At 42.7% G+C, this 57,671-nt stretch carries 43 protein-coding genes and 2 pseudogenes (1 of these 45 cut by a window edge); 15 read left to right on the top strand and 30 right to left on the bottom strand.

The genetic code is table 11. The features are described 5' to 3' along the window. Window positions 1-462 precede the first annotated feature (462 nt). The gene (tpx, locus tag OCU77_RS24505) at window positions 463-963 is read right to left on the bottom strand and encodes a thiol peroxidase (protein ID WP_048899350.1); all 501 of its coding nucleotides are present in this window, start codon (window positions 961-963) and stop codon (window positions 463-465) included. Window positions 964-2,093: 1,130 nt separating this feature from the next. Here tpx and OCU77_RS24500 point away from each other — a divergent pair. Beyond that, window positions 2,094-2,945, top strand: a complete 852-nt coding sequence (locus OCU77_RS24500; protein WP_048899349.1) for an alpha/beta hydrolase — start codon at window positions 2,094-2,096, stop codon at window positions 2,943-2,945. Between the two features lie 119 nt (window positions 2,946-3,064). Here the strand turns inward: OCU77_RS24500 and OCU77_RS24495 are convergent, their stop codons facing one another. From OCU77_RS24495 to OCU77_RS24485, 3 genes are read right to left on the bottom strand one after another with little or no spacing between them, the layout of a single operon-like run. Further along, window positions 3,065-3,265, bottom strand: a complete 201-nt coding sequence (locus OCU77_RS24495; protein WP_048899348.1) for a FeoB-associated Cys-rich membrane protein — start codon at window positions 3,263-3,265, stop codon at window positions 3,065-3,067. Beyond that, window positions 3,258-5,753: a ferrous iron transport protein B gene (gene feoB, locus OCU77_RS24490; RefSeq protein ID WP_107302933.1), complete on the bottom strand. Its 2,496-nt coding sequence runs from the start codon at window positions 5,751-5,753 to the stop codon at window positions 3,258-3,260. The genes OCU77_RS24495 and feoB overlap by 8 nt, the downstream gene beginning before the upstream one ends. A 4-nt stretch (window positions 5,754-5,757) precedes the next feature. Then, window positions 5,758-6,006, bottom strand: coding sequence for a FeoA family protein (locus OCU77_RS24485; protein WP_193391663.1), 249 nt, complete (start codon window positions 6,004-6,006; stop codon window positions 5,758-5,760). 208 nt (window positions 6,007-6,214) lie between these two features. Between OCU77_RS24485 and OCU77_RS24480 the strand changes: the two genes are divergently transcribed. From OCU77_RS24480 to OCU77_RS24465, 4 genes are all read left to right on the top strand, one after another. After that, window positions 6,215-6,526: a hypothetical protein gene (locus tag OCU77_RS24480; protein ID WP_048899346.1), complete on the top strand. Its 312-nt coding sequence runs from the start codon at window positions 6,215-6,217 to the stop codon at window positions 6,524-6,526. A 59-nt stretch (window positions 6,527-6,585) separates the two neighbouring features. Beyond that, window positions 6,586-7,374 carry a DUF4198 domain-containing protein gene (locus tag OCU77_RS24475; protein WP_048899345.1) on the top strand — a complete coding sequence of 263 codons (789 nt, stop codon included), beginning with the start codon at window positions 6,586-6,588 and terminating at the stop codon, window positions 7,372-7,374. Between the two features lie 160 nt (window positions 7,375-7,534). Then, the gene (locus tag OCU77_RS24470; protein WP_084711806.1) at window positions 7,535-8,224 is read left to right on the top strand and encodes a DUF1007 family protein; all 690 of its coding nucleotides are present in this window, start codon (window positions 7,535-7,537) and stop codon (window positions 8,222-8,224) included. Window positions 8,225-8,239: 15 nt separating this feature from the next. Beyond that, complete coding sequence (locus OCU77_RS24465; protein WP_053111834.1) at window positions 8,240-9,196, top strand: nickel/cobalt transporter; 957 nt, start codon at window positions 8,240-8,242, stop codon at window positions 9,194-9,196. Window positions 9,197-9,528: 332 nt separating this feature from the next. Here the strand turns inward: OCU77_RS24465 and OCU77_RS24460 are convergent, their stop codons facing one another. The 3 genes from OCU77_RS24460 to OCU77_RS24450 all read right to left on the bottom strand — a co-directional run bounded on the left by OCU77_RS24460 (window position 9,529) and on the right by OCU77_RS24450 (window position 12,214). Next, a complete protein-coding gene (locus tag OCU77_RS24460) occupies window positions 9,529-9,888 on the bottom strand; it encodes a diacylglycerol kinase (RefSeq protein WP_048899344.1) in 360 nt (119 codons plus the stop codon). 26 nt (window positions 9,889-9,914) lie between these two features. Then, complete coding sequence (gene eptA, locus OCU77_RS24455; protein WP_048899343.1) at window positions 9,915-11,534, bottom strand: phosphoethanolamine transferase EptA; 1,620 nt, start codon at window positions 11,532-11,534, stop codon at window positions 9,915-9,917. Between the two features lie 287 nt (window positions 11,535-11,821). Next, window positions 11,822-12,214, bottom strand: coding sequence for a VOC family protein (locus OCU77_RS24450; RefSeq protein ID WP_048899342.1), 393 nt, complete (start codon window positions 12,212-12,214; stop codon window positions 11,822-11,824). Between the two features lie 175 nt (window positions 12,215-12,389). On the opposite strand from OCU77_RS24450, the gene OCU77_RS24445 reads away from it, so the two are divergent. Together OCU77_RS24445 and dcuC are read left to right on the top strand one after the other, a co-directional pair. Then, on the top strand, window positions 12,390-13,439 hold the full coding sequence (locus OCU77_RS24445) for an ElyC/SanA/YdcF family protein (RefSeq protein WP_048899341.1): 1,050 nt from the start codon (window positions 12,390-12,392) through the stop codon (window positions 13,437-13,439). Window positions 13,440-13,836: 397 nt separating this feature from the next. Further along, window positions 13,837-15,231 carry a C4-dicarboxylate transporter DcuC gene (gene dcuC, locus OCU77_RS24440; protein ID WP_048899340.1) on the top strand — a complete coding sequence of 465 codons (1,395 nt, stop codon included), beginning with the start codon at window positions 13,837-13,839 and terminating at the stop codon, window positions 15,229-15,231. A 111-nt stretch (window positions 15,232-15,342) separates the two neighbouring features. On the opposite strand, the gene OCU77_RS24435 is transcribed toward dcuC, so the two are convergent. Together OCU77_RS24435 and OCU77_RS24430 are read right to left on the bottom strand one after the other, a co-directional pair. Beyond that, the gene (locus OCU77_RS24435) at window positions 15,343-16,641 is read right to left on the bottom strand and encodes a methyl-accepting chemotaxis protein (RefSeq protein WP_048899339.1); all 1,299 of its coding nucleotides are present in this window, start codon (window positions 16,639-16,641) and stop codon (window positions 15,343-15,345) included. A gap of 313 nt (window positions 16,642-16,954) precedes the next feature. After that, complete coding sequence (locus OCU77_RS24430; RefSeq protein WP_048899338.1) at window positions 16,955-18,874, bottom strand: amidohydrolase; 1,920 nt, start codon at window positions 18,872-18,874, stop codon at window positions 16,955-16,957. A gap of 393 nt (window positions 18,875-19,267) precedes the next feature. On the opposite strand from OCU77_RS24430, the gene OCU77_RS25250 reads away from it, so the two are divergent. Then, window positions 19,268-19,393 (top strand): YadA-like family protein, encoded by a 126-nt coding sequence (locus OCU77_RS25250; protein ID WP_160314720.1) that lies wholly within the window; start codon window positions 19,268-19,270, stop codon window positions 19,391-19,393. Window positions 19,394-19,713: 320 nt separating this feature from the next. On the opposite strand, the gene OCU77_RS24425 is transcribed toward OCU77_RS25250, so the two are convergent. The 5 genes from OCU77_RS24425 to OCU77_RS24405 form a co-directional block, all read right to left on the bottom strand. Continuing rightward, on the bottom strand, window positions 19,714-20,034 hold the full coding sequence (locus OCU77_RS24425) for a hypothetical protein (RefSeq protein WP_107302932.1): 321 nt from the start codon (window positions 20,032-20,034) through the stop codon (window positions 19,714-19,716). A 341-nt stretch (window positions 20,035-20,375) separates the two neighbouring features. After that, on the bottom strand, window positions 20,376-21,263 hold the full coding sequence (locus OCU77_RS24420; RefSeq protein WP_048899337.1) for a DUF7281 domain-containing protein: 888 nt from the start codon (window positions 21,261-21,263) through the stop codon (window positions 20,376-20,378). Next, window positions 21,260-24,052: a coiled-coil domain-containing protein gene (locus OCU77_RS24415; RefSeq protein WP_048899336.1), complete on the bottom strand. Its 2,793-nt coding sequence runs from the start codon at window positions 24,050-24,052 to the stop codon at window positions 21,260-21,262. The genes OCU77_RS24420 and OCU77_RS24415 overlap by 4 nt, the downstream gene beginning before the upstream one ends. Next, window positions 24,046-24,615, bottom strand: coding sequence for a condensin complex protein MksE (locus OCU77_RS24410; RefSeq protein ID WP_048899335.1), 570 nt, complete (start codon window positions 24,613-24,615; stop codon window positions 24,046-24,048). The genes OCU77_RS24415 and OCU77_RS24410 overlap by 7 nt, the downstream gene beginning before the upstream one ends. Beyond that, window positions 24,605-25,882 (bottom strand): hypothetical protein, encoded by a 1,278-nt coding sequence (locus tag OCU77_RS24405; RefSeq protein WP_048899334.1) that lies wholly within the window; start codon window positions 25,880-25,882, stop codon window positions 24,605-24,607. Before OCU77_RS24405 ends, OCU77_RS24410 begins: the two co-directional genes overlap by 11 nt. Before the next feature lie 146 nt (window positions 25,883-26,028). Here OCU77_RS24405 and OCU77_RS24400 point away from each other — a divergent pair. Then, window positions 26,029-26,481, top strand: a pseudogene (locus tag OCU77_RS24400) (WYL domain-containing protein); the annotation flags it as partial. 102 nt (window positions 26,482-26,583) lie between these two features. Here OCU77_RS24400 and OCU77_RS24395 read toward each other — a convergent pair. From OCU77_RS24395 to OCU77_RS24365, 7 genes and pseudogenes are all read right to left on the bottom strand, one after another. Beyond that, window positions 26,584-26,766: pseudogene (locus OCU77_RS24395) on the bottom strand (winged helix-turn-helix domain-containing protein); the annotation flags it as partial. A gap of 32 nt (window positions 26,767-26,798) precedes the next feature. Next, window positions 26,799-26,957, bottom strand: coding sequence for a methylation-associated defense system helix-turn-helix domain-containing protein MAD1 (gene mads1, locus OCU77_RS24390; RefSeq protein WP_239686006.1), 159 nt, complete (start codon window positions 26,955-26,957; stop codon window positions 26,799-26,801). Window positions 26,958-27,121: 164 nt separating this feature from the next. Next, entirely contained in the window at window positions 27,122-30,364 is a 3,243-nt protein-coding gene (locus OCU77_RS24385) for a DEAD/DEAH box helicase (protein ID WP_107302931.1), read from the bottom strand. A 37-nt stretch (window positions 30,365-30,401) separates the two neighbouring features. Then, window positions 30,402-32,225, bottom strand: a complete 1,824-nt coding sequence (locus OCU77_RS24380; RefSeq protein ID WP_048899332.1) for a phospholipase D family protein — start codon at window positions 32,223-32,225, stop codon at window positions 30,402-30,404. Beyond that, window positions 32,209-33,462: a DUF6361 family protein gene (locus tag OCU77_RS24375; protein WP_048899398.1), complete on the bottom strand. Its 1,254-nt coding sequence runs from the start codon at window positions 33,460-33,462 to the stop codon at window positions 32,209-32,211. Before OCU77_RS24375 ends, OCU77_RS24380 begins: the two co-directional genes overlap by 17 nt. A 94-nt stretch (window positions 33,463-33,556) precedes the next feature. Continuing rightward, window positions 33,557-35,527 (bottom strand): hypothetical protein, encoded by a 1,971-nt coding sequence (locus OCU77_RS24370; RefSeq protein WP_048899331.1) that lies wholly within the window; start codon window positions 35,525-35,527, stop codon window positions 33,557-33,559. Between the two features lie 5 nt (window positions 35,528-35,532). After that, window positions 35,533-39,018, bottom strand: coding sequence for a hypothetical protein (locus tag OCU77_RS24365; RefSeq protein WP_048899330.1), 3,486 nt, complete (start codon window positions 39,016-39,018; stop codon window positions 35,533-35,535). Window positions 39,019-39,159: 141 nt separating this feature from the next. Here OCU77_RS24365 and OCU77_RS24360 point away from each other — a divergent pair, with 141 nt between their 5' ends. Beyond that, entirely contained in the window at window positions 39,160-40,020 is an 861-nt protein-coding gene (locus tag OCU77_RS24360) for a helix-turn-helix transcriptional regulator (RefSeq protein WP_048899329.1), read from the top strand. Window positions 40,021-40,415: 395 nt separating this feature from the next. Beyond that, a complete protein-coding gene (gene ylqF, locus OCU77_RS24355) occupies window positions 40,416-41,360 on the top strand; it encodes a ribosome biogenesis GTPase YlqF (protein WP_048899328.1) in 945 nt (314 codons plus the stop codon). A gap of 103 nt (window positions 41,361-41,463) precedes the next feature. Here ylqF and OCU77_RS24350 read toward each other — a convergent pair whose 3' ends face one another. Next, complete coding sequence (locus tag OCU77_RS24350; protein WP_053111832.1) at window positions 41,464-42,405, bottom strand: precorrin-2 dehydrogenase/sirohydrochlorin ferrochelatase family protein; 942 nt, start codon at window positions 42,403-42,405, stop codon at window positions 41,464-41,466. Window positions 42,406-42,730: 325 nt separating this feature from the next. Here OCU77_RS24350 and OCU77_RS24345 point away from each other — a divergent pair, with 325 nt between their 5' ends. Further along, window positions 42,731-44,128, top strand: a complete 1,398-nt coding sequence (locus tag OCU77_RS24345; RefSeq protein WP_107302930.1) for a serine hydrolase domain-containing protein — start codon at window positions 42,731-42,733, stop codon at window positions 44,126-44,128. A 126-nt stretch (window positions 44,129-44,254) separates the two neighbouring features. On the opposite strand, the gene OCU77_RS24340 is transcribed toward OCU77_RS24345, so the two are convergent. The 4 genes from OCU77_RS24340 to OCU77_RS24325 form a co-directional block, all read right to left on the bottom strand. Continuing rightward, a complete protein-coding gene (locus OCU77_RS24340) occupies window positions 44,255-47,380 on the bottom strand; it encodes an efflux RND transporter permease subunit (protein WP_048899325.1) in 3,126 nt (1,041 codons plus the stop codon). Next, a complete protein-coding gene (locus OCU77_RS24335; protein ID WP_084711803.1) occupies window positions 47,377-49,032 on the bottom strand; it encodes an efflux RND transporter periplasmic adaptor subunit in 1,656 nt (551 codons plus the stop codon). The genes OCU77_RS24340 and OCU77_RS24335 overlap by 4 nt, the downstream gene beginning before the upstream one ends. An 8-nt stretch (window positions 49,033-49,040) precedes the next feature. Next, window positions 49,041-50,315: a TolC family protein gene (locus OCU77_RS24330; protein ID WP_107302929.1), complete on the bottom strand. Its 1,275-nt coding sequence runs from the start codon at window positions 50,313-50,315 to the stop codon at window positions 49,041-49,043. A 247-nt stretch (window positions 50,316-50,562) separates the two neighbouring features. Then, window positions 50,563-51,036 carry a hypothetical protein gene (locus OCU77_RS24325; RefSeq protein ID WP_048899324.1) on the bottom strand — a complete coding sequence of 158 codons (474 nt, stop codon included), beginning with the start codon at window positions 51,034-51,036 and terminating at the stop codon, window positions 50,563-50,565. A gap of 249 nt (window positions 51,037-51,285) precedes the next feature. On the opposite strand from OCU77_RS24325, the gene dmeF reads away from it, so the two are divergent. From dmeF to OCU77_RS24310, 3 genes are all read left to right on the top strand, one after another. Continuing rightward, window positions 51,286-52,275 carry a CDF family Co(II)/Ni(II) efflux transporter DmeF gene (dmeF, locus tag OCU77_RS24320; RefSeq protein WP_107302928.1) on the top strand — a complete coding sequence of 330 codons (990 nt, stop codon included), beginning with the start codon at window positions 51,286-51,288 and terminating at the stop codon, window positions 52,273-52,275. Between the two features lie 2 nt (window positions 52,276-52,277). Beyond that, window positions 52,278-52,694, top strand: a complete 417-nt coding sequence (locus OCU77_RS24315) for a MarR family winged helix-turn-helix transcriptional regulator (RefSeq protein WP_048899322.1) — start codon at window positions 52,278-52,280, stop codon at window positions 52,692-52,694. A 460-nt stretch (window positions 52,695-53,154) separates the two neighbouring features. Continuing rightward, the gene (locus tag OCU77_RS24310; RefSeq protein ID WP_048899321.1) at window positions 53,155-54,312 is read left to right on the top strand and encodes an MFS transporter; all 1,158 of its coding nucleotides are present in this window, start codon (window positions 53,155-53,157) and stop codon (window positions 54,310-54,312) included. 856 nt (window positions 54,313-55,168) lie between these two features. Here the strand turns inward: OCU77_RS24310 and OCU77_RS24305 are convergent. From OCU77_RS24305 to OCU77_RS24290, 4 genes are all read right to left on the bottom strand, one after another. Beyond that, the gene (locus OCU77_RS24305; RefSeq protein WP_048899320.1) at window positions 55,169-55,522 is read right to left on the bottom strand and encodes a DMT family transporter; all 354 of its coding nucleotides are present in this window, start codon (window positions 55,520-55,522) and stop codon (window positions 55,169-55,171) included. Window positions 55,523-55,696: 174 nt separating this feature from the next. Next, complete coding sequence (locus tag OCU77_RS24300) at window positions 55,697-56,086, bottom strand: hypothetical protein (RefSeq protein WP_048899319.1); 390 nt, start codon at window positions 56,084-56,086, stop codon at window positions 55,697-55,699. 182 nt (window positions 56,087-56,268) lie between these two features. Next, window positions 56,269-57,201 (bottom strand): cation diffusion facilitator family transporter, encoded by a 933-nt coding sequence (locus OCU77_RS24295; RefSeq protein WP_107302927.1) that lies wholly within the window; start codon window positions 57,199-57,201, stop codon window positions 56,269-56,271. Between the two features lie 45 nt (window positions 57,202-57,246). After that, window positions 57,247-57,671, bottom strand: the 3' portion of a protein-coding gene (locus tag OCU77_RS24290) for a DNA-3-methyladenine glycosylase I (RefSeq protein ID WP_048899318.1). The gene runs 166 nt beyond the window's last position; the window shows 425 of its 591 coding nt (coding positions 167-591); its start codon lies off the right edge, out of view; it ends in the stop codon at window positions 57,247-57,249.

The following is a 57,671-nucleotide window of genomic DNA, read 5'->3' as shown; positions in this document are numbered from 1 at the left end:
TTGTTCATTTAAATACTTACTTTTTATGTGAAAGCATTTAACGTGTAACTTCAACCTATCTAAATTATCGCACTCTAAACCAGTAATCTCTTGATATTCTTCAATTTTTCCCAATATGGATTTCATACTCAATATAACTACTGCTATTCACTAAATTCAAGAGGGAGCTGTAACTACATCTTTAATGCCACTAATTAATGTTAAAGATGATATATAAAACAGGTTTCAATCCGAATTAAGCCATCTTACCCATCAATTTAAATCAAATATGAGTATAAGCTACACTCTATAGTTTTATTTTCACAATAAGGAAGATAGTATCAAAATCACTAAAATACACTTATTACTGCTTTGTTAAGCTAGAATTAAAACCATATTATTTAAATTTAGATATTAATATAAAAGAATGGTAAATGAGATGTATTAAAAGAGCGCTTAACAAAGCGCCCTTCTTATATAAGGTTATGCTTTTAGAGACTCTAAAGCCAAATCGTAGTTAGCTTCTTCAGTAATCTCAGAAACTAATTCACTGTATAAAACAGTACCTTCTTCATTTATAACAACAACGGCGCGAGTCGCTAATCCCTTTAATGCACCATCATTCAAATTAACACCATAATCTTCTGTGAAAGAAGAAGAACGGAAGAATGATGCGGTTTCAACATTATCGAGGCCTTCAGCTCCACAGAAACGACCAGTGGCAAAAGGAAGATCTGCTGAAATACATAAAACAGTAACATTTTCTAAGTTAACTGCTTTTTCATTAAAGATACGAACACTATTAGCACATACAGGAGTATCGATACTTGGGAAGATGTTTAAAACAACTTTTTTCCCTCTTAAGCTTTCTAAGCTGAAATCATTTAACTCTGCAGAACACAGCGTAAAGCTAGGTGCTTTTTCACCTGCTTTAGGGAATGTACCTGAAACTGAAACCGGATTTCCTTGAAATGTAATTGACATGAATTATTTCCTTTATTGTTTTAGTGACTAACTTCTGAATTCGAAGCGATAGTACTTGCAATAGTTAAAGTGACAAATCCGACCACCATTTACATTTCTTATTTACTCATAACAAATAGACCACGTTATTTAATGTTTTTTCACAAACCCGCAATTTATAAATTTATAGTAATATTTGATATTCAATTTGAATTTAGTAATATTTTTATCAATTAGCCTCTATTTCTATATAAATAGCATCCTATTATACCCATCCAGATTCAATTTTAATTGAACACCCAATCAAATCTAATCCAGTTCCTTGGCATTAACGTCAGCATATTTACATGATGATATAGCATCCATTTATTTTCTGATTTTTTATATTGTTGTGCCTCATAAGCCCTTTATATTGGTCTACTACACCTTACTTTTATGGATAAAACCATTAGACCAAAGCGAAATAAGGCAATATTGATCTTCCTTTATTACCCAACTAGCCACTTTGAACAATATGTTAAAATATTGCTCAAAGTGGCTTTTAGGCTATGGCGTACGTTAAATTGCTTAGTCAAGACTGGCGTATGTATATACTGCAAGGAGAATAGGTATATGATTGTTGGCGATAAAACAATTAGCCGTATTTTACCGTACACGAATAACAATCCGGATGCATATTGAAATGATTTGCCATTGAACCTATAATGATACTGTCAATGGATGGCACATGTAAGAGCAGGAGTAATGGTTAAATTATAATATAGGTTCATGAAATGATGACTACTTGGTTTTGGTTAGGTTATGGTTTATTTGTTGTGTTTATCGCAATCATGACTGTCATCGACCTTGAATCTGATTCAGGCTGCTTAAAAGTGGGAAACTAGTTCACTTAACCTAACCGACATGATTTTTTGTGGGTATGTCTCTCATTCACTCTCCCCCTCCAATAAACGCTTAGCCTTTTATAGGCAAAGGCTTATTCCTGCCTGACTTCCAACCTTCAGTTTATAGCAGTGGTACGTTACTTAATGTCGTACATATCTCTGATCATTCTTTCATGCTGCTACACATCCAAACGAACTCTTCTTTAATCAACACAAAAGCCCCCTTATACTGGTGCCATCAATTGCACAGCATAGACATTTCGATAAATGACTCATCAAGAAGCCTCTTTTACCTGTTCCTCGGGGAAGCAAATCTATACGCAATCATGGCAACCTAAAGGCAGTCATCCACATGCCATCGTCATTATTGTTCATGGCTTAGGTGAACACTCCGGTCGTTACCAGAACCTGATTCAAACTTTGCTCCCTCTCAACATTGCTGTGTACGGGCTTGATCATATTGGTCACGGGCGAAGTGACGGTAAAAGAGTGTTTATCGACAACTTTGACGAATATATCGATGCACTTGATAGCTATGTTGATCAGGTAAATAAAGCGCACCCTGACAGCCCGCTTTACCTTATCGGACACAGCATGGGCGGCCTAATTACCGCCACCTACCTTCTTCAGTATCAAAATAAGGTTAACGGCGTGGTCCTCTCTGCACCAGCAATTCAGCCGCCACCGCAAATATCACCGCTTCTTATTAAGCTGGGGAAATATATTGCAGCAATAGCGCCCAAACTGCCTGCTGTCGCTCTGGATATCAAAGGGTTGAGTCGTGATAACAAGGTGATCGATAGCTACCTGCAAGACCCTCTTGTGCATTCAGGCAATGTAACTGCAGGATTAAGCCGACAAATACAACGGGCAATGGAGAAAATCGCGCAGGAAGGACACCTTATCAAGCTGCCATTACTTGTATTGCAAGGCACTCAAGATCGCTTGGTCAATCCGCAAGGGGCGAGTTTTTTGATTAATACTGTTTCAAGTAAAGATAAAACACTCAAACAATACGATGGCTTATACCATGAACTGTTTAACGAGCCTGAAAAAGCAGAGATACTCCAAGATGTAGCACAATGGCTAAGCCAACACATCACAGCGGAAGAATCATAGTAATCAGATAAAAAAACGACCGCTATTCAAAGCGGTCGTTGCTGTATATAGGGTTACTTTATATCGCTCTGCTATGCATAACATTACCTTACTGGATCTTGCTATGTATAAAGCTATCGCTAACTTTGACGAGGATTTTCTTTTTTACCTTTAGAAGGGCAACCACTAGCGCAACTTGCACAGCTGCCGCACTCCCCTTTCTTCTTCCATAACTTGCGATACAAGTAATAAATCGCAATGGCGACAACCACGCCCAACAAGGCAAGATCATGCCAATGATTACTAGCTTCATTCACAAGTGCTGAACTAGCGTTATCCATTAATATCTCCTAGCTTATGCGAAGGAAAAAGGTGTTGCGCCCACCGCTTTAATGTTTCGCTGCAAGCAACCAATAATAAAGCAACGAGGCTCGCGCCATAGATCCAAGACATCATTGCAATACCAGATAACATCAACATGCTACCTAAGCTATATGCCGTGGTAGCAACAAGAAAACCAAGCCCTGTTGGTAGAAAAATAGCTAATAGCATCCAACGATATTGTCCCGTTTGTACGCGGATCATGATCATGGTGGCGAGACAAGGCGGATATAATGCAAAAAACAAAATCACGGCCACTGCAGACAAATCGCTACTGCCTTTACCTTTTGTTTCTGAACTCATTCGCGCTTCTAACGTGTCGTTACTGTCGTCATCTTGTTGGAATAGTACGCCTAAGGTGGCCACACTACTTTCACGTGCCGCAAAAGAAGACAGTAAAGCCACATTAATTTTCCAATCAAAGCCAGCAAACTGTGTAACTGGCTCCATCGAACGCCCCAACTGACCAAGCAAGGAAGTTTCTAATCGTACTTCCTTCATTTGTCGACGAATTTTCTTACGGGCAGATGCTAACTTACGCAACTCTCGACTGACCTTCTTCGCCGCTTTATCCCCCTTTGGCGGCACAACCATAGGGTAAAACAGCTCATTACGCGCTGAGAAAGCAAGGTTGACCGATTTAGAAGCGGCGGGATTAGTGGCATTCAATTTAGCGCGCTTGAAATCCGTGTAATAGTTCACTAGCGCGGGCAGCTCAGCAACAGGCACATCATCAAGGTATGGATTGCCTTTTAGCTTACTGTAAAAACGGTCAATGGATTTCGATGCCTGCTGCTCAAACACTTGCTGCTGGCTATCGGGTACACCAGGAAATTGGAGTAAACAGAAAATCACCACAGAAACGGCAATCACTATCGTCCCCACCTTCTTGATATAAACCCAAGTACGTTCAAGTGCACGTGTAAGCACACTGCGGAGCGTAGGCATATGGTAACGCGGCAGCTCCATCACAAAGGGAGCCGTTTCAGTTCCTTTTAGTACCGTTTTTGTTAGCAACTTCGCCACCAAAAGTGCTGCAATGATCGTAATGGTTGCGATGTAGAACATCATTAAGGCTTTATGCTCAACAAAGAAAATACTGACTAAAAGCGTATACAGTGGCACTTTGGCCAAACAATTCATAAATGGCACTGTCAGGATCGTGGCGAGTCGAGCTCGATGGTCAGGGATACCTTTCGTTGCCATAATTCCAGGCACCGCACAACCGCCCGCAAAGACACCACTTAAGATAAGAGGCAATGTGCTCTGCCCGTGCAGCCCAAATTTATGCAAAATCTTATCAACAATAAAGGCAATTCTAGCCATGTAGCCAGAATCTTCTAACGCAGCAATTAAGCCAAATAGGATCAAGAAAATAGGGACATAGTTTAATAGCGTGTTTGCCGAATCAACAATCCATAATCCCATAGAGCGCACATAAGGATCATGCAGAAAACCTGCCGCAGGTAAGAAGCCGGCAATAAATTCACGGGCTGCGGCCAAATAAGGCCAAGTATAATTGGTCAGTTCATAGCCATAGACTATGGACAGCTGATAAATAAGAAAGACAGTCGCAAGCAAAACACATGGCGCTATGTAGCGATTCAACACCCAGCGATCAATTTTTTCTGTTCGGGTTTCTTTATCTGGCGTGGCCTCATGCACAACGTCGTGCAATAACTGCTGAATAAAACCATTGCGACGGGTCATCACATAATCACTCACCGACATCGTTAGCGACTTGGTTAAACTATCAATACTCTCATTCAGCAAGTTCGCGATTTTATCCCACAGCTCAGTCGACAAAGAAGATCTAACTTCTGCTTCAACAGCGGCATCTTGCTCTAGCAATCGTAAAGCTAACCAATCCAAAGGTTGACCAAATTTATCTTTATCTACTTCTAGTAGCGAGACTAAGTGTTGCTGACTATTAGTGAGCTTAGGCAATGAGTACGGAAGCTGAGTGACCGTCGCGGTCGAGATCGCATCCGAAATTAACTGCTTGCCACGTGCTTGTTTCCCAATCGTTTCAATAACAGGTAAACCAAGGCGCTGCGCCAATAAGTCAGTATCAATGCTAATACCTTCCGATTGAGCAACATCCATCATATTTATAACCAGTACTAATGGCTGAGATTGCTCAATTAACTGCATGGTTAAATTTAACCCACGGGACAAATTTGCAGCGTCAAGCACATTCAGTACGGCAGTTGGTTTAAGGTCAGTCAACGCCTGTCTCGTTACCCGCTCTTCAAGGGAGAAACTCGACAGACTATAAGTACCAGGTAAGTCAATAAGACTGTATGTTTTATTACAAACCTTAAGTACACCAACCTTCTTATCAACGGTTACTCCAGGGTAGTTAGCGACATGCTGTCTTGCACCAGTGAGCATATTGAAAAGCGTAGATTTACCTGCATTTTGTTGTCCTGCCAATAAAACTGTCATTCTGCTACTCCTTACTTTCAGCACAATTTTGCAGTAGTTCTACCGAGACCATATTTGCTTCTGCTATACGCAAACTCACACTTGTCCTTCCTACTTTCACTTGAATAGGATCACCAAGTGGCGCATAACGGACTAATTTAATTACTGTTTGTGGATGTAACCCTAGATCCATCAACCTCTGTCGAATAGCACCTTCTGCATGGTGTTGAAGAATGATTGCGTGTTGATGAGGGCGTAATTGGCTAAGTTTCATTTTAATCGTCGATATGAGATTCAAGGCATAATCTGCTGAATTTACGTTCCTTACAATACAAATACAACTGCAAATAACAATAGTTATCATTAGGATGATCGCGATCAATTTTATGTCAAATGAAGCAGAATTCAACTGCGACTTGATTTAAAGTCCCGCCATCAATTCAGCACAAGGCTGGAACAAAAATAACCTGAAGGAATACCCTATGCGTTTTCAACAATTGGCACTTATAGCAGCCCTTTTAAGCCCAACAATTGCACTTGCTCATACGCCACTATGTTCATGCTATGACTCAGGCGATGGAACCGTTCTTTGTGAAGGCGGTTTTTCCGATGGCTCGTCAGCAACTGGGGTAGAGATAAAGGTCATCAATGACAGTGGTGAGTTAGTTGTGAAAGGTAAAATGAATGAAGATAGTGAATTTGAATTCGACAAACCAAAGTCAGCTTACCACGTTGAATTTAACGCGGGTCCAGGCCACCTCATTTCCATCGATAGCGAAAACATTGTCGAATAGCAGCGAATAATTTCTCGATACAAGACCAAGCCAGAAAAACCTATAAGGATAATACGATCATGAAAAAAACGACCCTAGCCCTTCTAAGTACCGCAGCACTTTCTTTTTCAGCGGCAAGTCACGCGCATTTCCAAATGGCGTACACACCAGAAATGCAGCTGGCTAAACCTGCAACGCTAGATATGAAGTTGGTGTTTGGGCATCCAATGGAAAATGGTCATGTCATGGATATGGAAAAGCCACTGGAGTTCTTTGTGCAGTTCAAGGATAAGCGCACAGACCTGATGGCGAAATTAAAAGAGATCAGCTGGCAAGGTCCTGAAAACAAAGCGAAAGCTTACCAAGCTGATGTCAAAGTACAGCGTAACGGTGACTACATCTTTGCTGTAGTACCAACACCTTACTACGAGAAAAACGAAGACGTTTACATCCAACAGATCACCAAAAGCTTCGTCAACAAAGGCGCAATGCCGACTGGTTGGGAAGAGCCTTTAGGCCTAAAAACTGAAATTCTACCACTGAACAAGCCTTACCAAGTGTTTGCAGGCGGTACCTTCAGCGGTAAAGTAGTTAGCAATGGTAAACCTGTTGCGGGTGCAGAGTGTGAGGTTGAGTTTGTTAACACTGACATTAACCTAGAGAAAAATGCATTCGGTAAAACTAACTACCGCGAAGCACCTCAATCAGCCATTGTTGCCTTCACTGATGAAAACGGCGTATTCACGTTTGGCCTACCCAAAGCGGGCACGTGGGGCTTTGCTTGCCTAGGCACAGGTCCAGATACTGAATATCAGGGCAAAGAGCTTTCTCAAGATGCTGTTATTTGGGTACAAGCTAAAGAGCTTTAATCCAAGTTAATGTTATCAAACAAAAATTGATAACAAGAAATCTTATGCAGAATAAACGGAAGCTTGTCTTCCGTTTTTCTTTTCTACGTTCAGCGTTTCATTGACATAAATGTGATAAAGTAACATACCACATCAAACTACATTCAATGATTACGGTGTCATGATCAAGCTGCATTTACCTTCAACATCCACGCCTTTACTCGTACAACTTCGTCGACGACTGTCAGTGCTTCTAACTGCAGCTGCGTGTATTACACCCGCAGTATCTAGCGCACACCCTCACTCTTGGGTCGATATCCATACTCAGGTTCTAGGTACAGAAACCCATATCACTGGCTTTAAAATGCAGTGGACATTTGATGCAATGACTTCCGCTTACATGCTTGATGGCGAAGATACCTCAGCAGAAAATAGAGCTGAAACTTTTCAAGCAATCGCTGATTCGGTCATGGAAAACCTGTTGCAGGAACACTACTTCACCTATTTCTATCAAAATGATCAGCCCATCAAATATAAAGTCTCGCCTGGTGGAACACTCAGCCAAGACCGAATGAAAATCACATTAAGTTTTGAACTGCCGCTAGCGAAGCCTCAGCCACTGCCCGAAGAACCGTTAGCATTACGCGTATTCGAGCCAAGTTATTATGTTGATCTTGCATGGAAAGCAAATACTGATGTCAGCCTAGCTGCCCCCCTTCAGAAGCACTGCCAAGTGAATCTAGTGCAACCAACACCAACAGCAGAACAAATGAGTTATGCCATGTCGCTGCCTGCTGACGCTGACCCTGATAACGCATTAGGTCAACTTTTTACACAAACGGTCACTATCGCTTGTCAACCACAGGTCTAAGCAAGGTTTTGTCACATGCAATCAACCCGTTCTTCTGTCGCTAACTGGCTCTTTTCAATCTATGGCTTATTTACCGTACTAAGCCTATGTGGTTTTACTGGCTATTATTTATGGCAAGCATGGCCTTCGCTGATCCTTTCTGGCATGCAATGGCAACGTAGCCTCTATAACACCTTAAGTGAATTATTGTTTGATGCGAAAACCGAACCTTTAACAGCAAGTATCAGTTTAATAAGCCTCAGTCTGTTATACGGAATACTACACTCTCTCGGTCCGGGGCATGGCAAGGTTATCGTTTCGACCTATGTAGCAACACACCCAACGAAAGTTGCGGCCAGTTTGTGGATCACGCTACTGTCAGCACTTATGCAAGCCATTGTGGCTATCAGCCTTGTTTCTATTTTGCGCTTTATCTATCAGACCTCGATGCGTGATATCAGTGCTCATGCAGATACTTTTGTCACTGGGAGTTTCTACGCCGTGATTATATTAGGGCTTGGACTCATCACACGGAGTCTCCGTACTTTATGGCAAATGCAGACGTCTAAGAAACGCCCAAAAGCAGCAGGTTGTGCCACACAGACATGCTGTCACCATCACGCTTCAGCCACCAGCATGAATCAAGCAACATCAAAAAAAGAGCTTGCCAGTATTATTGCCAGCATAGGGATTCGCCCGTGTACGGGTGCCATCATGGTGCTGCTTTTTGCCAACATGGTCGACATGTATTGGCTGGGTGTGATCAGTGCGATTGTGATGGCATTGGGAACAGCACTGACCACATCTACTCTAGCCATGATGACGATAAGTGGTAAAAAGCTGGTTCAGTTTTATCTTAAAAGCACACCAAACACCCATTCTGCCCTTACTGACTTTCGTCCTATCATCCAAATTATTGGTGGTGCAGCCTTAGTGATTTTAGGGATGGTCATGCTTCAATCACAAGTGCCAGGCATGTCGGCTGTTTTCTAATTCTCAGCGGGGTAAGCCAATATTAATACCAATCTGAGTAAGTAAATGTTCAGGTGATTGCACAGGAAAAAGCACTGAAAACAAGGCGTAGATTGCGGATAGCTAGTTGTTCTATCTACAAAATCTATAACGCAGTTATCATTGATTTTAACCAGCAAGAACAATCAGTTACTTAGTTAGATTGATATAAGATTTTTTCGTTAAAAAAGCGTGCCGTAGCAGAATTGAGTAGCATCAAGCGATTGATGTACATGTAATTTAGAGATAAAAAAATCCCTAGCCAAAAGCTAGGGATTTTTTATAACCGCAAATTAGTTTAGCGCATCGAACGGTTAGGTAAACAGGATCAAGCCCCAAGTTACCGTTACTAATGCCAGTGCAACAAACACAGCCGCTGAACCAATATCTTTCGCACGGCCACTTAGCTCATGATATTCAGAGCCAATACGGTCAACAACCGCTTCAACCGCTGAGTTAAGTAGCTCAACAATCACCACAATAAATAATGAGCCAATCATAACGACTTGCTCTAATTTAGTGACAGGTAAGAAAAAGGTTACAGCCGTCATCAACACCATCAGTATGATTTCTTGACGAAAAGCTGCTTCGTGTTGCCAAGCCGCTTTCAGGCCTTTAATAGAGTAACCCGTCGCGTCAATCACGCGTTTAATACCAGTAGCACCAGGTTTCATGTAGATATTCCTATAATAAATCTAAATTAAGAAGCTGTGTTTGAACATGTTGCAAACATGTCTAGAGCAGGTTTGTATTCGCTGGTTTCAACATTCATCAGACCCAAAATGGAATGGAAGAAGTTGTCATGCGAATACTTACCCTTCGCCATCTCCTGAAGACACTCAGTGTTTAGCTTGTGGTTCTTGGTGAAGTTATCTGACATCCAAGTCACCATAGGCACATGGGTTTGGTAGTCAGGGGCAATCGCGTACGGTAAACCATGTAAGTAGATACCGTTTTCACCTAATGATTCACCGTGATCAGACACATAAAGCATAGCGGTATTAATATTATCGTCTTGTGCTTTCAATGTATTGATCACTTCACTCAACAAGTAATCTGTATATAACAGAGTATTATCGTAAGTATTCACTAACTCTTCTTGTGAACACTTCTGGATCTCAGCGGTATCACAGGTTGGTGTGAACTTCTTAAATTCATCAGGGTAGCGTTTGTAATACGTTGGGCCATGGCTGCCAAGTAAGTGCAATACAATCACACCATCTTTTTTAATCGCAGCAATGTTTTCATTTAAGTTTTCTAGTAGAACACCATCAAAACAGGTTCCCCAAGTACAAAGTTCTTCACTCTTTGACTGGCTAGAATCAACATAGGTCACACGGTCACACGCACCTTTACAACCACTGTTATTATTCTTCCAAAGTACATCAAGGCCCGCATGATCAAGTATGTCTAGCAGACCTTCTTGACGACGTGCCGTCGACGCACTGTAACCGGATTTCGTCATGTTAGAGAACATACACGGTAAAGAAACTGCCGTTGCAGTACCACACGAGCTAATGTTCGGGAAGTTAATCACGCCTTCTTGCTTAGCCAGGTATTCGTTAGTCTCTTTTTCATAGCCATTGAATGACGAGTTCATTGCACGTGCTGTTTCACCCACAACCACAACCAGCACATTTTTCTGCTCGCTGTCGGCATTAAGGTTCACCGCATCAGTACCAATCTGTACAAACGGCATATTCGCTTCATACAAACGGTTCTTAGCCACGCGGAATGTCGCTGTGATGTAGTTCGTTGGGTTTAGCATTGATTTAATTTGCACATTATTACGAATCAGCGATGCGTAATCTTTGTAGTACATAGAGGCAATCAGAGCAACCACAACAACTGAACCAACAATACTTAGCGCTTTGAAAACCACTTCTTTAACTACGCCATTAAACTGAACGTTAATACGGCTCATAATTAAAAGAGGAATAACCGCTAATGATACAAACCACAATACAACCGATGTTGACATGTAGCTGGTCGCTTCATTGGTATCCGTTTCAATCACATTAACTATCATGTCATAGTCCAACACAACACCGTACTGGTGCATGCCAAACGTTGCCATTGACGAAATAATAATGATCACACCAATCACTGCGCGGTGAAGGTACGGCCATGTGAATAACGTGAATACCACATTCATTATCGCAAGGATAAAGAAAGGCAAAGACAGCTTAAATCCCATTGACGCATCTGGTAACGAATCAAAGATAATATCTAAGCGTTCCCAAAGGGCAATATTTTGGAATATGGTAAAAAATAAAGCGATGAGCAGTGTGTATAAAATGCTATTTAAGCGGATTTTCATTCGTATAGCGCCAGTATTTTCGTTTCTCTAAGAAACTGGTCAAAAATTCTTCCAGATTATGCACGTCATCCCAAAAAAAGTAAAAAATAATTGTTACTACGCGAAAAGGATGAAGTCTATTTTATAAGTAAATTCATAACCTTAAGTCGCCACTCATATTCCATAAGTGGCGCAAAATAATGTAAGCAGGTTTTACGAGATTCAAAGTGTACGTTATTTATCCACATCTATTGTATGACATAATCGAAAGGCATATTACATACTCCCCTCAAGGTTACGCATAACGATTAGCACTCTTTTTGCTCATAAGTGATTACCGAAATAATTGCACCATTAACATCAAAGAATGCACACATTCTTCCAACCCCAGGTACATCCATTGCAGGGTATACCGCCTTTCCTCCTGCCGCTTCAGCTTTCGCAACCGTTTCATCCACATCTTTAACTGTAATATAGCAGCCCCAGTAGTCAGGCATTTCCTCTGCGCCTGCCGGTTTTGCCATAATCCCGCCAACAGGTTCACCGCCAGCTTTAACGACATGGTAAACCCCTTGTGGCATTTCCATCGCTTCAACTTCCCAACCGATCACGGCTTGATAAAATTTTACGGCTTTTTCAGGATCATCAACGATGAGCTCAGACCAACTAAAAGCACCCTGCTGTTGAAAAACGTTATTCATCACCTTCTCCTTGCTATACATCACATAGACATTATTGTGACTATTCATAGCTTAGACGGCTCTACCTTAAACTGCCCTAAGTTAAACTGCGCTAAATGCATGATGGTATTTGAAACCGAAATATTGCATTGTAAATAGCAAAGACTTTTATCTTGCGTTATGGACAACACTTGCAATGATCAAGCAACTCATCGAATCCGCTTTTCTTGCCTATCGTTCACCAAATCGTACCCACTATGCTTGTAATCAAACGGTGGGCTCGAACCTTGATGCTGTTCGCTATTACCTTGAGCAGGCGATTGATTTAAATCCCAAACAAACTGATCTCAGGTTGACCCTTGCAAATATGTATTCATTCCAAGGTGACAGCGAGCAAGCACTGGCTATTTACTACGATTGCTTTACGCAAACGCCGCAAAAAGACAAGCGCATTGTTTCTCTCTGTTACCTCATTGTTTGGTATCACTATTTATCAGAACATAAACGTGTCGATGATCACCTAGCTTATTTAAGCCAGATATCTCCACCCGAGGCACGACAAGTTAAGCAACTACTGCAGACCATAGAACACATATTGGCGAAGCCAATTAACTATGTACAAACCGCGCCTTCTCAGAGGGTTGGTACCAAGATGGTATGCCCAGCTTCATCTTGCCTCGAAGATACTGAGCCACAACATAAGGCTATTATCATTCTGGGTAACAAATTAAACGATGATGGCACCATCCCACCAATGCTTCTCGAACGCTTGAAGGCAGCCTTAACCGTTATCAACGCATCGCCAGAGCAACGCATCTTTGTCACTGGTGGGCTCGCGCAAGGTGGTGTAACTGAAGCTGTTGCAATGCAGCAATGGTTGATTGCAAACCAAGTCGCTGCGGATCGTATAACTTTAGAATATAAGGCAACCAATACTCTCGATAATGCCGCCTTCACACTAGCGCAACTTCAACACCAAAACATTGAACACGCCTACTTAGTCAGTGCTTCTATTCATGTCCATCGCTGTGAGATCATTTTTGCGGCAACACAGCTTCATCAGCAATTCAAAAAGCAACAAGCTCATACACTACCTCGTTTAATTCACTTTGATCACTTTGCAGCTAATGATGGCTTAAGCCCGCACCATAGCCCTGAAGGAAAAGTGCGATTAGATTGCTATATCGACGCCTTACGCAGTTTTGGTCTCCCTGCATTTTGCACCAAGCAAATAACGCTGGCTTAACCATAATCTTTAAATAGAAGGCGCCACATATAAAGCAAAACAAACATAAGAAAAACACATATTAATAACGATTCGATAAAACTCAGCAATATTGATTAAGGAAGTCTGCTTCGTTTTATATTCCTCTTTTTATATTATTATTTTCGAAAACTTACTTTGTTAAATCATAGATTCACAGTTATCAATTTAATCCATTAAAGATCAATAAGTTAAAGCGGTAAGCATAAAAAACCTTGCATAAAAACCCAACAACAAAGACAGCATATACATCACAAAAATTCCCCACTGAGCAATATAAGATCCCACTGTCATTATTTATATATTTATTAACAACTACTAGACACTCACCAACTAAGAATATCGTGCTGTTTTGCTGTGATGTCATTTAAGGGAACCTATGTTATCAATAATCATTGCATTGATAGTGACAGGCTTTGTCACTATGTTTGTACTCAAGGGATATAAAGCGCAAGCAATACTCATGGCTGGCGGCATTGTTTTAATGATTGCTGCAATGTTAATTGGCCAAGATCTACCGCTACCAGAAAGTGCGACAACAGGCTCACAATGGCTGGATGTTTTCCAATTTATTAAAAACACCTTTTCAACCCAGAGTGCAGGGCTTGGCTTAAAAATCATGGCCATTGCAGGCTTTGCGTTTTACATGCATGAAATTGGTGCCTCTGAGGCACTCGTTCGTGTACTCACTCGCCCACTTGCTCGTATTAAGCATATGCCTTACTTTTTCATGGCGATGTGTTTCATCATTGGTGAGTTCCTTTCTATCTTCATTACCAGCGCATCAGGTCTTGGTGTCTTGTTAATGGTTACCCTATACCCGCTCATGCGCAGTGTCGGTCTAAGCCGCTTATCTGCCTGTGCACCGATCGCTACAGCGGTTGCAGTCGAAATGGGACCGGGCCAAGGTAACGTTAACTTTGCAGCTGAAATTATTGGGATCGACGTTGTTGATTATGTTGTGCAATATCAACTTGTTGTTGCTGCCGCAGCTTTAATCACTATCGCCCTATTGCATGTGGTTATTCAGAAGTATTTCGATGTTAAAGCTGGCCATATTGCCAGTGAACACCGTCACCTTGCCGATCAAACGGATGATAGTCATTCAACGACAGGTGAAGATGGTCAGCCACTAGCACCTACCATCTATGCGATTTTACCCGTGATCCCACTGGTACTGATCTTCACTTTCAGTAAGTTAATGATCAGCAGCATTAAGATGGACGTTACAACCGCTATGTTTGTGTCTATCGTTATCACGCTCTTCTTCGAGTACTTCCGCCGAGGCAATGCGAAGAAAGTGATTGATTCTATTCAAATCTTCTTCGATGGCATGGGTCGTCAATTTGCCAACGTGGTTACCTTCATTGTCGCGGGTCAAACTTTTGCTCAAGGCTTAAAAACCATAGGGGCGATTGATGTGATTGTTAATGCTGCAGAAACTGCAGGGTTTGGCCCTGTACTCATGACCATTGTCATGGTTGGCATCATCATGGTATCGGCCATCTTGATGGGATCAGGTAACGCCGCATTCTTCTCATTTGCTAACTTAGTACCTGATATTGCAGCAAAAATGGGCATTGCTCCTGTTGTCATGCTGCTACCAATGCAATTTGTGGCGGGGATGAGCCGTAATATTTCACCGATTGCGCCCAATATGGTGGCTATCGCTGGCGTGGCCGAAGTATCACCGTTTGAACTTGCCAAACGTACCGCGGTTCCTATGCTGGGCGGGATATTAATCTCAGTATTTATCAGTATTACCAGCTTCTAAGTGGCCTAACGCTAGATATCTAAACGCTAGGCTTCTAGCATACAGGTAAATACAACAAAGCCAGAGTCATACTCTGGCTTTGCTATTTCTAGCTTATAATTCAAACGACCGTTAGCTTTCAGACAAGCTCATTACTGTCTGCGATACATTCTCAGCACCAGTGTAGATCTCATCCATCACCGTCGATACTTCAGCAATCTTATTCATGCCTTCGTTACTGATCGTTGCCACTTCACGCATACTCGTTGTTACACGATCCGTTAAGGTTCTATTTTCTGCCACAACAGCCGCGATTTCACTGGTTGATTGGCTGGTGCGCGATGCTAGTTGTCGAACCTCATCGGCCACCACGGCAAAGCCGCGACCTTGCTCACCCGCGCGTGCAGCTTCAATCGCAGCATTCAGTGCAAGTAAGTTGGTTTGATCGGCTATTTCCTTAATTGTTGATACAATCGCTTCAATGTTCTGCGACTTAGTATTCAACAATTGCAATTGCTCTGAAGTGCTTTCAACTTGTTCTGATATTTTGGCAGACACTTCAACAGAATCCGTCAATAATTCTGAACCTTGCTTGGCAATCTGAGCCGTTTCAACCGAGGTGCTATACGCAACATCCGCCGCCTGAGCGACCGCTTCGCTCTTTTTGATCTGCTCTGTGATATTCGATGCAAACTTAATCACCTTAACCACATTGCCTGACGCATCCAAAATCGGGTTATAAGTCGCTTCTAGCCATACATTATCGCCATAGCTGTTCTTTCGTAAGAACTGTCCTGACTTAAAATGGCCTTTCGCAAGATCTTGCCAAAACGTTGGGTTATCAGAATAGAAAGCCTCATCGCAGAACATACGGTGATGCTGGCCTCGAATTTGCTCCAATGAATAGCCAACAGTACTCAAAAAGTTTTGGTTCGCGGTTAAAATGATGCCTGTTGGGTCAAATTCAATCGTCGCTTGAGAACGGTTTAGTGCCGCTAATACATTCTGCTGAGCAATTGACTCGTTTTTAACTTCAGTTACGTCTGAAGCAATTTTCATAACCTTCACGACCGCGCCATCTTGCTTAATCGGAAAATAGGTCGCTTCAAGCCAAATCGCCTCACCCTGCTTGTTCTTGCGCTCAAACGTACCGTGCGTTGCCCTGCCTGCTTTTAAATTCTGCCAAAATTGACGATATTCGGCACTGTCAGCAAAGGCTTTAAAACACATTGCGCTGTGGTGTTTACCTACAACGTCAGATAATGAATAACCAACAATATCTAAAAAATGTGGATTGGCACCTAGGATTCGTCCTTCAAGATCAAATTCGATAGTTGCCATTTCCGATTGAATCGAGCTTACAATCGATTGAAGCTGCGTATTCTCACTCTGCACAGCGGCTAACTGCTGCTTTAACTTTCTACTAAACATCGGATTGTCTCTTATTATTCTCTGTTTACGCACAATAGACGGTATAAAGCTACCATCAAAAATACCTCTCGCGAACATATTAAATGACAACCGCTCAGAATTGATAACCTTTTTTAGCTTCATCACAAAAACTATGCGCTCAAGGCTCAATCCTTATTCGTAACAATACATCTTATTAATGAATGGTATTCAAAAAATAATGACAGAAGCTAAACATGAAGAGCTTGGCAGCAAACAATAGAAGATACGAATGCAATAAAGCCACCAGCATTATGTTGGCAGCTTTATTAACAAATGACAGAAAGGAGGCTTCTTAGAAATTACGACCAAGAGATGAAAACGTCATATTATTCTCATAATCACCAGTCAAATTACCAAGCTCAAGAATATCTTCTACTCGTGAACTCAAGTAAACATCACGCCCACCAAGCACAGTACTGAGTACTTTAGTTTTATGGACATCAGTAATCGGCACATCAAAGATATTTTGATCAATAACCGCAAAATCAGCGTACTTGCCTGCTGTAATGGAGCCAATCTCTTCGCCTCGCTGCTGGCTGTCTGCGTTAGCTTGTGTGTACATCCAAACCGCTGTTTCAAGTGGCACAGCATGTTCTTCAGCATTCATTGTTGGGCCTTCTTTCAAGCCTACACCACGGCGTGTTACCGCTGTTTCTATTGCGAACCAAGGATTAACGGGGGTCACCGTCCAGTCTGTACCGATAGAAACAGAAGCGCCACTATCTACAATAGGCTTCATTGGGTACATGTATTTATGCACACGATGCGTACCAATGTCTTGTTCGACAATACGAATAGCCGCCATGTCATACCAAAAAACAGGCGAAAACTCGGCATGCACACCAAGCTTTGCAAAGCGGTCTACATCATCAGGGTGAACCATAGCAACGTGGGCAACACGGTGTTTTAGCTGCTTAGCATTATTACCTGGTTGCTTACGCAATTCTTCAACAGAATCTAATACAAGACGGGCTGCTCCATCTCCCGCGCAGTGTGCATAAACACATAGCCCCATCGCATCGTATCGGGCAAGCCCCTCTTTAAACTGCTCAGGCGTGTTACGCCACGGACCATGGTAGCCATTAGTCCTCTCATAGGGCTCAACCACAACAGCTGTTTGACCAGCCGCAGCACCATCAAGAATATACTTAACACCAAGTATCTTCACTTGTTTACCGTTGTAGTCCTTGTGGTTATAGATGTAATCAAAGGCTGTCTTTTTCATTTTTTCGGTAACAAAATCGACCTCTGCGGTAATGTACACAGCGAGGCGGACAGTGAGATCATCTTTGTCATCAAGATACTTGTAAGCGCGGCCATATTTCTCACGTGACCACACTTCGCTTACCGAGGTAATACCAAAGCTATTAATGTAACTAAAGATAGGTTTTAGCTGCTTGTCACCTAGTTCTTGCACAGACGGTAAGGTTTCAATCCACTTTTCCCAAGCAACGTTTGCGGCAAGTTCACGTAATACACCTGTGGGCTCACCATTCTCATCTCTTACAAAATGACCACCTTTAGGATCGGGCGTATCTTTCGTTATTCCGCAGACCTCAAGTGCCTTAGAGTTAACGAGTGCTGCATGGCCAGAGCATTCCCAGAAGAACGCAGGTTTATCAGGGATCAACTCATCAAGAATTTTCTTATGCGAAGGCTGCCCAAACATAAGGATGTTACTACCATCGTCCCATAGATAATCTAGATTGCCACCGAAGACCCACTCCTTATGTGGATTATCGCGCATTTCCTTTTTAACCAAGGCCTTAAACCCATCCCAAGTAGTAGACAATTCATCAACATTCACATTGAATTGATTTTCTACCGCCATTTCTGGATGCATGTGATCATCAATTAATCCAGGCAAAACAGTATGGCCACGGAGATCAACGACTAAAGTATCAGGTGTACGCAACTTAAGAATTTCATCCGTTGTACCAACTTTTGAAAAACGATCACCCGTTACTGCAAAAGCTTCATTCCAAGCTTGGCTATCTTTACCACCTTGGTAAATCTTCCCATTAACGTACAACACGGTTTTGCCATTAATCCCTGTTTGTGTCCTCTGCGTCGTTCCAGAAGCGACTGCTTTAGCAATAGGCGTTACCATTGCAGCTGCGGCAGCAGCACCTGCGCTTGCTCTGAAAAAGTGACGACGTTGTGGCGACTCAAGCACATTATCGCTTACTGATAGGTCTAGTCGTTTATTCATTTTGACCTCGTTAGATATCAATACAGATTATTAGAACTCACCAATATATAATTCAACATCAAACAAATAATTCAAAGTTGAATCATCCTGTATTTCAGCTTACATTCAGGAAGGCTATTGTTTTTGTGACAAGCATGCGGGAAATTTTGGTGCTAGTAGTTTTTCACCAAAGGTTTGGCTAAGGTAATCAGTTGGGGTAGTAATAGCGCAGTGATTCATTACGGTTGCAGCACAATTAACACTAAGTTTCATTCGTAATGACCCTACTATTAATTTCAGCAAATACAATAAAGTATTAAGATCATCACAATAGAAAAATTCTAGTTACGGAGTTGCTTAGAAACAAGTAAGTGCCAGTCTTACTTATAGGCGGTAAATTTAAGCCTTTCAGCTATCGCAATCGGCGCTTCTAACAGCTTTGAAAACGGCATCTCTGTTAAAGGCTCTATGGCTTACGCACAAGGTAAGTTCTCTCAAAAAAATATGGTAGTTGGCGCTGGTGTTGGCTACAGCTTCTAATCTGATTTGAAGATTGCTGTTTGGCACTACAGTAAAAGGTGCCACCCAAGTCAAAGTGTTAATTAAGTGGGTTAGTCTCCACTTAATACCCGTTTTGCTAGCTTCGGGTAATAACAGAAAATGCTTAACAGATCATACAAACATTGATTGTGACAGCGGAGCAAAGTCCCAAATAACTTCAATAGCCGAGAACGTTTGACCCAAATAGGTAGAATACAAGTTCAGTGTTCATCGCAATAAAAGGGCCTAGCTGCTATGCAACTAGACCTGTTAGAGGCAAAAGGCTTAATTTAGTAACATCAAGCTCTCTCCCTTCCCTATTAGTTATATTGAATATAAAGCATCTTTCGAAGGCTATCACATCGACGCTTATCTAAACGATCGCCAAGGTAGTCACCGTCTTCTGCAGCCTTCTTCATCAGTAGTGCTCGCGCACGTTCATTTGAAGGTAGATCTTTATATTGCTCATAAGACTGAAGCTTAAGGACTTGATATTTAGAGCGTTGATCTGAGCTCGCGACATGGTCATAACAATAAACCATCGCACCGGCATTCGCACCGACCTTACTAGCATCGGTGATTGCATAAGCATTTGTAGCTAGCACTATCAAAGCTAAAGAAAGTGTTTTAATTAGTTTCATATCGATCTCCAATTAGAGCTCATATTTGGCTTCAGTTACTGTCATCTTCATCGCTTAGATAAAGAGACGTCTTAAGTCAGAAACAAATCATAATCATCAATCTCAGCACAAACTTGCCATTTAGTGTCAGGGAGCATTATTCCAAGCTACTTAGCTATTTTTATAACGCATACACGCATACCTTCCTAACAAATAGGAGCATATAAACCATCAAAAAACTCGTGTAGCGATATAGCCGTTAATCTTCAAATTGAGAGTCTCTGCTCCCTTAAAAAATATGCTAAAACTCCAGTCTAAATTTCGGAAGCTTTAGATCCTAAGTGAAGTGAAACTAGGATCCATCATTTCACAATTTCCAACCAAACGGCCTCTTGCTCCAAAGCTGAACCTTGTTTCTTCATTTCTGTCACAAGCTCTCGTAACGCTGAAGAAAGTTCTAAAAGTCTTTGGCTGTTTCTCTCGAAAGATTTAAATTCACGAGCAGTATCATTCCAAAGCTGATTTTGTCCATAACGCACCAATAGTTCTTTCCAATTCGGCATCATCCAAAACTCAGTTCTTTCTTCTAACTTATCTTTAAGGCGGCGGTAGTTATTCAGTCCTACTCCATCATAATCAGAGAAAAAATAGACTATCGGTGCCCTTTTAGGCACCGATAGCCATTCGATCAGTTTGTTGTGTAGATGCCCTCTGTACCAAATAACGGTAGTGGGTTCGTTATTGGGTAACCAATCTAGGCGGTCAAACAATGCTTGGTTTTCCACCAGCCAAATAGAATGATGAGTGTTAAGATCCCTATTTCTTTCTCCACCCACTTCAAGGGAAAAAACGCCAAACTCATCTGTCGCTACATTTAAGTGTTCAGTTAGTACTCCTCCAGAAACTTCCCATCGCGGATTAGCAGCTGTTTTAGCTAGAACGTAGGTAACATCGTGACCTGCATACCCTTGCTTACTACTGCGTGTGGAGGCTATGTTTACCGCTCGTTGCGGAACAGATGAAGACAAGTTTTGATTTGGTGCCAACTGCTCCAGTGTGACTTTAACGACATCGATATCTAGGATTCCGTAGACAACGCCACGGCCTTTAGGGGTAACTTGTACACTCTGAGTTTTGCGGCTGAACTCTTCAAGCTGCTTCTTCTGAGATGGCGTCAATGTACTTCCAGCGATGGAATCAGGGTATACCTCGATTAGTCGCGTTAGTGCTTTAACCAATACCTGGCTCATAGTGATGGCTCTACTTGTGGTTGCGACAGTTCTTGACTCTTAATTGGTTCGAAAATCTGCCAGCTATTTTTGCTGATGTGGTTCTTACCATTTGCCTGGTGGATAGGCACACAATAACGTGCCGTGGTTAACGGCGCAGGTGATGCAAAAATTAGTGCAAAACCAAATTGATCAGCAATCTCTATCAAATTAGTTTGGTTCTTTGTGTCCAGGGCCAACGCCTCATCCAAATAACATACTGCTTTCATTTTATGACGTTTATCTTGCATTAGATGAAGCATCGCTAGGCCGGTCACAAGCTTGGCCATCAAGACTGTTCCGTTAGAAGCCGCACTATCAATATCTTCAAATGACTCTGGTTGCTGCCTATGCTTTGCGACGACAAACTCAAGCCTGAACAAGTCTGCCACTCTTAGACCTTGGCGAGCGTTGCCTTCTTCTATCAGCAAGTTTTTAGCCCTATCTAGCTCAACATCATCGAGAATGCTGGCTTGATCGAATAGCTCGAAGCTCTGTCCACTTTCTGTTTGCTCTGCTTGCTGTATCAGTACATTCATCGCATCTACAAGCTGGCTCTCCTCAACTGGTTCAATTTTAAATGTTTTAAGATCCGATAACTGCCTGTGACTGATTAATCGGTTGAATTCCTTCATCTTACTTTGCAAAGTGTAAAAGCCACTGCGCAGTTCTCTTAGACTCGCGGTGACGTTGACCACTGCCGAGCGGGCACGTCTTTCCAGCGCTTTCTTCTCATTATCTAAACAATGACTGAATTGAATGATGCCTTTTAACTCTTCATCCTGACTTTGAGCCACCTGGAACTTAGTGAGGCCTTTTTGACTCAAGTCGTTTTTCATTTGACGCAATTCTTTGGACAACTTATCGAGGTCTTTGCAATCTTCGATGTACTGTTCGATACGAACAGGTAGGTACTCCAAAGACCACTCATCCGTAAGCAGCCATGGTGTGTGTGGTTGGTCAGATAAAACAGTAAACAGCGCTTGGTCATCTATTCTTTGATTCTTTAGCTTTTCAACCTTGCTATCGTCCGTAGACAGCTGACTTAACTTGTCCGCAATCTCACCGATTTTCTGCGTGAGTTCTCTATGCTTCTTATCCGCGTTATCAAGCTCAGTATTAATCGTTACCAGCTGACTCTCAAACGTCAGTCTTTGCTCGTTTCTCTGGGCCTGACCTTTAGTTAATTGTTGCAGCTGCTCGTAGTCCCTCAAGTATTGCTCACACTGTTTTACTGCTTGATTTAATTCGTTCTTCTTTCTCTCAGCAGCCTCACTTTCTCTACTTGCCTCAAGCAGTTGTTTTAATTCCGTTACTTGCTTATTTACATCGCCTATTTCCTCCATCAACTCCTGCTCTGTTTTTTGAACATGCTGATGCACAAGCTCATCAAGGGAGAGTTTTAAACCTGAAAGCGAAAGTTGCTCAGGCGATTCACCATTGAGCATGTGTCGAAGCTGATTGATGTCAAATGAATACTGCGAAGGTGGCAATTGCATCACTTGTTGGCTAAGTACTTTGTTCAGCTTTTCTAATTCATCTACATTAAGCACTTTAGAAAGATGAAGGTATAAATTGTCACCCAAAGTTTGACGCTGAGAGTGCAACCTTTGCAGCTGATCTTTTTTCTCTTTCAACTGTTTGCTAATCGAGGCAGAAGAGGACCGTTGTGATTGAATACACAAAGCAGCCTGAACGTCATAGTTTTGCTCTGCAGTTTTCAATTGACTCACCAAAAACGATTGATCCGGGATCAAAGTAAACCGCTCTTCCAGCTCTTGTTGCTGCTTCTCGATAAGGTTTAACTCTTCTAGTTTATTAGTTAAGTCTGTGCGATTACCTGCACGGGTAATATCTTGACCTCGCAGTTCACTTTGCGTTTGCTCAAGCTTCTCTTGTTGTGCTGATAAGCTCTCGGTCATTCTTCGAACATAACCATGCCAATCCTGCAGCAATTCATTCACCTTAGGCTGACATGCAGCGATCTTTCCTCGTAGCGACAAAGTACGCTCAAACTTTTGTTCGAGATCTTGAATTGTATCCAGATTATTGACTGCTGCGAGGTACTGCTCACGCTCTAGGTTAATATCTTGAAATGCTTTTTCCCATTCCTGCTTAAAATCGATACTAGCATTGGGTAGCTCTCGACTAAATATCTTCAGCAAGTAGTCTTTGACATCACTGGAGTTTAACTTGTCGAGTCTAAGCGTTTTAGTGAGGACTTGCTGGAACGAGCGAGCGTCACTTACGTGTTCAAGTTTGAATACCGTAAAGTCGATATCGCTGGTCTTCTTACTTTTTGCACCGCCATAAATCGAGTGTCTAAACTCTTTATCATTGAATTTATAGACTCGATGTTTTTTTGTTGCTAAGTGGTTGACTAGCTTTGGTTGAGTTACGGTGTTGCCGTCATCCAGACGGAAATCATCTAGGTTCAACTCACCTTTATAAGCGAAGTACTCGTAGTCATAACCTACTCCTTTACCAACACAGCCAAACACCACGGTACCAGTTTGCGGTAGGATGACTTCGAGCAAGATGTAAGCGCTGTTGTTAGGAAAGTAAAAACGGCGCGCCTTCTCCAGCGTATGAGAACCGAAATCCATCCTTCTTTGATCAATGATGAGTAGAAATTGAAGTGCGTTTATTAGGCTTGTTTTACCATGGTTATTTGGCGCGATTAATGACACAGAGTCATCAAGAGGAAGCTCTGCTCGCTGGTACCCAGCACTGCCAATTAACGCTAAACGTTGAAAACCGTAACTTAGCATGATTCATCTTCCTCATAAGCTGACGCATTGCTGCCAGATGTTTGTTCAGTAATAGCTTCGAAATGGTCTAGGTAGCGATATACCGAAGGCAGCAAACGCCAATGATTGCTTTCTTGAACGGCAAAACCTTTTCGCACTGCGTTGTCGAGTATCTTTGCTAATGCATCTTGGTCGAGCTCTTCTGTATCCAAAAGCTCTTGATGCTTTTCGTAAACCTCATCTAGCAAGGTATTATCAATCATCCATTGATAAAACTGACCAAGAGATCGGCCGCGATCAGCTTGATGGTCAAATATCACCATCAGCAATAGCGCTAACTGACGTGATTGTTTATTGATGTTCGGATTAGCATCGTCATCATGAAACCAAGCAAACCCTCGTCCATCAATACGCAACTCAAAACCTAACTTGGCAAATAGGTGCTGATACTGCTCTGCTTGTTGTTCTAGTTCATGCCAAAGTACTGCGTCTGCCGAGCGATTAAGATGTCGCCCGGAGCTAAAGAAGTTAAATAGCTCTGTCAGATGAGCCAGCTCATTTAAATAGATTTTGCTAGTTTGCATTATCAACATCCTTTGGATTTGTTAAGCGAGTCAACGTCTTTATTTCATGAGGGTGGTAACTTACGGCAACTGTGTTCAGCGCTGTGGTATTTGAATTCTCCCCTAATGTGCTTTGCCACTGAGGATCACGGACAAGCTCGTGATAAAGCCGCAATAGCTCGGCATCCGGTAGGTACGGATAGTTTCCTCTGAGCCATGTCATGAGGTTCTCTACTGGTAATGCGTCAATAAGTTGTTGTCGTAAAAGCTCTTCATCAACCCAGTCGATCATTGGACTCTCTGGCATTTCCTCTTCATCCGGGAATGGAATAGAGCTAGGTTCGAAGTCCATGAATTCTGCCATCAACTCACGCACCTCGTTACCCAATTGAGTTTTGATGACGCGGCTACTTTTCCACATTGGTAAACCGTTGGCATTCAGCCCTCGCACTAATCCCTTTTTACGAACTAAGCTAAGCTGCTTGCTAATCACCGCTGAAAGCTGGTTATGCTGTCTGGCTTCCTCTCTTAACGGCAACAAGGTATCGGCGCATTGCTGAGCTATGATTCGTCCTTGGTATCGCAGATCTTTGACTTGATAAGCTATCTGGCGCATTGCCAACCTTTGTTGATACAAAGAACCACGCATGGAAAGAATATCAACAGCAGAATCGAGTGCTTCTTCCGCCTTTTCTAATAAGGGGTAGAAACTGCCACCAAGGCCGCTATCCATCATTTCGTTCATGGGCTCAACATACTGATCGTATACTTCTAACACTTCACGGTAGCGACGTTGAATTGGGACACTGGTGTCCGCCGACTTCGCCAACTCTGCTATTTCTAAGATTGCTTGTTTGTCTTGTGTCAGCTGTTGGGTAATCTTTCTTACAAGCTCTGACAGCCTGTTCGCGCCAACGCGAAGTAAATCATTGTCCGCTCCGTCAAGCCCTTCTAACACTTGACTGGTGGCATGTTTAATTGCATCAACTCGTGCTTTAAGTACCGCTGATAGACCTAACTCATGCTCTTGGGTCAAACCTCTGACAAATTCGATAACTAGCGTATTCAGCTGATAGTCGTTACTTCGATCCATAGGCTGCAATATGTCTACATTAACAAGACTAGTGAGAACAGTATTACTGTCCGTGTTCTTGTTTTTGAACTGATTGATCACCTGTTCAAGTACTCTCAGCTCAAACGCTGGAAACTCTCGCGAGAGCCGAGTTAAGTGCTCAACCACCTCCCAATGTTGATGTAACTGAAAAGTGAGACTTTTAGGTGCGGCCATTGAAACCTACTTAATGCGTATCTAATAGAAAGAACAAAATGCACTGCTGGTTGACTATTCATTACTGCCGACAAAATATATCGCCGTTGACGACAGGTAAATGCTGTGTACTTATACACGTAGCATAATTAGACAGGATTCAAACTATGAGTAAATGGCCCGTTAGGTGGGATCTACTTTTTCGATACAGAATGATTGAGATTATTGCACTATGGGAAGGGCGACTAACGACCAACCACTTGATTAAAAGTTTTGGTATTGGCAGACAGCAAGCATCGAAAGACATCAACACCTATCTAGCCGATATCGCTTCAGGAAACCTTGTTTATGATAAACAACTGAAAGGCTACAAACCCAGTGATAGCTTTGTCCCACAGTTGACAAGCGGTCATGCTGATGAATATTTACACATCCTTTCGAGAAGTGAAGATATGACCATCACATTTAATGAGCTTGATATGGGGTTTGAGAATACTGCGATGGTTCGCCCTGTCACACGAAATATCTCGCCACAAATCTTGCGTCCACTTATTCAAGCAATCCGAGAGAACAAACGTGTAGATATAAGCTACACATCGCTCAAAGACGGCATTGAAGTCATCAAAACGTTTAAGGTATTGGTTATTGATCTCTTCGCCACTGTTTAGAGCTTCTTTACCCAAGTCTGTTATAACGAAATGACCACGCCTTGTGGAATCCAAAAGCCCAGCTTTCGCTAGATAGTTTTTGGCCCATCCAACTCGGTTCGTGAATGCCGCTTGTCGGCCACTAGGAAGCAGCTCCGTTCTCTCGTCTTCTGACAGATTAAATTGCTCCGCTAGCAAATCTACAACGTTGCTGAGCTTAACTTCTTCATTTTTCGCAGCCTCTAACACTGGCTTCATTAAATCTTGATAACTTGGGAGCATCTAAGCACCTACGTTTTTTGTTTTTCGATCCATACTTCGAGATCTTCACGTTTGAAGCGCCAAGAACCGCCGACTTTGAAGCCAGGAAGCTTTCCTTCGCTTGCTAATCTATATGCTGTTTTTTCGGCCAACTTTAAGTAAGCGGCCACCTCTTTCAAGGTTAAAATTTAGTCTACCATTCAGAGTGTTATCTCAGTTGGTTTTATTCATCAGAATTAATGGTGAGAGAATATGGGAAAATTGGGGAGTGGGCAATGTGAGATAACTCAATACAAGACTGAGTGCATATAAAAAATACAAATCCCCACCAGCTTTCGCTGGTAGGGGTAAATCAAATAGTATTCAAAGGGGCAAGGTCGATGATCAACGAGTCCTTCACTCGATTAAATTCTTCACTTTCTATATCGCAAGCTGTGAAGTTTTCTAAGAGTTCTTGCTGTCTCGGTTGTCCAAACGCTAAGCGATAGAGCACCAGTATTTTTTTCACTTCAGCATATTTCGCAACTTCCTTACTCATTGGGTAAGTCGGCACAATTCGTTCAATTTGAGCCTTGCCATTAGGAGTAAACCAGTACGGCTCTAAGTCACTCGTTTTATTCGCATCATCATTGGCTGCTTGTGCGAATAGCTGCTCCCAAACATCCGCTTTGTTTCCAAAATCTGGAGTGTGGTTTTCTGCTATGCGTTGACGAACAACAAGCGACTTATACCTGTTCACTCGCCCTTCTCGTTGCTCAATATCGATAGGGTTGTTGGGTAAGTTCCAATGAACCACTCGACGGCAATACCAGTGAAAATCGAGCCCTTCTTGACCAATCGATGTCGAACTCAACACAAATGGTCGGAATGGGGAGTTAAACGCGTCACGTACGCTCACTACTCGTTTCAAGCCACTATCATCATTGAGTTTTTGATTGCCGAGCGGAACAGCAAAATGACAACGCATCGACGATGAACATTTATCTTTTGCTTTTGTTCTATTCTCCCAGAAGTGAACCTGCTCGGATGAACTTCGTATTCCCATGGCATGCTCTAGCTTACTTGTTGCTGCATACACATCACTGCCTGATGTCGCAAGTAAGTGACAGTATTCATCCAACATTGATTGGTAGTTACCATGTGCGCAATAGACCAAGACCTTATACCAAGCGGGTGAAGCCGTCTGTCCAGATAGCAGAGTGTGTTTAACGTTACGTTTCACAATGGGAATTGCGTATTCATGGTTGAACAGTCTGATTGTCAGCTCCGCAAACTGAACAGAGTAACTAACCAAGTCGAGTTCAGAGAGGTCTTCTGACCATAGCGCTTGAATGGTCCTCATCGCGCAGGTAGCAGGATTAGCTAGGCTTGAATATGCCAGCACTTTGGCTAAGTCATCAGGCATTTTACCTAAAGCGAATGACTCACTCCCCTCAAAATACTGTTTAATTTTGGCAAAATGCTTAGTACGGCCTTCTTGGCTCAAACGCGAATCTATCTGCTGTATCCATTGTTCGAAATGCTCAACCTCGCCAGCTTGCCGATCCAGCAGCATAGGAGCGAGTACATACCAATCGCTATTTGTCTTGTCATCACTTTCGTATTGCTTTAAACAAGCTAATTTGCTCTGAATCAACGTGGTTTGTTGAGCCAATACCTCATCTAGGCTATCACCCAAATACGACACGTCGACTAGCGATTTACAAGGATAAAGTAAATGCCATACGTTGAGCGTTGATTTGCCTTCAAACCGAAGTAAAGGTGAAGAGTTTTTATCACTATGGTATTGCGGCCTCTTACCCTTCCCTTTTATTACTCGACGTTCGGCCTCATAAGACCACAGGCAACTTAATGCCTTTGGCACAAGCGCCCACGATGAAAATAGCAACGTCTTGGTAAAAGACTCATTCCCTTTAAATACACCGTCAAATTGGTAGTAAGGTTTGCAAGGAGGGGACCAAAGCAAGTTCTCCGGCGAACCTTCGAAAATCACTTTACTTAGCGCTTTGACCTTTGCATTCGGGGCACTTTGTTCAACGTTCAATCTATGATTTTGAATGTTAGCATGAGAGAGCCAAGCCTGAGTGTGCTCGCTACTTTTAGACTTTCTTAGCAGCTTACGTACATCAGGGTTATTGATATTGCGGTGGTATAATTCCTTAAAAGCATAACCATTTAGGAAAGAGATAGCCCAAGGTGCTGACTTAGCGAACTCGATAAGAGAGACACCTCCACGCCCCTTAGGCAGCACTGCGTTTAACGCTTCGATCGCACGGTAACCTTGGACTTCTTCAACACTAAAATCAGAACCACAACATAGTTCATTGGAATGAATAAGCTGCTCAAAGCCTTTGCTAATTTGGCTGCGCTCAGTTCTGGCAATATATTCTCGCAGTAACTTTTCGACAGAGCGAGCATTGGCATCGCTAATAGACTCAAAATCTGCATTGCCGGACGACAGGGTTAACATATCCCCATGAAGCAGATTACGCTTCAGTTCGTATTGAGAGACAAAGTCCACATCATTGTGTGATAGAAAATCGAGTAACTTATGCAATTGTTCATGATGACTGCTTTCATCGTCCTCATCGTTAATTGTCGTCATCGCTTTAAAAGGCGTTGCCGACAACAAAAGTACTTTGGATTTTGCTTTTTTGGCTTTGCCCTTATCACTAAATACCTGCCTAGCAATTAACGATTCTTCGGAATCGGAGCTTTGATCTGTTAAAGACTGAAAGCGTTGGAACTCGTCTAGGATGAACAAGTCTGCTTGCAAGCTTCCAGCACAACAGCGCGCCACCAGTCGACGAATTTCCACTCTAAAATGGTAAAATAGGTGGCTAGTCTTATCAGTTTCGCCTGAGTCATTGTTCCAACAATTAGCTAGGTAGAGCGCTGCCTCATGAAGCGATGAAAAGTGTTCTCTTAACACATTAGATTCACAAGGCTTGCTCAAGCCGCTTTCAAGCTGAGATACGACTAACGGATCTGTATCAAAATATAGATCCAGATACCTCAATTCATCTTCCCATCGGCCCTCTTTGGTAATCTGATTGGTTTTGAATAGCTGACGAATTGGTTCCACAACTTCACATAAATTCGTCGTTTGAGACAGTAAAACCGCTAAGATCGCTCTTTCTCGGCAGTTACCCGATCCAGCAGTCAACGTAAAAGAAGTCGAAGGGGTTAACGTACAAACTTCAATGATGTGCTCATCGTTTATTTCAGATTTTTTCGGCTTTAGAGCCAGTTCAACCAAGCGCCCAAATGTTGAAGGTTTCACCCATCGCTTTGCATCTTCGCCATTAAAAAGCGCCAGCTTTTGGCGATTCTCATCTGCCAATGCAAGGTTGGAGCAGATATAGATGACACGCATCGGTTTAGTCGTATTGGACCCTACATGTCTTTTCAGTAATTGAGCGATGGCACCTTTCGCGACGATAGTTTTTCCTAACCCCACCTCATCAGCAACCAGTATTCTGTGGCTGTGTTCGGGTGTTTGATACTTATCTATAACGAGATCTACCGTTGCCTTTTGAAAGTCTTTAAGGCCAGCTAATACACCGTTTAGTTGCTCTAGGATTGCTTGTGTCATTATCTAGTTATCTTATTATTTCGACGTTTTTGAAGTACTATTTAGATGGTACAAATGACGAGAAGACGCCCCATAACGTCTTAAATTCATCTGGAATGATATTTTCATCGACTTGCGCCTGTAAACGATCAATTCTTTCTAACAAATCCGGACTTAACGCAGCCGCTCGCATCAATTTTTCGTAGATCACACTATCTTTGGTGAAGAACACGCCACCAGCCCCCTCACCGCCTCCCTTGCCCGTATTGTTCATCAAATCTTGCTTACTTGGGTCGATATGTAACAGCATCGCGATATAACTCATAAACTGCGAGCGATTCTCGAGCAGTTCATTGGTTATTGCCTTCCCACGGTCCAATTTACAGTTAAATATTATTTCAGCTTGAACGACTAAATTTTTAACCACTGAATCCTTTTCAGATATTTCGAAGTGGATGAGCGCACTAATTTGGGAGGGGTTAAGACCGTCCCAGATAACTTCACGAGATAATGGACGAGGCTGAGACGCGCTCAACGTAGAAACCTTAACCTCAAAATTCGCCGGGATATCAACCTGAGTGCCGTTTAAGGTCAACTGATATTCATCATCACCGTTCGCATCAACTTCAAGTTTCCAATCGGCCTTAATTAGACTGAACTCTAGTAGACGGAGGACTCGCTCAGAGTCTTCTTCTTCAATTTGTTCTAGTTCGCTGAACTCATGTTTTGTGAATAAGCCTGTACCACGCTCATTAACCCATTGCTTGATCAGTGAATGAACACCAATGTGATCTTTAGAGCCCGTTAAACGAAGCATGAACTCACTATTTCTCGGGTTCTTGGTTTCATCTCCCATCGCTGCTTGAGTTGTATTCGCAGAACCAAGGTGCCAGCTGGTAGTGGAATCATTCTCGTCAACAACTAATAACTTTGCATGCAAATTGAGGTCATTTTCTACAAATGGGGACTGGTCCATTTCCTCATTTTCTTCCGCATCGACGAGGGGTTCGTTAAGTGCGTAACAGTACCAACCGTCCAACGCTTTCTCGCCCGCCATATCAAGCTCTTCTTTACGGCTAAATAAGTAACGTTGGTCATCAGGAGCAAAGGTACTAAGCCAGTCTAAAGCCCCGACTTTGCCGCCTCCTCGAATAAAAGGTGATACGGCAAGCATGGCTTGATTACCATGCTCTAAACGAATTGGATGCTGTCGTTTATTGCCATCATCAAAAACAGTAGAGAGAAAACCAAGTTCAGTGATGTTATCTGGTTTATCCCAATGCACCCTAATTAGCTCTTCTGGATCAATCACTTCATCAAATGAAAGCGTTGATGATCCGCGGTAAAGCTCATCAAAAAAGTCAATCAACTGACGATTGGCTGGCTTTCGCTTCCCTCTTGATTCTCCATTAATTACGGCGCTAAGGTCCCAGCTGCGATCAAACGTTAAGTTACGTGACAGCACTATCAAGCGGTATTTTACATTTTGAGTTTCATCTGGACTTTCGAATCGCAGTAACCACAATTTCGGGTGAAACGACGAAAACTCCGAATTCGACTCTCCTGCGTTTGGAACTACTGGAATAAGACTGCTTTCCAACAAGCCAAATAAGCTGTTGTACTTATCTGGCAACTTAATATTGCCTTGTTGGTAGAATACTGTGAGTTTATCTCCCAGCATTCCTAACGCTTCCAACAGCGCTATTCTCATGTGTTCAACCGAGCCTTCTAAGGTATGGCCAAAACACATGGCAATTGGCACCGTCAACAAGGTATTTAGATCCAAGCTATACGTCGTGGCGATAGCATGAGTAAGCTCATAACCCTCGGGAGCAATAAGCTGTTCGCCATAATCTAAGCGATTTTTATCCGGCACTAACATCTAGCCCCTCCTGGATATCTTGTAAAATGACTCTGGCAGAAGGCCAACGAAACTCCAGTTTGCGCATTCCAACCCACTTTTGATTTTCACTGAGGGCTTTTTTCAGCAAACACCTTGCCCCTTTATTTGCTATCGCTTGCTGCTTAACACATGCATCCAACTTATCTACAGGGGCATTCTCGCGAATCAAGCTACACCAGTTTTCGATAAACTGACGTGTACGATTGTTTGCGCTTTTATGTGGTCCGAAAGCAAACTCATACCAGTTATCGATGCTCTGCTGTTCAAAGCTCGTCGGCTGTTTATGAGCTTGATTCAACCAAACATCAAACTCTTCATTCCACTGTTCAATCTGTTCGATATTTTTGGCACGTTGGGCTATGAGGATGTTGTAACGAATATGCGCGCCTTCAAGAACAAAACTAAATTCCAGCGCGTTTTCAAAACATGTTTTCGTTTGTTCGGAAATAGGAGAGTCTTTTAAATTTTCATAAAGGGCTTCTGCCTTCCAACCATTATGGACATCCATATCACCCACTTGCAAAGCTTCACCAACAAGGTTGTGCTTGAATAACTGAGCGGGGACACTATGTTCAATCTTACTCGATAGCTGTAGTTTATTTTTGAGGTAATCAGCTTCTTTACGTGTAAGTTTTATTGACACTTGGTTTAACCAAGATTCACAGTAACCATCGGGTTTCGTCATCAGTTGAGCGATATCAGAATGCTGCCCATCGTCATCAACATGGGCTTCGGTCTTATTGTTTGCTAGCTCTTGGTACTGATTAACAAACTCTCTTAACGACAGTTCTGTTTTAGCGATAGATAACTGGCGCAGTCCATTCCAGTAGACGGAAGAAGGCTTCCGAGCCACTCCTTTCTCTAGGCTTTCTTTTCCAATGATCCCATCAGGCATATCATGTCGATGGTTTTCGACTAAGCACCTAGCTAATTTATCTTCTTGCTGGCTAATGTATTCAGCAAGAGGGGGCCTCTCATAGGGATCTAACTTACGGTAGTCGTGAAAGATATATGGGATAGTGACAAAGTACTTAGCGCGGGTTTGGATAGTAGAAAAACCCGGAAAAAGCTGATCGGCAAAGGCATCCCTGATTTGTCCTATACCCAACTCATCAAGTGTACCTTTCTCTTGTAACATGGATAACACTTGAGATACACGCTCTCGCTCTGTAGATGAAAAATCTATCCAGCCAATTAGACTTTTTTGTCGGCTCACTACTCACTCACATATTCTTAATTAATTCAGAGATCATCTAGCGCTATGTCACTAAGACTTTCAGTATTCCTTATTTTCAATTGCCAATCGAAACTCATTTCGACCATTTGCGACCTTCTCGGCATTCAGATAAGTACTTAAATGGGAAAGGTTTGACTGTCGCTAGTTTATTGCGCACAAAGTAGCTCTTCGTTAAGTCCAAACAAAGTTGCTTGAGTTCATCAGAGCCTTCAAGATACCTGATATGATTGAACTGCCCTCGGCTAAACTTAAAACCACCTTTTTCACTACCAACAAAATAAGCAGAATGCTCGGCATCGTAGAAGTGCCCCGTTAGTGCTTCGAGGTACTCGTTATGTCCACCTTTCAACGAGTAATTAAGCATCACACCAGTCTCTTCAAAATAGCCATCAATCAGTGCTTGTTCAGCGGTTGAGCGGTACCCAATCTTGGCTGCTTTAAGATCTTCTTTGTAAAACTCTTCCTGCAGCGTATGTGTCTCCAACATGGACTTGAGCTTGCCATGTATTGGATCGTTCAAGTAGGCAGCATCTGAAAGGTAAGTATCGATAAATCGACGGCTTATGCCTCGCAGGTTACTCTCCTTTAGATGTTCAAGTACTTTGAATAGCTTTTCGGCATCCGGAATTGCGGCGATTTCTTCATGAACAATGGTACAGATTTGAGGAGGTAACTGCGACATATCGATTACATAGTTCAGCGTTTCGAAATAGCGCTGCTTTTCAGGTAGTTCGATATTGAGCTCATCAAAATAAAACTCATCTTGCTGCTCATACTTGAAGACTCCGTTATCACATTTCAAGATATGAAAAACCGGCTCTTGGTCGCGATACTTAGGGTCTTCTCTCTCGACAAACCAGTAGTTCTCAGTTAGAGGTTGAACAAGAAACTGACCTAGCAAGCACTCTTGTTTAATCGCCATTTCTTTTACCACTGCATCAATGATCGGGCTTAGCTCATTTCCTCTCGCTTTGGGACGTACAGAGGTAATTGTTGAGTTGTAGATACCTTGTGTCACTCTATCTGATGTATAAAAAACCGCCTTAGGATCGGATAGCCCTGCTTTTTCATAGTCTTCAGCACTATCTAATACGACAAGTAATGGCTTTCTGGCATCGATATCTGCAACTTCAATAAATTCAACTTGTATTGGCCATTGCTGATCTTTTAGCTTCTCAAAGCCACCCCCTTTTAACGACGCGTTCGCAATCTGTAGACCACCAGCATCATCGATAACTTGATAGATACGCTGATACACCTTTTCAACATCACGCTTTTTATAATGTTCACGCCAACTAGCCTTAATAGGCTTTAGTTGAAGCGATAAGCCACCAGAGAAATGCGTGTTCATCAGATTTACGAATTGATAAATGGCGCCGGTTTTCGTCTTTTGAAGCGATATCGGTTCTTGACCAGTAATGTCGATGGCATTGGTCGTGAACTTTTTCTTCCCTGGACTATGCACAATGAGGTTGCCCTTTGGGTTACGTCGCAATAGCCCGCTTTCCATGTCGAACTCAAATTTAGTTTGTTTCTCAATATACCCTGCTGGCTTATAAGCCGTTTCTATTGGCGAAAATGTTGTGCCATCCATAGAAATGAATAAGGAGTTAAAGCGCACACTCTCTTTAAGATCAAATTTTAAGCATTTGTACACGGTATGCTCAAAGAACTTGTCTGACTCAACAAAAAGAAATGTCTCTCCAAGCCCTGAAAAAAACTGACTTGACGCCACTTTGCCAAGCGCTCGTACAAAAAGACGCCCCAGTAATAACTGGTCGCAGTCTTCAAATCTCACGCGCTCAAAAGCAACCTCTATTGATTCAGGCTTAGTTTTGTCTTGTTTGTCACGCAATACCCAGTAGTTACCAGAGTGCTTTATAAGTGCCTTAGGCATCGAAGCTCGCTCCACGATGCTAAGTTGCTTCGCGTAATCTACCTTTCCCATGCTTTTGTCCAATGACACTTTGTAAATGACGTACTTTTGATTCAACGCTTCAAAATCAAAGGTTAGGTCAATGAGGGTGGTTAAACTTCGGCTCATCTTCTTCACTCCGAAAACTGGTCTAATAATTCAAGTAACTGGGTCATTGGTGGAACGTTGTTCGTGCCTGACACATTGTCGATAATTCCTGGGATTTCGATAACATCCGCATCAGCTGCTATTGCATGCTCCACGAACATTTCATTTTCTTCAGAAAATTTCCGAGTAACCACACCTGGCTTATCGTCATAAATTGTATTGATGTATAGCGCCTGGATAACCTTACCTTGAAACTCTTCTGGAGGATTACTTCTGATTTCCAATAACTTAGCCTGGCACTTTTGAAGTGTATTATCGTAAATCAAGCACCCAATACTCAAATCCCAATGCTTTACATCAATCAACAGAATTCTGTTACCAACAGCTAAATAACCATCAAACCATTCAACACAGCCCTCTGGCATACCTTGTACCTCATAATCAAAATGATTTAGCACGGCATAGACTGCCTCCTCACCTAAGGCGCCCATGTATAAATCAAACATGGCTGGAGCAAGAATATATTTGCCATCACTAAATGAACCCGCAAAGTGGTTCTCATTAAAGTGCTCTGCAACCAGAGGGTTTTTTAATAAGATAGGCAAACGTGCCGAAACTTCCGAAACCTCACGCAAACCAGCAACATCGGCTGGATCAACGAATAGTTCCGTAATACCTTTTTCGTCAGAGTATTGGATTTGGTATTGATATCTGCCAAGGCTCTCTTTAGGTTCAATATAGTAGCGAACCTCTTCACCTACTGGAGCTTGGTCCATAGCAGGCTTCTTTAGCATCCAGTTTCTCAATCTTTCATACTGACCTATCGCATTAGGGTTCTGATGCTCATACACACTAGTTATAAGCCTTTGGATGTGAGCATAGTTTCGAGATGCTTTAGGGTGATATGAAATACGCTGTTTTTCCTCTGCAAACACTCGATGTTTCTTTTTCACTTCCGTTATCAACTCTTGGTACTCATAAGACAGATAGGAAAGATCACGGCTATCTTTGGCTAAAGCTTCGAGAAAATCCGCTTCTGCGTCATACATGATTGAGATCTCTTTCTGTTTCCACTCTGTTCGACACATTCTTCCAAGAGCCTGCTCAATAAAACGATACACAGCATATCGATAATCCTCACTACCTTTATATGTCTTAATCATCGAACCAACCGCCCTTCCGTTTACTTTCGATGAGATAAACCATTTCAACTGCCCCTTGATCTCATTGGCAACAATGATTCCTTTTTCATGCAGCATTAAGGCATCATGAATATTTTTCTTAATAGCAAGGTCTCGTTCTGTTGTTGAAAGGTTGTCGTGTAGATGGCTTCCTATCAAGCTTTTTGGTTGCTCTAAATATATAGAATCTATGTCTGTCTTATTTTGTATTGGTTCACTGCTCTCCGGACCGATATAAACAAGATCATGCCCATTCGGAACCTCGTAAGATGGAGATAATCCAGCTCCTGTTGCCTGATAATTTGTGATTACAGCAACTTTCTTATCCGTGCCTTCCAACAATTCCAATACACCCTGAAACTGTTCATTTCTAAATGACGCAGCATTTATGTTCTCGAAAATCGTGACATCGAGCTTTTCTCCAACAAAGGCCATGAACTCAAAAAACTCTCTGTTTTTGTAACTTTTGTTGAGCATACAGAAATGATATCGATTACTTGGATGCTCTGAGAATCGTTTAATGGAATCAACCAGCTTGTCCACCCTACTTACCGCGAAAGATAGGTTTTTAGGCTTATCAACCCCCAAGAGCTGGCACAGTTCAATCTCCAATAACTGAGGAAAATATGTTGTTCCTTTAAACTCTTGATAAAGCAGGCCAACCCCCCCCCAATCAACTCGCTGAGATATGCCGGTTACATCAATATTGATTCCTTTTTCCGTATATTTGCGCTTCGCGTAGTATTCGTCCTGAATCGCTGACTTTTGAGATTCATTAAGCAGAATTAACCTGTTAGACAACACGTCTTCTAAATACTTGAGGTCAAAATTATGAATGGCCGTTTCGCTAGTGGCTGTTGCACTGATACCCAAAACTTTGGCGCCAGCAAAAACCCAATGCGCTAACAACCCTGTTGAAGTTAGTGCTAAGTCGAAAGTCGTTGCAATAGCAGTATTGTCCGTCTCGCTGAACTTAGAAATATTAGCAACTTCATAACCGCTATCATGGAAACTATAAGATTTATATTCATTCTGAACTTTGAAGCTTAATCGTGCAGATATCAAAGACATAATGCTGTTGGTCAATTCGACCAAACCAAGATTGTTCAGTATTTTCTCAACCAAATTTTCGGTTGTATAAGATCTAGGTTCGTTAGAGTCTTCTAAATTCTTTTTAAGCGTGAGGATCGCACTCAACATACCGTTACAAAAGGCTCGAACTAACTGAGCACCATTGTTTACAAATTGAATGGCACTTTCTTTTCCATTTGGTCCGATTTCGTGACTACCCTTTAGATGATTGATTTTCGATCGTAAGTCTTCATGCTTAAAGTTGATGGCATGAATCGACATTCGGTCAGACAAAAGAGTAAAAATGCGGTTTTGGTTTTCACTCCCTTTTTGAATAGTCGCATTTGTTATAAATGGCCTGTAGTGTATTTTCCATTTATGTTTGTGATCTTTCAGCGCTACACGAAAATGGTCAAAACACTTATCCACCCCACTAAACTCTGGCGAACCTTGGATCTTGAAACTATCAAAGCTCGAGTAAAACTTACGAGTCAACGCAATGATGTCGTAATCTGAGACCGCATTTATCAGATGAGTTAAAAATTCACTTTGTTGACGATCGAACTCATCAAGTATCAAAAGTGAATTTTCAAGAAAATCACTGATTCTGTACGTAAGATGAATTGCATGCCAAGGATACAGCAGTTTTGATGTGGTCAGAAAAAGCACCTGCGTTTGTTCTTGATCTATTAACCGAGCTGGAAAAATACGGTTTAGAATGTGATCTGTTTTTACATCCCAGCCATCTTTGTCTCTAAGGTATGCTCTAAGTGATGTAAAAATAGCTCCGTATCTGGTGCGAAGTTCATCATCAAATACTGTAGAACTGCTGCTACTTTTGGCCTGTTCCAGTAACTCTATCTTATCAAGTGATTTTTTAATCTCCCGACGCTCACGCACATCCAAGATTTCAAAAACTATAGCCCAATCATCAGTGGATAGATCTTTTATACAGGTATCCTGAGCTTGGATCAGAATGACATTTCGCTTTAGAGATACCTTACGGTTTTGACTCAATGACTTATTGTTATCAATCCGTTTTAGTAGGTCCTCATATGCTTCCTTTACATTGACTCTCAAGTTAGTTGCATAAATCAGTGTTTTCTTGGAATCAGCTATGAGATGTTCAAGTTGAAGCTCTGTGGCTTGGTAAGTCTTACCCAGGCCAGTCTGAGCATCGACTAGAGCCAAAAAGCCCTCATCAGACATACACGCTCCTGGACCTGCAATTTCCAAATAAGTTTTAAGCAATGCACTCATACTCTTCACTCCAGACTAATTCCTTATTAGTAAACCGACCATCAACTTGACGATAAAACATACACTCAATATTATGACGTCACTGACGACAGGTAAATACTGAATACATAAACATGTCGAATAACTAGACAGGAATATAAAATGACTAAATGGCCAATTCGCTGGGATCTACTGTTCCGCTACAGAATGATAGAAGTCATCGCACTGTGGGAAGGACGGTTAACAACCAATCACTTGATCAAAAGCTTTGGCATTGGCAGGCAGCAAGCTTCGAAAGACATCAACACCTATCTAACCGATATCGCGCCAGGAAACCTTGTTTATGATAAACAGTTGAAAGGCTACAAGCCCAGTGATAGCTTTAGCCCACAAGTAACAAAGGGTCATGCTGATGAATATTTACACATTCTTTCGAGAAGTGAAGATATGACCATCACATTTAAAGAACTCGATATGGGGTTTGAGAGTGTCTCGATGATTCGCCCTATTACTCGTAATATATCACCACAAGTCTTGCGTCCTTTAGTTCAAGCTATCAGAGAAAAGAAACGTGTCGACATAAGCTACACATCACTAAAAGACGGCGTTGAAGTTGAGCGAATTATCTCTCCTCATACCCTCGTTTGCACACCTCTACGTTGGCACGTCCGAGCCTATTGCGAGCATGCCAGAGGATATCGTGATTTTGTGCTCAGCCGCATAAGAGGCATTCCATGCCTTGAGGCTAAAAATGTAATGGGGAAGTCCAACGATGACCGTTGGAATACTCCCCTCGCTATTGAGTTGATGCCGGACCCGAGACTGACAGAAGCTCAGGCAGCTGTCGTTGCCCATGACTACGGTATGGAAAGTAACATTCTACACATAGATACCAACGCAGCTTTAGTCCGATATGTTATGGACGCGTACAATATCGATATCAATGTATTGGATTCAAATCCGAAGGGGCAGCAAATTATTGTAGGGAATTTTGAGGAACTGAAGCCATATCTAATATTTTAGCCAACGGTGGTTTCAACCAGTTACTGCCTAACAACTTGTACTGAAGAGCAAAGATCTGAAATAACAAAATGTTTCGCAGCTTCTGAGACAGAAAGAGAACTTCTTAACTTTTAGTAACTTGATCTTCGGATATTTGCTTACTCTTTAGTTAACCTAAAAATTACTAGAAATGACTGAATAACGACGAAGATACCCAGCACTTTAATCGAAGACTACCTGACTATTAATTTCAGCACATACAATAAAGTGTTAAGATCATCACAATAGAAAATTCAAGTTACGAGGGTGCGTGTAAAGAAAGCAAACGCCAACGCTTTCCATACATGGTCATTTTTATGTACCCCATGTTGTACCCCATGACTTAAAATAAACGAATTACTTTAAGGTTTTCAAAAATGTCTAACACAATCCAATGGTTTCCGGGTCACATGCACAAGGCTCGCAAAGAAATTGAAGAAGCGATCCCTAAAGTTGATGTGATTATTGAAGTGCTTGATGCACGTATTCCTTTCAGTAGTGAAAACCCGCTCATCTCTTCTTTTCGTGGTGAAAAGCCCGTTGTTAAGGTGCTTAACAAACGCGACTTAGCCGATCCTGAAATGACGGAACTTTGGATTGCTCACCTAGAAAAAGAGCAAGGCGTGAAAGCGATTGCCATTACGACTGAAAACATCTCTGAAGTACAAAAAATCACAGATCTTTGTCGCAAGCTTGCGCCTAACCGTGAAGAGATGGGTAAAAACATTCGCACCATGATCATGGGCATCCCGAATGTCGGCAAATCCACCATCATCAACACACTCGCTGGCCGTGCTGTTGCTGTGACAGGCAACCAACCTGCTGTTACCCGCCAACAACAACGTATCAACCTACAAAATGGCATCATCCTTTCTGATACCCCTGGAATTTTGTGGCCAAAAGTAGAAAACCCACACAGTGGTTTCCGCTTAGCAGCAACCGGCGCCGTCAAAGATACGGCAATGGATTATATGGATGTGGCTTTCTTTACTGTTGAATACCTAAAAGAAGCCTATGCCGATCGCTTAATCGCACGCTACGATCTTGATGAAGAAATGCCAGAAACAGACATCGAGCTAATGGAAGCGATTGGTCGTAAGCGCGGTTGTTTACGTTCGGGTGGCCGTATTGATCTTCACAAAGCATCAGAGATCCTAATCAATGAGCTACGTAACGGAACCCTAGGCCAGATCACGATGGAGCGTCCAGAGATGATCACCGAAGAGTTAGTAAACGTTGCTATTGAAGCGGAACTAAAGAAAGAACAACAAATTAAGAAGAAAGAAGAGCGACGTAAACGTTACTTACGTAACAAGCGCTAGTAACACTCGTTTTATTTTCTTTACATGATAAAAGCCCCATGTTGTTTATCGCAACATGGGGCTTTTTCTATCTCGTGTTTTAGGCTGGGTGTTGCTGTCTAATTTACAAAGTAAAAGATTCGCCATTACAACGCAAAATCTGCGTGTTCGCAGGCAATACAGAAAGATTACATGGTTCGTCATTGGTTGCCAAAATCACAATGCGGTCTGTTGGGTGTTGCTCAATAACAGCTAGCCACTCATCTGTATTTTCTATCGGTGAACGATTCGCATCACGACGGCATAAATCACTAATGACTTTAGGGCAATGCTTGGTTGCAATCACACGTTCAGCTTGCTGCATTAATCTTAGTGCTTTTAACGTAAGTAGCTCAGGGTCTTGCGGATAAAACACCACCACAGGTGGCACAATAGGATTATGGTCAGTATTCAGTAGTTCTTCAAAAACAGTCTGTAATTGAACTAATGATTGTGCATTCACCACTAGTGGGTGACGGAAAAATCGTTCCCAAAAATAGCGGCGTTCATCGACCGTATCAAAGCATTGCTTTATATACGGTCGAGATTGCTGAGAAAATTGAGCAATGAGCGGAAGATTGGCAGCAAGTTGAGTTTCCAATAGTTCACGTAAAAAACGTACCAAAACAGGTGCTGCTCCTCCACTCGAAATAGCGACTTGTAACAAGCCACGGTCGATAATAGAGGGCGTAATGAAATCGCAATGCTCAGGGCTATCAACCACATTACACAATACGTTTGCTGCCGTAGCATCTTGATGAATACGCTGGTTGAGCTCACTATTATTCGTTGTAGCCCAAACCTGCCACATACCAAGGATATCTGACGCCTGATATTCCGCTTGCTGATACCGAATCTCACCCGACGCTAATTTCACCGCAAGCTCATCACTTAAGGTCGGTGATACAACCAGTACATCTGCTTGCGCTTCACATAACATTGCAACTTTACGGCTGGCAACTTCACCGCCACCAATGACTAATACAGGCTTATTAACCAAATCGACAAAAATAGGGAAATACTGCATAAGTCCTCTTTGATAAAAATACATCACTGTAATGCTTTCAACACGTTAACGTGCTTATCTGTTGCAGTTAAGCACAACATGCCACGATTAGCGAGCCGATATCGGCCCTGTAATAAGCTTTAGAGCGTGATTTCTCTGTTATGAGTAATTAACCCTTTTGGAAGACACTCGAAATAAAGATGTAATTATCACTTCTCATTATTCATACTCTTTTTGCCTCACTCACAAAGCGATGACTTAGCTATTTCCTTATACATCAAGACCCGCTTCGCATAGTTTTGCGGTGATATATTGATTAAGTGCCACTGCTAAATCAGAGGAAAACATGCACTTACAGTATCTGCCTATCATCGCCTTTGTCACCTATCCATTCATTTTTTCAAACATAGCGCTTGCAGCCTCCCAAGAACATTCGCAAACCATCGTATCCCATGCGAGACAAAAAGCGCCTGACACAGCAACGGTAGCTGATGCATGGGCTTTAGATAAAAACGCACTCAGCCAGTATTTAGTGCATCAAAATAATCATGGGCAATTCAGTGGTAATCTTCTTATCGCAAAAGATAACAAGATTATTTTTGAGCAATCACTAGGGCTTGCAGATGTACAGAGTAAGCGTCCTATCAATCCTGATAACCTGTTTAAAGTGGGTTCATTAACCAAGCAATTAACTGCCGCTGCGATTCTTCGACTATCTGAACAGAAGAAGCTAAACCTTAACGATTCTGTCGAGCACTACTTTCCAAAACTGGCATTGAGTAACAAAGTCACGATTAACGATTTACTTGATCACACCGCAGGTATAAACCGCGATGTATCTTGGCGTGATAGCCCTCAATCTTGCGATAGCCAGAGCCTAATCAAGCAGATAATTAAAGACAGCCGCCAGTACCCACCCGCACTCCAATACAATTTCAGTCATGCACACTATCTCTTACTCGGCGGTATTGTCGAACAGGTCTCTGGCGTCGATTACAACAGCTATATCGACCAAGAGTTCTTACGACCGTTAGGAATGAAAGACAGTAGTATGAAGCTAACGCTTTCTTTTCAACTGGCTAAATCTTATGAAATATCCGGTCTAATTAATGCCCATATCACCCCGACAGATTGCGCATGGTCTGCTGGCGGGCTGATCACCACAGTGCATGATTTGTACCTTTGGAATCAGGCTTTACATAATGGCAGTGTGGTATCTGACGCATCGTTACAAAAGATGTATGACGAACAAATTGGTATGGTCAAAAGCCTGCATAACAATCAAACCTATTACAGCCAGCAAGGTAATATTGATGGCTTTAAAACTGTCATGATCTACCAACCTGATACCCAGGCCATCATGGTAGCACTGAGTAACTACCAAAATACCAATCTCACCCTATTAACCGCCGATCTATTGCAGATCAGTCAAGGAAAATCGGCTTTGCATTTGGTCAGCGCCCCGAAAAATCAAGCGGTAAATTGGCAGAGTAACCGCGACATTGTGGGTAATTACCAAGATCATTTAGGGGTGCCGTTGCAGATCGTTTATGAAGAAGGGGCACTCACCGCCAAGGTCAATCAGGCGAATATTCCCTTGGTTGTAAAAAACAGCAACAGCCTATATGCCGCAGGGATCGACAATAAGATACGTGTAAATCGAAATACTAATAACGCCAGCCAAGAGATTGTATTTTTCTCACGCGATGGCCGTTACCTTTCTCGCTTTATTCGCGTCAAATAACTTCTTAAGCGCTGGCAATGCTAAGGAATTCGCATGCATAAACAAGGCTTAAGAATAAGAAGGCGGCATGAAAAAAGGGCTCCATCAACATGAAGCCCTTAAATACACCATTATCAAGTAGACGTGCTACGAGAGTTTGTGGCTATGTATTTTCCACAGCTTAAACGCGGCAGGTAGAACAACCAAGGTTAATATCAGCGCCGATGCCATGCCACCTATCATTGGCGCAGCAATACGCTGCATGACACTCGACCCCGTTCCGTCACCGTACATAATTGGGATCAAACCAATAATCACAGTGGCCACCGTCATCATAACAGGCCGAACCCTAAGCCCAGCACCTTGCTGGATCGCCATAACTAAGTCAGCTTGAGTGAGTGTAGACTGACTGCCGCGAACCGCTTCTTGCTTAGCTTGCCATGCTTGATTAAGGTAAACCAACATAATCACGCCGATTTCAACCGCCACCCCTGCAAGCGCGATAAAGCCAACGCCTACCGCTATTGAGAAGTTATACCCCAACACATCCATTAACCATACACCGCCGACCATAGCCAAAGGCAAGGTCGCCATAATGATCAATACTTCACCAACACGACGGAAGCTCAAGTAAAGTAACAGCATGATGATAGCAATCGTCGCAGGCACCACCACGCTCAAACGTGCTTTCGCTCGTTCCATATACTCGTACTGCCCAGACCAAGTTAACGAGTAGCCTGCTGGTAGTACGACACTTTCAGCGACTTTCTGTTGTGCCGCTTCCACATACGAACCTAAATCGCGCCCTTCTATATCAATAAAGACCCAGCCGTTAGGACGCGCATTTTCTGTTTTGATCATCGGTGGGCCATCTTCAAACCGAATATCCGCGACATCAGCTAAGGCAATACGCGCACCACTCGCAGTCACTAGTGGCAGGTTTTGTAGCTTCACTAATGAATCACGGTAATGCTGTGGGTAACGCACATTGATGGGATAACGCTCTAACCCTTCAATGGTCTCGCCCACATTCATTCCCCCCACGGCAGTGCTTATCACTTGCTGGATATCTTGAATACTCAATCCATACCGTGCAGCAGCTCGGCGTTTAATATCCATCGTGATATAACGCCCACCAGCGACACGCTCAGCATAAACAGAAGCCGTACCTTCAAGATCGCGCAAGGCATTTTCTAACTGCGTTCCTATTTGCTCGATCGTTTTGAGATCAGGCCCCGCAATTTTAACGCCTATCGGTGTCTTGATCCCCGTCGCTAACATATCAATTCGCGTTTTGATCGGCATTACCCAAGCATTGGTGACACCGGGATACTGAATCAAACTATCTAACTCACGACGCAGGCTTTCTGGAGTTACACCGTCACGCCACTCGCTGCGCGGCTTAAACTGAATGATCGTTTCGATCATGGTTAAAGGCGCGGGATCGGTCGCGGTTTCAGCCCGTCCGATTTTTCCCCATACCGTTTTAACCTCAGGCACGGTTTTGATCAGTCGATCAGTTTGTTGCAGTAGTTCTCGCGCTTTACCAATAGATATCCCCGGATACGTGGTTGGCATGTACATGAGATCGCCTTCATCCAGTGGTGGAATAAACTCACTCCCCATTTTGCTGACGGGGTAATACGCTGACACCATTAGGGCAAAAGCCACCACAATCACGGTTTTAGGAAACCGTAACCCCAGGTTCAAGAGCGGACGATACAAAGCAACTACCGCACGGTTAACGGGGTTCTTATGCTCTGGCAGCACCTTTCCTCGAATAAAATAGCCCATTAAGACAGGCACTAACGTGATCGCGAGCCCCGCCGATGCCGCCATCGCAAATGTTTTTGTGAAGGCCAACGGCGCAAACATTTTGCCTTCTTGCCCTTCTAAAGCAAAAACAGGTACAAAACTTAGCGTTATGATAATCAAGGAGAAAAATAACGGTGTACCCACTTCTTCAGCCGCTTTTCCAATCACTTGCCAACGGTTCTTATCAGTTAATGGTGTGCGCTCGATATGCTTATGAACATTCTCAATCATCACAATGGCACCATCCACCATGGCGCCAATAGCAATTGCGATGCCCCCTAGCGACATGATGTTGGCATTAATTCCCTGCCAATGCATGATAATAAACGCACTGAGGATGCCGATAGGTAAGCTGATCGCAACCACCAAAGACGAGCGTATATGGAACAAAAACAACGCGCACACCAAGGCAACAACAATGAATTCTTCCAGCAATTTTTCATAGAGGTTATCAACAGCACTTTCGATCAGCTCTGAGCGATCATAAGTCGGTACTATCTCGACCCCATCAGGAAGGCTGCGCTGTAATTCTGCCAACTTCGCTTTCACATTTGCGATCACTTCACGGGCATTTTCACCAAAGCGCATCACGATGATGCCACCAACGGCTTCCCCCTCACCGTTGAGTTCTGAAATACCACGGCGCATCTGAGGACCAACTTGAATATCAGCAACCTCACCCAGCAACAGCGGCGTACCACGCTCAGTTACCTTCAACGGAATATTTTTCAAGTCATCAACATCTGAAATATAACCAGTGGCGCGCACCATGTGCTCAGCTTCTGCAACTTCAACCACCGAGGCGCCCGCTTCTTGGTTGCCCGCTTGAATCGCTTTATTCACCTGTTGCAAAGTCAAATCATAAGCACGTAATTTTGCAGGGTCGATCTGTACTTGGTACTGTTTCACCATGCCGCCAACTGTCGCGATTTCAGATACGCCATCGACTGTCTGTAACTCGTATTTCAAGAACCAATCTTGCAAGCTACGCAACTCACTTAAATCATGCTGACCCGATTTATCGGTTAACACATAGCTAAAGACCCAGCCCACCCCCGTCGCATCTGGGCCTAAGGTTGGTTTAGCGTTAGCGGGCAGTTTAGGAGCAACTTGACTTAAATACTCTAAAACACGCGAACGCGCCCAATACATGTCAGTATCATCATTAAAAATGATATACACATAAGAGTCGCCAAAGAAAGAATAGCCACGCACCGTCTCGGCGCCTGGCACCGCGAGCATAGCTGTGGTTAACGGGTAGGTCACCTGATCTTCAACCACCTGAGGCGCCTGACCGGGATAGCTGGTTTTGATGATCACCTGAACATCAGATAAATCAGGAATAGCATCAATGGGGGTTTGTTTTACACTAAAGATACCCGCAACAACCAGAAAGACGGTTGCAACCAAGACCAAAAATCGATTCGCAATCGACCAACGAATAATAGAGGGGATCATTGCTCACCCCCTTGTACCATATCACCATGACCCATTGCTGAATGATCCATCTTCGAGTGGTCCATCGCCGAGTGATCCATATTCTTATGATCCATTGTCGAATGGTTCATCAATGTGTGGTCAACCTCAGACTGGGTCGTATCCGCTTTTTTGATATCGCTTAATACATACTGACCCTGCGCATTTTTCTCGATCAAAAATTCAATCGCATCACCGTTTGCCAGTACGGAAAGATCACTGTTATCTTTTACCGTGAAATTCATGACCATGGCTGGCCAATCCCACTGCGCAATTGGCGCATGATCAACCGTCAACATTTTATGATCACGCATCATGGATTTGATAACCCCATGAGCCGCAATAGCAGGCTGTGTCCACGCCGATGTTGTTGATGCTTTGGTTGCCACTTTTGTGGCTTTCATTGTGGAAATCCGAGATAGATCAGCAGACTGACTCGACTCTGAATCCAATAAAAATTGCGCCGATGTCACCACTCTATCGCTCGCATTCAGCCCCTGTAAGACTTCTGTCACACCACCAGCCTGACGCCCGATCTCAACTCGCGTCGAACGGTATTGTCCCTCGCCTAACGCTAATACCACCCGCGCCATGTTACCTGTACGAATAATGGCATTATCTGGCACCGTCAACACTGAACCTTCACTTTGTGGCTTAAGCGTAATATTGGCAAACATGTTCGGCTTTAACTCACCATTAGGGTTGGGGAATTTTAGTCGTACTTTCACTGTTCGTGTTTTTTCGTCCAGCACTGGATAAATATAATCAACCATGCCTTGCCAGTTTTGGCTCGGCAGTGCATCCACACTCATCTCGGCTTGCGCACCAGATTTGATCCAGTGTGCTTGACGCTCGAACACTTCTGCATCAACCCAAATACTGGTTAAATCACCACCGCTGATCACAGTTTGTTGCGGAGAAAGATACGCCCCTTGACGAATGTTCAAGCTCGCAACAACGCCATCTGCAGGGGCTTTGACCTCTATCTGCTGCATGGCTTTACCACGTTGCAATACTCGCTGAATTTGCTCGCTATCCACCCCTAATACCAACAAACGCTCTTTCGCCCCTTGCACTAAAGCTGCTCGCCCTAATCTTTTGGCATTTAACAGCTCTTCTTGTGCTTTCACTAACTCAGGTGAATAGAGCTCAAACAAGACTTGTCCTTTTACAACCTTATCGCCAATTGCTGCGACGTTTAAAGTTTGAACCCAGCCACTCACGCGGCTATTGATCTGCCACATTTGGCTTTCGTCAAAAGCAACATACCCCACAGTATCAATACGTGGGACTAACTTTTGCTGTTCGACTTGTGCGGTTTTTACCCCTAAATTATTTTCAATAGCGGGTGATATTTCGACTGTACCAGCCACTTTTTCTGTTTTGCTTTCATCCGCATAAACGGGGATCAAGTCCATGCCCATTGGTGATTTACCCGGTTTATCGCGCTTGTATTTCGGATCCATGGGCGCAACCCAATACAAAGGCTCATTTGCACTCAAACCCGTTGCCATCGCATTATGACCTTGACTCTCCTGCGCCCCCGCACCAAAGACACCATGGTGACTCGCGTAATAACCGACTGCACTTCCTACTGCCAGTGACAACACTGCAACTGTTAATGTTTTTTTCATGTTGCCTCTCAGAATTTATTTAATAAGTAAGAAAGCTTGGCGTTCGCTAGCGCAAGATCAGCCTGTAATCGAGCTTGTTCCAATTCCACACTCAAGGCATCACTTGCTGCTCGAATGTACTCATCCAACTGACTGGTATTGTTTTGATAGCCTCGTTCTATGGCTTGAGTTTTCTCTTTGGCATAGCGCAGCAAGCCATTTTGATAGCGATCTAAGCGCTGTTGAAGATTCATGCGGTCATGACGTACAGCCTCCACTTGCGCATTCATTTGCTGGAGAAGTAAGTCACGCTGTGCCTTAGTAGCACCAAGTTGGTGCTGAGCAGAAGAAACCTGTTTGTCTTGGCGGTTTTCAGTAAACAACGGAATATCCATGGTCAAATACACACTCAGTAAATCTGAAGCGGGTTGGCCATTCATACCTGTGGCTTGTCGATTACCGTACATCACCTCGACACCAAACTGAGGTTGGTAAGCTTCATTCGCAATATCAATACTGGTTTCATTGCTCTTAATCAGCGCATCGACCACAGCCACCGAAGGATGCTGTGCTAATGCCGAGTAATAATTAGGCGATGAAGTTTGTGTATCAAGGTAGGCCTGAAGTGCCGACCATTTCGGATAGTGTTTGGGAACTACTGACTGTGCCTGCTCACCTAACCACTCACTCAACTGTGCTTTTATGCGTTGCTGAACTTGCGCGTTGGCATCGAGTTTGTCATCGACTCGCGCAATTTGAAGTTGAGCTTGAATCACATCTTGCGCTTGGTTAACGCCAACACCGTAATTCATACTCAGGTATTGCTCTAGCTCTTTAAACAGCGCCTTATTTTGCTGTAACAGTTGACGAGCATTGCGTTGATATACAGCTTCAATCCATAAGTTGGTCATAGCAAAGCGCACATCTAATGCGCGTACACCCAATTTCTTTCGAATACTATCAGCTTGTTCACGGGTTTGTTGTTGCTTTAACGTTAGCGTGTCACCTCGCCCAAATTGCTGCATCAGACCAACCGAGAGATTAGTCATGGGATCTTTATCCAAGGCAAACGAATCGATAGGTAATCCACCCACACCGAGTTTTAATTTTGGATCCATCCACTGACTGCTAGCCACACCAGCGTCTGTCATCGCATCGGCTTGCGATTGAATTTGTTGTTTTGCGACATCATGTTCTACGGCCCATGTTATCCAATGCGATAAATCGCTACTGGCCATGGCTGGAAATGCAATTGCCTGTAATAACGAGATGCTAATAACACCTGCAAATACACGTTTGTGCATAATCACATCCTTCAATAAGGAGGGTACTTTAACGCTGCTCTTTATATCCAACCGGCCAGTTAACCAATTGTTTTATCAAACAAAAAAACATACATTTACTTATTCAAATGGATGCTTGTGTTTGACGTATAAAACAATCGATAAACATCGACAGATTAATTAAAAAGCACATAAGCGGGTTAACAACGACACAGCATCAACAAAAGCGATCACCGTGCTATTGCAACCAATAGGTTATTGAAAGGCGCTATGCTATCGGAGGGCGAAAGAGGTTATCGGTATGTTTAATTGGAGAACTAAAGGTGCGAATAATAGGGGCATGCGACGTTTGCGCATGTGAAATCGCAGGCAGAGAAGCTGTGATATAAGGGTGGCTTTGACAATGCGTTATATTGCAGCAGCTATCCGGCATATCCATGGCACTGCAACACGAAACATCAGCCTGTTGACTCATACCAGACGCATGGCTTGCCGTCGTACATGAAGAAGTTAAAGAGGCTTGGCTTGCATGATGTGAGTGAGAGCCATGCTGCATGCACTCAGGCACCTGCTTACTCTCTGTCATTGGATCTGACTTAACATCAATCAGAGCACTACCCTGTAGATGATTACCTACCATACCCGACATTTGTTGCTGTGCCAGCACAGGTTGGATGATCAAACTGATGATCACAACCAATGTTGTTGCAGGCAAAGAAAACAAACGCAGTAATATCGGCATCAAACTTCATTAATAACAATAAGAAACCGTAAAAGTGTAAACCTTCCCCTTAGAGGAAGGTCAAGCCTCTCTCAGAAAGAAATGTCGTTTATCAACTATCTTTTCAAAGCGAGCTCATTATTCATTAACGGCCATTTATCTTGATAATCAAACTAAATGCTGCGAATATAGTTTGATTATCAAAATACTTAACAGTCAAAACACTTGGCTATCAAGTAAATCAAAAAACAAACAACATAAGGGTTCAATATGCAGCACCAGCCACATTCACTTGCACCTTGGCAACATAGCCATGACTTTGTAAATCACAATCACAAAGGTGAGCGTCGTACTTACTATGTTTTATTATTGACCATAGTCACTATGCTGGCTGAAATCATTGCAGGTACACTTTATGGATCAATGGCGCTGCTGGCCGATGGTTGGCACATGGGTACACATGCCGCTGCTTTCATGATCACCCTTTTTGCCTACCGCTATGCACGTAAGCATGCCAACACAGATAAATTTGCCTTTGGCGCAGGAAAAGTAAGCGTGTTGGGGGGCTTTACCAGCGCAATAGCGCTAGGGTTAGTAGCACTAATCATGTTAGTTGAATCGGTACACCGTTTATTTTCGCCACAGCAAATCCAATTTAATGAAGCTATCTTTGTCGCTGTGATCGGCCTGATTGTTAACCTAGCCAGTGTATTCCTACTGAAAGATGATCATCACCACGATCACCATAGCCATAGCCATAGCCATAACCACCATGATGCGAATGAACATACTCAGCATAAAGGGCACACGCACCATGATGATCACAATTTAAAGGCTGCTTACTTCCATGTATTGGCCGATGCACTCACCTCACTTCTTGCGATTATCGCTTTATTCTGCGGTAAGTATTTTGGATTCAATTGGATGGACGCTGCTATGGGAGTTGTGGGGGCAGTTATCATCACCCGCTGGGCATACGGATTGATGCTACAAACCAGTCCAATTCTGCTCGATGCTGGTATAGACAATCAGTACCAACGACAAATTATTGAGACACTAGAACAAGACAAAGACACCAAGGTCAGTGATATTCATATTTGGAAAGTCAGTGCCGATCACTACGCTGCGGCTATTGCTGTGGTTACATCAACCCCAGCAGAAGTAACACACTACAAGCAATTACTTCGAAATTTCGATAAACTCAACCACTTAACGATTGAAGTTCAGCAATGCCATCATAATGAGGTGGCCTCGGAATAAAAATGAAAGACATCGAGCAGTTAAACCACACCATTATTGAATTTTACGAAAAGCTATCGTCGTGGGAGCAATCTGTTGTCCGTGATAAGGGTTTTTCCTTACCGCAAGTTCATATTGTGGAAATACTTGGCGCACATGGCGCAATGCGAATGAAAGAACTCGCAGACAAAATTGGCGTTACAACAGGCACGCTGACTGTCCAAGTCGATAAAATGGTCAATGCTGATTTAATCTGCCGACGTCCTCATGAATCCGATCGTCGTTCTATCCTTGTAGAGCTAACTGAGTCTGGCGAAGTGCTGTACCAAGAACATGACCAATTGCATTTGAATCTAACGCAAGACATTACAGCAAAGCTCAGCGATACCGACCGCTTACACATGCTTAAGTGCCTACAAATAATGAACCAAGAGTTTTAAATTCATGCTCAAGCCCATAATTTTTTAGTGTTAATAATAACAAACTAGAAACATGGGCTTGCCATACCTAAAATAAAAACATTAATACACTAAACATTTATTATATTAACCAAGATTAAAAACCATCAAGATGATTTTTAAATCATTAAAAATCAACCATATAAAACAAACATGCTATTTATAACCACTTCAAACAACATCCTACTCTAAACATTCAAAATCTCTTATTATCACCATTAATATTACTGTTAATTCAGATTATTTTTTCTCATTTTACGTTTTCTTTTTTTAAGATATAGTCCCGCCATCTAAGATTATTTGCTCGAAATTCCAGCGACCTCAACAGCCTTTCTGCCGTTGTACGCGAACAACTCTCCTTGCAAATATCTATACACATACTGAAGCAAACAGCCCTTTCTTAGCTGTTTTATTACTGACACTTTTACTGGAGATCACAGTAGTGACAACTACCACTACTCTAGCTCGTCGAAGCAGCACTTTCGTGCCTGTTGCGGGCTTAACTATTTTTGCTATCGCTTCTGGCTACTTGATGAGTCTTATTCCGTTAATTACGAATGAATTTAAGATGAGTCAGGATCTAGTAAGTTGGTTAGCAAGTAGTTATTACTGTGGCCTACTCCTAGGTTCTATTATTGTAGAGCCTATTGTGGTTCGCTTAGGGCACCGTGTTTCATTCGTTGCTTTTTTGAGCTTACTTGCAGCAACCGTGATCATGATGCCTTTGGTGCCATCGCAGCAAGTATGGCTACTTGCGCGTTTCATCGCGGGTATCGCCGTTGCTGGTGTGTTTGTTGTTATTGAATCATGGTTGCTGATCGGTGATAAGAAAGAGCGTGCTAAACGCCTAGGCTTTTACATGACATCATTGTATGGCGGTACAACACTGGGGCAGTTTGGAATTACAGTTATTGGGACTCAAGGTTTCGAACCTTTTATCATGATTCTGGCACTATTGTGTGTAGCAATGCTGCCTCCACTACTGTGCAAACAAGGCCAGCCAACACTTGAGCACCCGCAAAGTTTATCGTTGCAGCAAATCATGCAACTGCGTAAACCAGCGTTGATTGGCTGCCTTGTATCAGGCATTTTAATGGGCTCGATTTACGGTCTAATGCCACTGTCTTTACAGCAAGAAGGCATTGCTAACGAGCAAATCAGCGTACTGATGGCAGCGATCATCTTAGGCGGTATGTTTATTCAGCCGATTGTTAGCTGGCTATCAATCCGCATGAGTAAATCATTATTGATGGCACTAGCTTGTTTGGTGGGGGTCTTTGCGATGGGTATCATTCACTTTGAAACCAGCTTTGCAATGATGATGACAATGCTTGCTCTACTGGGTATGTCGGCGTTTGCGCTTTACCCAATTGCAATTACGCTTGCATGCGATGAACTCGATAGTGCTTTCATTGTTGCGGCAACACAAGTCATGCTATTTAGCTACAGCTTAGGCTCTGCATTAGGACCAATTGTGGCGGATAAATTCATGAAGACGGAAGATGGGTTAACCGCTTTCTTCTTTGTGATTTTACTGGCAACAGCGATTTATATGCTTATTGCGAGTGCAAAACGCAAACCAGAAGTATTGGCGAGCTAAAAATGATTTGATCATTGATAGGGCTGGCATGACAAGCTCCCAAAAAAAGAACGGGCGCGACTTTCGTCGCGCCCTTGGGTCTTACTTGCAGCAATCCGGCTACTATGGTGCTCCCTGCATCATTCCATGATTACGCTGATTCCTTCAGCTTAGTCCTTTATGTCTCTATCCTAGAGATGTCCTACTGATCAATCCTTGACCCGTCGATTCTTCCTGTTTCGACTCTCTTCTCCGTCCTGGAGGTGTCCCTACTTCATCCTGAAGTGTTCCATTTGTCATCCTGACTAGTAAATATCCTATTTACTATATCGATTCCATTCGATTGTCCCTTCACAGTCCTTGTCCGATAAATCATCCTAATCTACCGTCCTCTTCCTGAGGCTACCAAATCCTTGGCCTAGTTCCTGTTCCGTTCCGTCAGTTCCTTCCGACGAGATAAAGATTACGCGATCTAGGATTTGAAGCAATGCTCTTAGATCACATTTTTTCTTTTCCCATTCACTTATTTTAACAACAACACCATAAGGCACTGTTTATAAAGGGAAGTTCTATTATCGAAAGAAATAACATGCAGCATTTTCTGATATAGTCTCACTTGTTTGTAAGAGATCTCTTACACGCATGCAAGCTATTCATCCCAACCGCTGTTAAGGAATAAATAAACGAGAGGAAAACTCACTCCCTCACCACGCCTTACAGACTCCATCGCAAGTATAAAAACATCAACTAAGTGCGACCATAATCAAAAAGAAGCGGTATACAGCATGAAAATGTGTAAATAAAAAAGCCCATAAATCAAGAGCTGTTTATGGGCTTACATAGACAAGTGCCGGACGGTAAAAAGGCTATTTATATATTAATGCGATACCGACTTCGAAAACACATTGATAATGATAGTGCCAGCCATGATCAAACTAATCCCCAAGATGGCAAACTTATCTAAATGCTGACCAGCAAAAAGCCAACTCAGCATAGCCACCAATACAATACCAGCACCACACCAAATCGCATACGCGACTCCAACGGGCATCGTCTTAACAGTAAGGGATAACATAAAAAATGCGATGCCATAACCAACTAAGACTAACAGCGTCAAACCTGGCTTAGTAAATTGCTCTGTTTTAGGTAGGAAGCTAGTCGCGATAACTTCACACACAATCGCGATAGAGAGTGGGACTATTGGCGGTAAAGAAGTGAGTATTGAGAACATAACCTACAAATATGGTTTAATGACAAACCAAGAATACTACGTGATTATTACGAAAAATAAATAACAATCATCATTAAATGTTCTTTAGATCGCAATAAGGCTTTTTTATGGTTATCTCGACGTTTTCAACAAGGTCTTTGTATCACTCACCTTGATAGTAGGACGAAGAAGTATTTATTCATCCCATTCAACAACCTGACCGCTGTCATAAACGCCATCGCTATAGGCTGGTGTAAAATTAATAAATATATTGTTTTTGGCTACAGGTACTTGTTCGATTAAGGTCGAAGCTATCAACTCCAGCATCGAGGCGATTTGTTGTTCCGTATTAAAGTTGGGGGCTATAAGGTCAATCAAAATCGGGTGAGTGTTAATGGGTTGCTGATGAACGGCTTTTCCTCCGTGCACGTAGTGTCCCGCGGGTATGTAATCCCACGTGAGCATAATATGGTGAGGATCTATGTCTGTTGCTGCTGAAACTGCTCTAGAAAGGCTATTCAATACCTGTGGAATCGGCACTTCTTGTTGCGAAAAAGGTAAAGATTTAATTCTTATTAATGGCATATCTTCGCTCCCTAATAGGCTCCCCTGCCGATTAAAACTAAGCAGTAATCGACTACCTGTAATAAATCTTAGCTAAACAACAAATAAACGCCCTATCTTATCTATGAGACAAACAAAAAACGCCAGCCTGCGCTGACGTTTTATTGAAACGATAAGTGTTTATTTGCTCACACGATCTTGATCTAGTCTGTCTCTTTACATTTATCATCGCCACAACAAGGGTTATTCACTCGCTCTGCGCAATTGTAAGGCTCTATGTGAATAATGACATCCACGACTTCGTCTATTTCTTTTAAAATATGGCTTTTGAAATTCTCTGCGATCGTATGAGCATTATCCACCGACATCTCAGGATCCACCAGCAAATGAAAGTCCAATAAAATATTGCTTCCTGTTCGACGGCTTCGAATCGCATGCACTTCACCAATGTCTTTATCACCGGCGGCATAGCGCTGGATTTTTTGTTCAAGTTCGCTATCGGCTTCAGCTTCCGTCAACTCCCAGATCGCAGGCCATAATATTTCAAAGGCTGCTTTTAGAATCATCGCGGTTACAAGTAATGCTGCGACTTGGTCAAGATAGTGCAGATCAGGCAGAACATAATTCGCAATGACCGCAATAGCAACAGGCAACGAACTAAGCGCATCTGAGCGGTGATGCCAAGCATTGGCGTGTAATGCACGGCTGTTGATCTTTTTCGCTTGGATAATTGTCCAACGATAGAGCACTTCTTTAACTAATATAGAGGCAATCGCAGCACCAAAGGCCAACATTCCCGGTGTTGTTGTAGGCTCATGCCCAATACTACTGATTGAATCCCAGCCAATGCCCAGCCCGACGATAGCTAAGATAACGCCTATAAAAATATTTGTTAGCGTTTCAAATCGACCATGACCGTAAGGATGTTCTTTATCAGCAGGAGCAGTCCAATAACGAGAACCAATCAAAATAGCGGTATCAGTAACAAGATCCGAAAAACTGTGGACACCATCGGCAACCAACGCTTGGCTACCTGTGATTTTTCCCACAGTTATTTTAAGGATAGCTAATGCAACGTTAGCTATTGAACCAACCCAAGTGGCTTTCTGAATTATTTTTACTGGCTGCTCTGACATGTGGATTCTCAATTACCTCAATCAACCAATATGATAACGAGGAGCTTAACGAAACACTAGCTTCTGTTTCGCTATCACTTTTTGATAACACTCACAATGTATAGCGTGATCATTCACCATTCCCGTTGCTTGCATAAAGGCATAACAAATGGTTTCACCTACAAACTTGAATCCCTTCTTCTTCAAAAACTTGCTCATCGCTTTCGACGCGTCGGTCGATACAGGTACATCAGACATCGAACGCCACGTATTATTAATAGGTAAACCATCGGTAAATTGCCAAAGTGCAGCAGCCAGCGAGCCATATTCTTTTTGCAAGGCGATTGCCGCTGCTGCATTTGTAAATACAGAGGCAATCTTCCCACGATGTTTGATCACATCATATTGCGCAATAATGGCATCAACATGTTTTTCATCCAACGCTGCGAGTCGTGCCAAATCATAATCTAAAAAAGCACTTTTATAACCAT

Source organism: Photobacterium swingsii (assembly GCF_024346715.1).
Lineage (GTDB): Bacteria > Pseudomonadota > Gammaproteobacteria > Enterobacterales > Vibrionaceae > Photobacterium > Photobacterium swingsii.
This window is presented reverse-complemented; position numbering and strand designations above follow the sequence as displayed.

Excerpts from the sequence above, each read along its gene's own strand:
- tpx (WP_048899350.1), bottom strand. The coding sequence starts at position 963 with ATGTCAATTACATTTCAAGGAAATCCGGTTTCAGTTTCAGGTACATTC.
- OCU77_RS24500 (WP_048899349.1), top strand. The coding sequence starts at position 2,094 with ATGACTCATCAAGAAGCCTCTTTTACCTGTTCCTCGGGGAAGCAAATC.
- OCU77_RS24495 (WP_048899348.1), bottom strand. The coding sequence starts at position 3,265 with ATGGATAACGCTAGTTCAGCACTTGTGAATGAAGCTAGTAATCATTGG.
- feoB (WP_107302933.1), bottom strand. The coding sequence starts at position 5,753 with ATGACAGTTTTATTGGCAGGACAACAAAATGCAGGTAAATCTACGCTT.
- OCU77_RS24485 (WP_193391663.1), bottom strand. The coding sequence starts at position 6,006 with ATGAAACTTAGCCAATTACGCCCTCATCAACACGCAATCATTCTTCAA.
- OCU77_RS24480 (WP_048899346.1), top strand. The coding sequence starts at position 6,215 with ATGCGTTTTCAACAATTGGCACTTATAGCAGCCCTTTTAAGCCCAACA.
- OCU77_RS24475 (WP_048899345.1), top strand. The coding sequence starts at position 6,586 with ATGAAAAAAACGACCCTAGCCCTTCTAAGTACCGCAGCACTTTCTTTT.
- OCU77_RS24470 (WP_084711806.1), top strand. The coding sequence starts at position 7,535 with ATGATCAAGCTGCATTTACCTTCAACATCCACGCCTTTACTCGTACAA.
- OCU77_RS24465 (WP_053111834.1), top strand. The coding sequence starts at position 8,240 with ATGCAATCAACCCGTTCTTCTGTCGCTAACTGGCTCTTTTCAATCTAT.
- OCU77_RS24460 (WP_048899344.1), bottom strand. The coding sequence starts at position 9,888 with ATGAAACCTGGTGCTACTGGTATTAAACGCGTGATTGACGCGACGGGT.
- eptA (WP_048899343.1), bottom strand. The coding sequence starts at position 11,534 with ATGAAAATCCGCTTAAATAGCATTTTATACACACTGCTCATCGCTTTA.
- OCU77_RS24450 (WP_048899342.1), bottom strand. The coding sequence starts at position 12,214 with ATGAATAACGTTTTTCAACAGCAGGGTGCTTTTAGTTGGTCTGAGCTC.
- OCU77_RS24445 (WP_048899341.1), top strand. The coding sequence starts at position 12,390 with ATGATCAAGCAACTCATCGAATCCGCTTTTCTTGCCTATCGTTCACCA.
- dcuC (WP_048899340.1), top strand. The coding sequence starts at position 13,837 with ATGTTATCAATAATCATTGCATTGATAGTGACAGGCTTTGTCACTATG.
- OCU77_RS24435 (WP_048899339.1), bottom strand. The coding sequence starts at position 16,641 with ATGTTTAGTAGAAAGTTAAAGCAGCAGTTAGCCGCTGTGCAGAGTGAG.
- OCU77_RS24430 (WP_048899338.1), bottom strand. The coding sequence starts at position 18,874 with ATGAATAAACGACTAGACCTATCAGTAAGCGATAATGTGCTTGAGTCG.
- OCU77_RS24425 (WP_107302932.1), bottom strand. The coding sequence starts at position 20,034 with ATGAAACTAATTAAAACACTTTCTTTAGCTTTGATAGTGCTAGCTACA.
- OCU77_RS24420 (WP_048899337.1), bottom strand. The coding sequence starts at position 21,263 with ATGAGCCAGGTATTGGTTAAAGCACTAACGCGACTAATCGAGGTATAC.
- OCU77_RS24415 (WP_048899336.1), bottom strand. The coding sequence starts at position 24,052 with ATGCTAAGTTACGGTTTTCAACGTTTAGCGTTAATTGGCAGTGCTGGG.
- OCU77_RS24410 (WP_048899335.1), bottom strand. The coding sequence starts at position 24,615 with ATGCAAACTAGCAAAATCTATTTAAATGAGCTGGCTCATCTGACAGAG.
- OCU77_RS24405 (WP_048899334.1), bottom strand. The coding sequence starts at position 25,882 with ATGGCCGCACCTAAAAGTCTCACTTTTCAGTTACATCAACATTGGGAG.
- OCU77_RS24385 (WP_107302931.1), bottom strand. The coding sequence starts at position 30,364 with ATGACACAAGCAATCCTAGAGCAACTAAACGGTGTATTAGCTGGCCTT.
- OCU77_RS24380 (WP_048899332.1), bottom strand. The coding sequence starts at position 32,225 with ATGTTAGTGCCGGATAAAAATCGCTTAGATTATGGCGAACAGCTTATT.
- OCU77_RS24370 (WP_048899331.1), bottom strand. The coding sequence starts at position 35,527 with ATGAGCCGAAGTTTAACCACCCTCATTGACCTAACCTTTGATTTTGAA.
- OCU77_RS24365 (WP_048899330.1), bottom strand. The coding sequence starts at position 39,018 with ATGAGTGCATTGCTTAAAACTTATTTGGAAATTGCAGGTCCAGGAGCG.
- OCU77_RS24360 (WP_048899329.1), top strand. The coding sequence starts at position 39,160 with ATGACTAAATGGCCAATTCGCTGGGATCTACTGTTCCGCTACAGAATG.
- ylqF (WP_048899328.1), top strand. The coding sequence starts at position 40,416 with ATGTCTAACACAATCCAATGGTTTCCGGGTCACATGCACAAGGCTCGC.
- OCU77_RS24350 (WP_053111832.1), bottom strand. The coding sequence starts at position 42,405 with ATGCAGTATTTCCCTATTTTTGTCGATTTGGTTAATAAGCCTGTATTA.
- OCU77_RS24345 (WP_107302930.1), top strand. The coding sequence starts at position 42,731 with ATGCACTTACAGTATCTGCCTATCATCGCCTTTGTCACCTATCCATTC.
- OCU77_RS24340 (WP_048899325.1), bottom strand. The coding sequence starts at position 47,380 with ATGATCCCCTCTATTATTCGTTGGTCGATTGCGAATCGATTTTTGGTC.
- OCU77_RS24335 (WP_084711803.1), bottom strand. The coding sequence starts at position 49,032 with ATGAAAAAAACATTAACAGTTGCAGTGTTGTCACTGGCAGTAGGAAGT.
- OCU77_RS24330 (WP_107302929.1), bottom strand. The coding sequence starts at position 50,315 with ATGCACAAACGTGTATTTGCAGGTGTTATTAGCATCTCGTTATTACAG.
- OCU77_RS24325 (WP_048899324.1), bottom strand. The coding sequence starts at position 51,036 with ATGCCGATATTACTGCGTTTGTTTTCTTTGCCTGCAACAACATTGGTT.
- dmeF (WP_107302928.1), top strand. The coding sequence starts at position 51,286 with ATGCAGCACCAGCCACATTCACTTGCACCTTGGCAACATAGCCATGAC.
- OCU77_RS24315 (WP_048899322.1), top strand. The coding sequence starts at position 52,278 with ATGAAAGACATCGAGCAGTTAAACCACACCATTATTGAATTTTACGAA.
- OCU77_RS24305 (WP_048899320.1), bottom strand. The coding sequence starts at position 55,522 with ATGTTCTCAATACTCACTTCTTTACCGCCAATAGTCCCACTCTCTATC.
- OCU77_RS24300 (WP_048899319.1), bottom strand. The coding sequence starts at position 56,086 with ATGCCATTAATAAGAATTAAATCTTTACCTTTTTCGCAACAAGAAGTG.
- OCU77_RS24295 (WP_107302927.1), bottom strand. The coding sequence starts at position 57,201 with ATGTCAGAGCAGCCAGTAAAAATAATTCAGAAAGCCACTTGGGTTGGT.